The 57,671-nt window shown below is 38.4% G+C and carries 48 protein-coding genes (1 of these 48 running past the window's edge); 1 reads left to right on the forward strand and 47 read right to left on the reverse strand.

Features of this window, described 5'->3' with window-relative positions; genetic code table 11:
* Nucleotides 1-132: 132 nt before the first annotated feature.
* The 10 genes from PQ456_RS19630 to uxaC form a co-directional block, all read right to left on the reverse strand.
* Entirely contained in the window at nucleotides 133-1,599 is a 1,467-nt protein-coding gene (locus PQ456_RS19630; protein ID WP_273613715.1) for a S41 family peptidase, read from the reverse strand.
* 29 nt (nucleotides 1,600-1,628) lie between these two features.
* Nucleotides 1,629-2,924, reverse strand: a complete 1,296-nt coding sequence (locus PQ456_RS19635; protein WP_273613716.1) for a murein hydrolase activator EnvC family protein — start codon at nucleotides 2,922-2,924, stop codon at nucleotides 1,629-1,631.
* 141 nt (nucleotides 2,925-3,065) lie between these two features.
* Nucleotides 3,066-3,986 (reverse strand): permease-like cell division protein FtsX, encoded by a 921-nt coding sequence (gene ftsX, locus PQ456_RS19640; protein ID WP_273613717.1) that lies wholly within the window; start codon nucleotides 3,984-3,986, stop codon nucleotides 3,066-3,068.
* On the reverse strand, nucleotides 3,976-4,662 hold the full coding sequence (gene ftsE, locus PQ456_RS19645; RefSeq protein WP_204827203.1) for a cell division ATP-binding protein FtsE: 687 nt from the start codon (nucleotides 4,660-4,662) through the stop codon (nucleotides 3,976-3,978). Before ftsE ends, ftsX begins: the two co-directional genes overlap by 11 nt.
* Nucleotides 4,663-5,147: 485 nt before the next feature.
* Nucleotides 5,148-6,698, reverse strand: coding sequence for an MDR family MFS transporter (locus PQ456_RS19650; protein ID WP_273613718.1), 1,551 nt, complete (start codon nucleotides 6,696-6,698; stop codon nucleotides 5,148-5,150).
* A gap of 127 nt (nucleotides 6,699-6,825) precedes the next feature.
* Nucleotides 6,826-8,331 (reverse strand): UxaA family hydrolase, encoded by a 1,506-nt coding sequence (locus PQ456_RS19655; RefSeq protein WP_273613719.1) that lies wholly within the window; start codon nucleotides 8,329-8,331, stop codon nucleotides 6,826-6,828.
* Between the two features lie 57 nt (nucleotides 8,332-8,388).
* Nucleotides 8,389-9,861: a tagaturonate reductase gene (locus PQ456_RS19660; RefSeq protein ID WP_273613720.1), complete on the reverse strand. Its 1,473-nt coding sequence runs from the start codon at nucleotides 9,859-9,861 to the stop codon at nucleotides 8,389-8,391.
* A 236-nt stretch (nucleotides 9,862-10,097) separates the two neighbouring features.
* On the reverse strand, nucleotides 10,098-11,099 hold the full coding sequence (locus PQ456_RS19665; protein WP_273613721.1) for a LacI family DNA-binding transcriptional regulator: 1,002 nt from the start codon (nucleotides 11,097-11,099) through the stop codon (nucleotides 10,098-10,100).
* Between the two features lie 145 nt (nucleotides 11,100-11,244).
* Complete coding sequence (locus tag PQ456_RS19670; RefSeq protein WP_273613722.1) at nucleotides 11,245-12,642, reverse strand: MFS transporter; 1,398 nt, start codon at nucleotides 12,640-12,642, stop codon at nucleotides 11,245-11,247.
* A gap of 237 nt (nucleotides 12,643-12,879) precedes the next feature.
* Nucleotides 12,880-14,304, reverse strand: coding sequence for a glucuronate isomerase (gene uxaC, locus PQ456_RS19675; protein WP_273613723.1), 1,425 nt, complete (start codon nucleotides 14,302-14,304; stop codon nucleotides 12,880-12,882).
* Between the two features lie 257 nt (nucleotides 14,305-14,561).
* On the opposite strand from uxaC, the gene PQ456_RS19680 reads away from it, so the two are divergent.
* On the forward strand, nucleotides 14,562-15,203 hold the full coding sequence (locus PQ456_RS19680; RefSeq protein WP_273613724.1) for a pentapeptide repeat-containing protein: 642 nt from the start codon (nucleotides 14,562-14,564) through the stop codon (nucleotides 15,201-15,203).
* 186 nt (nucleotides 15,204-15,389) lie between these two features.
* On the opposite strand, the gene argH is transcribed toward PQ456_RS19680, so the two are convergent.
* The 37 genes from argH to flgK all read right to left on the reverse strand — a co-directional run.
* Entirely contained in the window at nucleotides 15,390-16,796 is a 1,407-nt protein-coding gene (gene argH / locus PQ456_RS19685; protein WP_273613725.1) for an argininosuccinate lyase, read from the reverse strand.
* A gap of 9 nt (nucleotides 16,797-16,805) precedes the next feature.
* Nucleotides 16,806-18,056, reverse strand: coding sequence for an argininosuccinate synthase (locus PQ456_RS19690; protein ID WP_273613726.1), 1,251 nt, complete (start codon nucleotides 18,054-18,056; stop codon nucleotides 16,806-16,808).
* Between the two features lie 123 nt (nucleotides 18,057-18,179).
* Nucleotides 18,180-19,148, reverse strand: coding sequence for an ornithine carbamoyltransferase (argF, locus tag PQ456_RS19695; RefSeq protein WP_273613727.1), 969 nt, complete (start codon nucleotides 19,146-19,148; stop codon nucleotides 18,180-18,182).
* Between the two features lie 24 nt (nucleotides 19,149-19,172).
* The gene (locus PQ456_RS19700; RefSeq protein WP_273613728.1) at nucleotides 19,173-20,426 is read right to left on the reverse strand and encodes an acetylornithine transaminase; all 1,254 of its coding nucleotides are present in this window, start codon (nucleotides 20,424-20,426) and stop codon (nucleotides 19,173-19,175) included.
* Nucleotides 20,427-21,007: 581 nt separating this feature from the next.
* Nucleotides 21,008-21,811, reverse strand: a complete 804-nt coding sequence (gene argB, locus PQ456_RS19705; protein WP_273613729.1) for an acetylglutamate kinase — start codon at nucleotides 21,809-21,811, stop codon at nucleotides 21,008-21,010.
* Nucleotides 21,812-21,861: 50 nt separating this feature from the next.
* Entirely contained in the window at nucleotides 21,862-23,088 is a 1,227-nt protein-coding gene (gene argJ / locus PQ456_RS19710) for a bifunctional glutamate N-acetyltransferase/amino-acid acetyltransferase ArgJ (RefSeq protein WP_273613730.1), read from the reverse strand.
* Nucleotides 23,089-23,156: 68 nt separating this feature from the next.
* On the reverse strand, nucleotides 23,157-24,209 hold the full coding sequence (argC, locus tag PQ456_RS19715) for an N-acetyl-gamma-glutamyl-phosphate reductase (protein ID WP_273613731.1): 1,053 nt from the start codon (nucleotides 24,207-24,209) through the stop codon (nucleotides 23,157-23,159).
* Nucleotides 24,210-24,989: 780 nt separating this feature from the next.
* Nucleotides 24,990-25,886, reverse strand: a complete 897-nt coding sequence (locus tag PQ456_RS19720; RefSeq protein WP_420540624.1) for a YitT family protein — start codon at nucleotides 25,884-25,886, stop codon at nucleotides 24,990-24,992.
* A gap of 255 nt (nucleotides 25,887-26,141) precedes the next feature.
* Nucleotides 26,142-27,255 (reverse strand): peptide chain release factor 2 gene (prfB, locus tag PQ456_RS19725; protein WP_273613732.1). Its coding sequence is split into 2 segments (ribosomal slippage): nucleotides 26,142-27,182 and nucleotides 27,184-27,255, totalling 1,113 coding nucleotides; the frame shifts between segments, so codons are not numbered across the junction.
* Between the two features lie 199 nt (nucleotides 27,256-27,454).
* Nucleotides 27,455-29,908, reverse strand: a complete 2,454-nt coding sequence (secA, locus tag PQ456_RS19730) for a preprotein translocase subunit SecA (RefSeq protein WP_273613733.1) — start codon at nucleotides 29,906-29,908, stop codon at nucleotides 27,455-27,457.
* 392 nt (nucleotides 29,909-30,300) lie between these two features.
* On the reverse strand, nucleotides 30,301-30,870 hold the full coding sequence (gene hpf / locus PQ456_RS19735) for a ribosome hibernation-promoting factor, HPF/YfiA family (RefSeq protein ID WP_204827185.1): 570 nt from the start codon (nucleotides 30,868-30,870) through the stop codon (nucleotides 30,301-30,303).
* A gap of 446 nt (nucleotides 30,871-31,316) precedes the next feature.
* Complete coding sequence (locus PQ456_RS19740; protein WP_204827184.1) at nucleotides 31,317-31,514, reverse strand: cold shock domain-containing protein; 198 nt, start codon at nucleotides 31,512-31,514, stop codon at nucleotides 31,317-31,319.
* A 220-nt stretch (nucleotides 31,515-31,734) separates the two neighbouring features.
* Complete coding sequence (locus PQ456_RS19745; RefSeq protein ID WP_273613734.1) at nucleotides 31,735-33,570, reverse strand: 2-aminoethylphosphonate aminotransferase; 1,836 nt, start codon at nucleotides 33,568-33,570, stop codon at nucleotides 31,735-31,737.
* Entirely contained in the window at nucleotides 33,564-34,256 is a 693-nt protein-coding gene (locus PQ456_RS19750; RefSeq protein ID WP_273613735.1) for a class I SAM-dependent methyltransferase, read from the reverse strand. The genes PQ456_RS19745 and PQ456_RS19750 overlap by 7 nt, the downstream gene beginning before the upstream one ends.
* Complete coding sequence (aepY, locus tag PQ456_RS19755; protein ID WP_273616365.1) at nucleotides 34,249-35,382, reverse strand: phosphonopyruvate decarboxylase; 1,134 nt, start codon at nucleotides 35,380-35,382, stop codon at nucleotides 34,249-34,251. The genes PQ456_RS19750 and aepY overlap by 8 nt, the downstream gene beginning before the upstream one ends.
* Nucleotides 35,382-36,980, reverse strand: coding sequence for a phosphoenolpyruvate mutase (gene aepX / locus PQ456_RS19760; RefSeq protein ID WP_273613736.1), 1,599 nt, complete (start codon nucleotides 36,978-36,980; stop codon nucleotides 35,382-35,384). The genes aepY and aepX overlap by 1 nt, the downstream gene beginning before the upstream one ends.
* A 52-nt stretch (nucleotides 36,981-37,032) precedes the next feature.
* Nucleotides 37,033-39,081, reverse strand: coding sequence for a sulfatase-like hydrolase/transferase (locus PQ456_RS19765; RefSeq protein ID WP_273613737.1), 2,049 nt, complete (start codon nucleotides 39,079-39,081; stop codon nucleotides 37,033-37,035).
* Nucleotides 39,082-39,114: 33 nt separating this feature from the next.
* A complete protein-coding gene (locus PQ456_RS19770; RefSeq protein WP_273613738.1) occupies nucleotides 39,115-40,254 on the reverse strand; it encodes a DegT/DnrJ/EryC1/StrS family aminotransferase in 1,140 nt (379 codons plus the stop codon).
* 6 nt (nucleotides 40,255-40,260) lie between these two features.
* On the reverse strand, nucleotides 40,261-40,899 hold the full coding sequence (locus tag PQ456_RS19775; RefSeq protein WP_273613739.1) for an acetyltransferase: 639 nt from the start codon (nucleotides 40,897-40,899) through the stop codon (nucleotides 40,261-40,263).
* Nucleotides 40,900-40,911: 12 nt separating this feature from the next.
* Nucleotides 40,912-42,051: a UDP-N-acetylglucosamine 2-epimerase gene (gene neuC, locus PQ456_RS19780; RefSeq protein WP_273613740.1), complete on the reverse strand. Its 1,140-nt coding sequence runs from the start codon at nucleotides 42,049-42,051 to the stop codon at nucleotides 40,912-40,914.
* Nucleotides 42,048-43,079 (reverse strand): N-acetylneuraminate synthase, encoded by a 1,032-nt coding sequence (neuB, locus tag PQ456_RS19785; protein ID WP_273613741.1) that lies wholly within the window; start codon nucleotides 43,077-43,079, stop codon nucleotides 42,048-42,050. The genes neuC and neuB overlap by 4 nt, the downstream gene beginning before the upstream one ends.
* 19 nt (nucleotides 43,080-43,098) lie before the next feature.
* Nucleotides 43,099-43,809, reverse strand: coding sequence for an acylneuraminate cytidylyltransferase family protein (locus PQ456_RS19790; protein ID WP_273613742.1), 711 nt, complete (start codon nucleotides 43,807-43,809; stop codon nucleotides 43,099-43,101).
* The gene (locus PQ456_RS19795) at nucleotides 43,806-44,825 is read right to left on the reverse strand and encodes a UDP-N-acetylglucosamine 4,6-dehydratase family protein (RefSeq protein ID WP_273613743.1); all 1,020 of its coding nucleotides are present in this window, start codon (nucleotides 44,823-44,825) and stop codon (nucleotides 43,806-43,808) included. The genes PQ456_RS19790 and PQ456_RS19795 overlap by 4 nt, the downstream gene beginning before the upstream one ends.
* A 49-nt stretch (nucleotides 44,826-44,874) precedes the next feature.
* Complete coding sequence (locus tag PQ456_RS19800; protein ID WP_273613744.1) at nucleotides 44,875-46,686, reverse strand: motility associated factor glycosyltransferase family protein; 1,812 nt, start codon at nucleotides 46,684-46,686, stop codon at nucleotides 44,875-44,877.
* A 119-nt stretch (nucleotides 46,687-46,805) separates the two neighbouring features.
* Nucleotides 46,806-47,153, reverse strand: a complete 348-nt coding sequence (locus PQ456_RS19805; protein ID WP_273613745.1) for a hypothetical protein — start codon at nucleotides 47,151-47,153, stop codon at nucleotides 46,806-46,808.
* A gap of 2 nt (nucleotides 47,154-47,155) precedes the next feature.
* A complete protein-coding gene (gene fliS / locus PQ456_RS19810) occupies nucleotides 47,156-47,539 on the reverse strand; it encodes a flagellar export chaperone FliS (RefSeq protein ID WP_273613746.1) in 384 nt (127 codons plus the stop codon).
* A gap of 16 nt (nucleotides 47,540-47,555) precedes the next feature.
* Nucleotides 47,556-49,034 carry a flagellar filament capping protein FliD gene (gene fliD / locus PQ456_RS19815; protein ID WP_273613747.1) on the reverse strand — a complete coding sequence of 493 codons (1,479 nt, stop codon included), beginning with the start codon at nucleotides 49,032-49,034 and terminating at the stop codon, nucleotides 47,556-47,558.
* A 12-nt stretch (nucleotides 49,035-49,046) separates the two neighbouring features.
* A complete protein-coding gene (locus PQ456_RS19820) occupies nucleotides 49,047-49,427 on the reverse strand; it encodes a flagellar protein FlaG (RefSeq protein WP_273613748.1) in 381 nt (126 codons plus the stop codon).
* Between the two features lie 173 nt (nucleotides 49,428-49,600).
* Nucleotides 49,601-50,368 carry a flagellin N-terminal helical domain-containing protein gene (locus PQ456_RS19825; RefSeq protein WP_273613749.1) on the reverse strand — a complete coding sequence of 256 codons (768 nt, stop codon included), beginning with the start codon at nucleotides 50,366-50,368 and terminating at the stop codon, nucleotides 49,601-49,603.
* A 242-nt stretch (nucleotides 50,369-50,610) separates the two neighbouring features.
* A complete protein-coding gene (locus tag PQ456_RS19830; protein ID WP_273613750.1) occupies nucleotides 50,611-51,378 on the reverse strand; it encodes a flagellin N-terminal helical domain-containing protein in 768 nt (255 codons plus the stop codon).
* A gap of 242 nt (nucleotides 51,379-51,620) precedes the next feature.
* A complete protein-coding gene (locus PQ456_RS19835) occupies nucleotides 51,621-52,391 on the reverse strand; it encodes a flagellin N-terminal helical domain-containing protein (RefSeq protein ID WP_273613751.1) in 771 nt (256 codons plus the stop codon).
* Nucleotides 52,392-52,629: 238 nt separating this feature from the next.
* Nucleotides 52,630-53,397, reverse strand: coding sequence for a flagellin N-terminal helical domain-containing protein (locus tag PQ456_RS19840; RefSeq protein WP_273613752.1), 768 nt, complete (start codon nucleotides 53,395-53,397; stop codon nucleotides 52,630-52,632).
* 241 nt (nucleotides 53,398-53,638) lie between these two features.
* Nucleotides 53,639-54,406 carry a flagellin N-terminal helical domain-containing protein gene (locus PQ456_RS19845; RefSeq protein WP_273613753.1) on the reverse strand — a complete coding sequence of 256 codons (768 nt, stop codon included), beginning with the start codon at nucleotides 54,404-54,406 and terminating at the stop codon, nucleotides 53,639-53,641.
* 154 nt (nucleotides 54,407-54,560) lie between these two features.
* Nucleotides 54,561-54,794 (reverse strand): carbon storage regulator CsrA, encoded by a 234-nt coding sequence (gene csrA, locus PQ456_RS19850; protein ID WP_273613754.1) that lies wholly within the window; start codon nucleotides 54,792-54,794, stop codon nucleotides 54,561-54,563.
* Nucleotides 54,794-55,234 (reverse strand): flagellar assembly protein FliW, encoded by a 441-nt coding sequence (locus PQ456_RS19855; RefSeq protein WP_273613755.1) that lies wholly within the window; start codon nucleotides 55,232-55,234, stop codon nucleotides 54,794-54,796. Before PQ456_RS19855 ends, csrA begins: the two co-directional genes overlap by 1 nt.
* Before the next feature lie 77 nt (nucleotides 55,235-55,311).
* A complete protein-coding gene (flgL, locus tag PQ456_RS19860) occupies nucleotides 55,312-56,220 on the reverse strand; it encodes a flagellar hook-associated protein FlgL (RefSeq protein ID WP_273613756.1) in 909 nt (302 codons plus the stop codon).
* Between the two features lie 21 nt (nucleotides 56,221-56,241).
* A protein-coding gene (flgK, locus tag PQ456_RS19865) for a flagellar hook-associated protein FlgK (protein ID WP_273613757.1) crosses the window boundary here: on the reverse strand, nucleotides 56,242-57,671 show its 3' portion. Its footprint extends 118 nt past the window's final position; 1,430 of the gene's 1,548 nt are visible here — the last part of the coding sequence; its start codon lies off the right edge, out of view; its stop codon occupies nucleotides 56,242-56,244.

The raw sequence follows: 57,671 nt of genomic DNA on the forward strand, positions 1-57,671 counted from the left end.
TATCTTTCTTTCATAGAAATCGTACCATCAAATCCTACTTGGACTCAACTCTCTCTATTCTACATAAAAAAAGAAGGCTATAACAGCCTTCTTTTTGGAAATACATATGAACATAGGAGTGTTAGCTTTAAATTATTTGGTATTCGCTGTAGAAATTTGCTTTTCAACCCCAGCAATCGCTTTGTTCATTTGAACATCATATTGTGGGTCTTGAATATGCTTCACTAATGCAATCTCAAGGGCAGTTGCTGTTTTCTCATCAATCGCACCTGTCACCGTCAGCTTTTGCTTAGTCTGGAATGATTTCACTGCACTCTCGGTATCACGATCAAAATAACCGTCTTTGCGATCGACACTGTAACCAAGGCCATCTAACATAATTTGAGCACTCTTAATATCGCTATTGTTCATATCATATTTGAGTGTTTTTTCTTTGTTGATTGGAGTCACGGTAAAGTAATCAGGCGGAGCGATTTTCACATCCGGTTTGATTCCTTTTTTATGAATCCAATCTCCATTTGGAGTCAACCATTTAGCAATCGTAATTTTGATTAAACTACCATCGTTAAAGATATTGTCCATACTTGTCTGCACAGTACCTTTACCATACGTAGTCTCACCATATAATGTCGCACCCGCAGATTGCTTCAACGCACCTGCTAGAATCTCAGAAGCACTTGCGCTACCACCATTTGTTACCACAGCAATCGGATATTTAACACCTTTACCTGTCGACTTGGTCTCATCACGTTTACCTGCTTTATCTTCGACTTGTACGATCAATTTGCCATTCGGGACAAATTGTTCAGCCATATCAATTACAACAGACAGAACGCCACCTGGATTGTTACGAACATCAATCACAAGACCTTTCATACCTTCGCCTTCAAGCTTTTTGACTTCAGCATCAAAGCGCTCTGCGGTATTCATTGAGAACTGCGTTACGGTAATCACACCGATTTTGTCAGCAGTCATTCTCGAAGTGACTGTCTCGACATCGATATCATCACGAACAATTTTGAACGTTAAATTATTGGAACTGCCTGAACGTTTAATTTCAATCGTAGCCGTTGTTCCTTTTTTGCCACGAATCTTATTCACAGCATCATTTAAGTCCACACCAGCTAGTGATTCGCCATTGATGGATACGATAATGTCTTTCGGGCGTAATCCTGCTTTTTCCGCAGGTGAACCTTTGATCGGCGAAACGATCACGACATTGCCATCTTCTTGCGATACTTCTGCACCGATTCCTGTAAATGATCCTGCGATCGATTCAGAAAACTGAGTCGCTGTCTCAGGAGCCATATAACTGGAATAAGGATCACCTAACGCTTCCATCATCCCATTGATTGCACCATCTACAAGCTTGTTACTATCTACATCTTGGTAATAATTACTTTCAATCAATTTAGCAGCTGTACTGAGTTTGCTCTGTTGTTGATCGCTTAGACCTCCACCGCTAAGTGCAGCGAGTAATCCTTGTCCATTTACAGCATTACGAGCAATTCCTGGCAGACTGGTAAAAGCCAGTGTAAGCACGCTACTTAGCACCATCATGGCAATCACAAGCAGTGCTACGGTGCGTTTTCTCATCATGTGTTACCGCCTCTCTGAGCTTAACGCTATTACAGATAACCCATCGGATCGACAGGCGTATTATTCACACGTACTTCAAAGTGACAGTGAGGGCCTGTAGAGTTCCCTGTAGAACCTACTTCTGCAATCTTCTGTCCTTGACTTACTGTCTGACCTACAGAAACAGCAATACCGCCATCACGAATATGTCCGTATAATGTTTTGATCCCATTTCCATGATCGATAATAACTGTATTTCCGTATCCATTTTGCCATTGCGCAACGACTACCGTTCCACCTTGAGCAGCATGAATATCGGTTCCTTGTGGAGCTGCAAAATCGACTCCTGTATGCAATTTGTATACCCCTTGAATCGGGTGATTACGATATCCGAAAGGAGAAGAAATACGCGCACCATTCACCGGTAGACCCATACTTCCATTGCCGCTACCTTGATATCCACCTGTACTTGGTGGAGTATAACCGCCACCATCATCAGACGATGGAGGATTGTTGGCTGCTGCTTCTGCTCTTGCTTGAGCTTCTGCTGCCGCACGGGCCGCCGCTGCTGCTCTTTCTTGTGCTTCTAGTGCTGTTTTCTCCTGATAGAGAGAAGCACGTTTGTCTGCTAAATCCCATAACGCTTGTTCTTGCTCGGATGTGATATCATCCGCATTCTCAATCTGTGTGTTGTATTTAGAAATGAGTACTTGTTTTTCATTTTCTTTTGCATCTAATTCGCCTTTACGCTCTGCTTTTTCAGCGTATAGACTTTTCGCTTTCGCATACGAAGCGGTTAATTTTTTCTGTGTCACGATTACGAATTGTTTGTCTTTTTCATGTTGAGCCAAGATGTCCTGATCCTGGTCTACAATCATACGCAATGAATCCGCACGTTCTACAAAATCGGAAAAGTTCGTTGAAGCCATTAACACATCCATATAAGAGATTAATCCGTCGGTATACATCATTCGTACACGAGTATCAATCATACCTTCACGAGCATGAATACGTTCTTTGGTTTCAGCCAAATCTTTTTTCGCCTGACGAAGACCTGATTCCGTTTGTGAAATATCACTAGAAACGCGAGCCAACTGACTGCTCACTTCATTGATCGCTTGCAATACTTTACCTAGATCTTTTTGTGTTCTAGCTTTCAGCATTTGCGATTTTTTCTTTTGAGCAGCAGCTTTTTTCTTCTGTTGGGCTGCTTCCTGTGCTTTTTTCTCCACAGCATTTAATTGACTCTGGATATCACTAACCGATTTGGCGGCGTGTACTTGTTGTGGTTGGATCACTGAGACTGCCAATAAAATAACAGCCATAACTGATGCGACTTTTTTCAACTTTTTCTCCCCATCCTTTTACCATTTGTAGGTTTTTGAAACAGTCGTTTTCCGGCGTTCAGCACTTGCATCAAGTATGATTATCGGCAATGTTTTGCAGATATCTTAGCTTTTTTTGCATATTTACGAAAATAATTTATTTTATACTTTGAGAAAGCGACGAATCGAGAGTGTACTGCCCCATATTCCGATCAATACTCCAAGTCCTAGTAGTAAACTGCCCAATAACGGCCAGATTTGCTGTAAAGGAATCAAAGTGATCACAGACGCTATTCCGAATGAACGAACCGAAGCGGCTACTAATTGCTGATACCCTATAAATAAAATAGCGATCGTTACGAGTGAACCAATACCGCCTAACAATGCACCTTCAATAAAGAAAGGCCAGCGTATAAACTGATTGGTGGCTCCCACTAACTTCATAATACTAATTTCACGACGACGCGCGAGTATAGTTACTCGAATCGTATTCGCTATTAAGAACATGGCCATCAATCCAAGAGCAGCAACCAGAATTAGACCAATATTGCGGATCAATGCTGTCACTTTGAACAACGTCTGTACTGTATCTCCACCATACCGAACTTTAAGGATAGGTTTTTCAGGATGTTCTTTATTTAATGCTTCTATCTTCTGAGCGACAAAAGGAACGGTAGTTGGTTCAATAACTTGGATACGTAAAGCATCAGGCAATGGATTATTATCCTGCGCATACCCTTGCAAGAATGATTCTCCACCTTCACCTAGACGATCACGTAATTCTTGTAACCCTTGCGCTTTGGGAACAAATGTAACGGTACTCACTTCTGTCATAGCGCTGATCTCTTGTTGCAACTCTTGCCGTAATGATTGATCGACATTAAGTTCCAAAAAGACGTTGATCTCTACTTCGCTATCTGCCTGATCGGCAAGTTGATTCACATTCAAAACTAACAAAATAAATACACCCAAAATAAACAGAGACACAATAATAGAGGTGATCGATGCAACTGACATCCACCCGTTGCGGAATACGCTTCTAAAACCTTCCCGCAAGTGTCGCAAGAAGGTATTAAAATTCATAACCGTACTCCCCTCTAATCTGATCTCTGACGATCATACCGTCTTCGATCGCTAATACCCGACGACGCATCGAATTAACAATATCTCTGTTATGAGTAGCCATAATAATCGTTGTTCCGCGGAAATTAATTTCGTCTAGCAATTGCATAATCCCATATGAAGTCTCAGGATCAAGGTTTCCTGTAGGTTCATCCGCTATAATCACAGCTGGATTATTGACGATTGCGCGTGCAATAGCTATCCGCTGTTGCTCACCACCGGACATTTGTTCAGGGTAACGCCCTGCTTTACTTTGAAGCCCTACCAGATCAAGTACTTCCATTACCCGCTTTTTCATTAATTTTCGCGGCGTTTCAATAACTTCCATTGCAAAAGCAACATTATCGTAAGCTGTTAATTTCGGTAGTAGACGGAAATCTTGAAAAATAACTCCGATATTACGGCGCAACAGTGGAATCTTACGCTGTTTTAATTTGCCTAAATTAAATCCATTTACAGAAATTTGACCTTTTGTTGGTGTTTCTTCACGATACATTAATTTCATAAAGGTAGACTTACCCGCACCCGAAGGACCGACCACATATACAAATTCATTGCGATCAATCTTCACAGATACACCTTGAAGAGCATGAGCTCCATTCGGATAAGTTTTCCAGACATCCTGCATTTCTATCAAATTATCACTTCCTAAATAATCAGATCATTCACCTTATCATAGACAACATTTTGTTATCAGAGATGATGTCTGAATGGTTTTGTTGATTGCATGTGGTACATGGTATTTAGACTCACCATTTCTTCTTATACGGTTACTATTCGTTTTCACAGACAACATTAAGTATAGGTAGGTTGGTTCTTATCAAGTAAACCAATATACGATTAGGTACTTTGTACTGGATGTAGCAAAACACCATATGTTTGAAAGACAGATTCAACAATCTCTATTGTAACAAATTCGTTACCATTTGAGTACTATAATAACTCGAAAATCACTCCATAATCAAAAAAGCCTGAAATCAGCGCAATGCTGAAATCAGACTTTCTTCTGCTAACGTCCTTCAAAAGCGGTTCCATCTCAGACTGACCTGAACATGAACGATCTTTTTTGGGTTTGTTATGGATACCTGCTATGACTACTTTGTATTGCAATCACGTTATTACTTACTTTTGAGTAGGTTTATTCGTTTGAAGAGCACGTTCTTTACCCATACAGGAAACAGCGATAAGTGCTCCAATAGCTGGTAAGACTGCCCACATAAATGTACCTGCAATCGAACTTGTTAATGCTACCTGAATCATCTCAATCACCTGAGCTGGCAAATGAGATTTGATATCATCGGATAGCAAGGCACGCGGATCAAGCTGAGTCAGATCAAGTCCTGCTGGTAATGCACTTTCACCACCACTCTGATTTATCCCTGCTTCTAATTGATTGCTTAATAAGCTACGTTGGATCAATCCAAATATCGTAACACCCAGTGCCATTCCCAGAGAACGAACAAATGTTAATGTAGAGGTCGCTGCTCCGCGTTGACGGAAATCAAAGTTCTGAATTCCGCTGATATTCAGAACTGAGAAAGAAAATCCAATTCCGAAGCCTGCTGTAGCTAGATACAGATACAATAGTAATGCAGGTGTATCCGGTGTAATGCGGCTTAACAATGCCATCCCCAGTACAAATAAAAATCCAGAGATCATCATAATTCGGCGGAATGTTAATTTATTTACCAGTATCCCGCCAAGCATCGCTGCAATCACAGACCCGATCGTCATCGGCATTAGAGTAAGCCCTGAATTGACCGCTGTCCCACCGCTTACCCCTTGGATATAAATCGGAATATAGAGCGCTACTGTAATAAAAGCAGCTCCATAGAAAAAAGCGGCTAATGTACTGCTACTGAACAGTCGATCTTTGAACATCGGAAATGAAATAATAGGTTCTGCGGCTTTCTGTTCTGCAAAAATAAATCCGATCAGCAATACCACAAAGCTTGCAAACAATCCTAAAATCACACCTGAATTCCAAGCATACGTATCTCCGCCTAGTTCTAAAGCGAACATCAAGGACACGACAGCTCCGATCAATAACGCTGCGCCCCACCAATCGATTTTTTGCTTCGAACGTTCCATAGATTCATGATAAAAAATCATAACCAATAGAAACGAAACAATCCCAAACGGAACATTGATATAGAACACCCAGCGCCAGTTCATATATTGGGTAATATAAGCGCCTAACAGTGGGCCAAATAAACTGGACATACCAAATACAGCGCCCAGCAAACCTGTCATTTTACCGCGTTTTTCCGGTGGGAATGTATCGAATACAATCGTAAAAGCAATCGGTACCAGCGCACCGCCACCAATCCCTTGAATCGCTCGATAAATACTAAGTTGTACGATCGAGTCTGCTGTACCACATAAAATAGAACCAAGCATAAAGACAACAACACCAAAAATAAAAAATCGCTTACGACCGTACATATCCGATAGTTTACCGAAAATAGGTGTACCTGCGAGTGAAGCGACCAAGTATGCTGAAGTTACCCATACAAATTGATCAAATCCTCCAAGATCACCTACAATCGTCGCAATCGCTGTAGCTACGATCGTATTATCAATCGCCGCAATAAAAATACCGAGCAACAACCCTGCAACGATCCAGCCTGTTTTTGAAGCTTTTTGACTTTTTCCAGCAACAGACGCTGACATACACTCACTCCTTTGTCGTAATCATAACATGATCTTTCTGCAAAGCATCGATCAGTTACTGACCCGTTGGTCACAATGGAATTAGTATAGCATATATTGCGTTTAAGATGCCAAACCATAGTTATATTTACAAAGTAACTCCGCTTTTAAATATCGCAAGTTCGCGGAATTTATTTTTCTCATTATTCACCCAGCGACCACTGGCAACTTCAATAATGTAATCAATAAAATCTTGTAATCCGTCTTCTATCGTTACATCTTCAACCAGTGTGCCTGCATTATAATCGATCCAATGCGGTTTGTTCGCAAATAAAGGGGAATTGGTAGACACTTTCATCGTAGGTACAAATGAACCGAAAGGTGTTCCTCGTCCGGTAGTAAAAATCACCAGCTGACAACCTGCTGCCGCCAGTGCAGACGAAGCTACCAGATCATTGCCCGGTGCACTTAACAAATTCAGTCCACGTGTCTGCAATCGTTCTCCATATAATAGAACATCTTGTACAGGCGAAATGCCTGACTTTTGCGTACAACCCAGTGATTTATCTTCTAATGTTGTAATTCCTCCTGCTTTGTTACCAGGAGAAGGATTTTCATAGACAGGCTGTTTGTAATCCATAAAATATTGCTTGAAATCATTAATCAGATGTACGATTTTGCCAAATACTTGTTCGTCTGCTGCTCGTTCCATCAATATCTGTTCTGCGCCGAACATTTCTGGCACCTCGGTCAATACTGTTGTCCCGCCTTGCGCCGCCATATAATCTGATAATTTGCCCAATAGTGGATTCGCTGTAATCCCTGATAATCCATCCGAACCACCACATTTCAGTCCGATTTTAAGATCGGATAAAGGAATATCTTCTCGATGATCACCCTGTACATGGGCAAATATCTCTTTAAGTAGTTGTACACCTGCTTCTACTTCGTCTGATACCATTTGAGAGACAAGGAATTTGACCCGATGTTCATCGTATTCACCAATCGCTACTTTGAATTGATCCATTTCATTATTTTCGCATCCCAGTCCAAGTACAAGTACACCACCTACATTCGGATGCTTGACCGCATCTGCCAAAATAGTACGTGTATATTGATGATCATCCCCTAGCTGAGAGCAACCATAGCTGTGTTTGAGTACTAATGTATTTTCAAAAGGAGCGATATCACCTACTTCACGCTGGAACTCGCTTAGAATCAATTCGGCGATTCCGTTCACACAGCCCACAGTAGGTACGATCCATAATTCATTTCGAATTCCTACATCCCCATTGCTACGTCGATACCCTTGAAAAGTACGATTCTCAAGCGTATACGGATTGAATAGTGTTTTGGGATGGTAATGATATTCTTCGATACCGGTTAGATTGGTTTTGGCATTATGCGTATGAATATGACTACCTGCTATAATCGGTTGAATCGCATGTCCGATCGGATAGCCGTATTTGATAATATGTTGATTGATCTCGATAGGTTGAAGCGCAATCTTATGCCCGCGGGCGATATCTTCTGTAACTGTAATCTGTTGCTGCAAAGCGGTTGGTGTATCCAGTGTAATCATTTCGCCTTGTTGATAATCACGCAATGCAACGACGACATTGTCATCAGGATGAATCTGTATATATTCAAGCATGGTTAATTATGCCTCCTCATAAGATGTATCTATCCACTGATTTGTACTGTGTATCCATTAAGAAGTAGGTGTTGCAGAATGATCCATCAATGCTTGCAAAGCAACGACAATGCCTTGATGTTGAATACGATACAGATCGTTCGTCACTTGCTCGGTTAAGCCGCTATAATGGTTCAAGTCCATTCCCCAGAAAGATAATTCTCCCAGAACAGCTGTAACGAGCTGATGTAGACTTTGTTGACTGTTATCGCATACTTTCCATAATTCAGCTAACTGTTGTAATACAGCGATATCATCGTTTAACGCAATCGGTTCTCCACTGCGTTCTCCTTTATAAAAAGCGATCAAAGCTGCAAGTGAAAAAACAAGTTTTTGTGGTAATTTGCCTGTCTGTTCGATATAAGCAGTTAGTGTTGGTAGATCGCGCGTTTTGAATTTGGAAATACTATTTAGTGAAATACTCATTAGAAAATGTTGTACATACGGATTACGGAACCGTTCCATTACAGCCGCAGCAAATTGCTCTAGCTCTTCTGCTGGCAAATCCAACGTAGGTATAATCTCATCCTGGATCAATGATCGTACAAAAGCGCCAGTCACCGGATGATCGACCGTCTCTGCAACTGTATTTAGACCATACAGATAAGCAACAGGGGTCATAGCGGTATGAGCACCATTCAAAATACGTACTTTACGCGTACGATACGGAGCCATATCTTCTACGACTTTGATATGCAAACCTGCTTGGGCAAACGGTAATTCTTGCTCAATCCAAGACGGCCCTTCGATCACAAGTAAGTGAAATGGTTCACCTACTACAACAAATGAATCTTCATATCCAAGCTCTGCTGTAATCTCATGCATACGCTGTTTGGGATAACCGGGAACAATCCGATCTACCAGACTGCTACAAAATGTATTTGCTTGATGTACCCATGCAACAAATTCAGGCTCTAAGTTCCACAAGTCTGCATATTGCAACACGATTTTTTTTAGTTCATCTCCATTATGATCTATCAATTCACATGGAAGAATAATAAACCCTTTACTTGCTTCTCCATGAAAATGACGGAACCGACGATACAATAGCGATGTTAATTTACCCGGATAACTTTGCTGTGGACGATCTACTAACTGATCTGTTGGATGAAAAGCAATGCCTGCTTCTGTTGTATTGGAAATGATCCAGCGAAGTTCTGGCTGATAGGCTAAAGCTTCATAGGTTTCATAGTGTTCATAAGGATTGATTCCACGTGTTACACACTCAATCACTTCATGTGTCTGAGAAGGCTGTCCATCTTGAATACCTTCTAGATATACCGTATATAATCCATCTTGTTCATTGAGTTGTTCAGCCATCCCTGTAGCTAACGGTTGTACGATAACAACTCCTGCATCAAAGTTTGCTTTTTTGTTCATCTGGTGAATCTGCCAATCGGTAAAAGCTCGCAAAAAATTCCCTTCGCCAAATTGCACTACTTTTTCAGTATAGGTTGTAGCAGGGTATGTGGTTCGGTTCAGTGTGTTCATTATAGATCCTCCTGATCGTTGATTTGTTGAACTGTCTATTGTGAACGAATCTTAGATTTGTTTATGAAGTACTTACTAATGATTATAATTTTATGCACACGTTAACAAAGTGAATTAGATCACAATCTTATTATTTATTAAAAAGAGAATTCCTGCGCGTAGTAAAAAGCTCTGGAATCCTCAATCTATAATCATTGTATTTAGCGAATCGAACGATTTGTAGCTTAAATGATTTATCACGAACGAACTGCTGTTGATTTACGTTGAATCAATTCAGTTTCGACAAAGATCAATTCTTGTTGGGTTTCTTTCTCACGAATCTGTTCTAATATTTTCTCTGCCCCACGCGCGCTAATATCTTCGATCGGACGCTTCACTGTTGTTAACGCAGGATTGGTATACATCGAGAAATTAATATCATCAAAGCCGATAATCGATAAGTCTTGCGGTACTTTCAACCCTTGTTCAAATGCCGCATTCATCGCACCAATCGCCATATCATCATTGGAGCAAAATACAGCGGTAGGTGGTGATGATAATGCTAACAATTGTTGCATCGCTTGATAACCGCTCTCTGTATCGTATTCTCCACTAACAATATATTCTGCTGGAATCGATAATTGACTTTCTTCCAGCGCTTGTAAAAAACCTAATCGACGTTGTTCTGTCGATTTGAAGCTTTTGATTCCTTCTATAATCGCAATCTGCGTATGACCTTGCTCAATTAGAAAATGCCCGGCATGATACGAGCCTTCTTTATCATTAGATACAATATTGACTAAATTCGCATCTGGCAGTAGACGATTGAGGACAACAATTGGAATCTCTTGCTCTAGCACATGATTGATAAAGTCGTTATCAGCTTCACTTTGACTCATCAAAATAATGCCATCAAATCGCTTATGATGAATAGAACTGTAATCCAAATAATCATCTATTCCGCGTACAAATAAATTGTATTCAATCCCGATCACACGATTCACCCCGCGAATCGTAGCGGCAAAAAAGCTACTACTTGTACCATTAGAGATACTGGTAAAAAACAACCCGATCGTATGCGACCGCTGTAACACTAGACTTTTCGCATTATAATTAGGGATATAATTAACTTCTTGCGCAATTTGCATGATTTTACGTTTGGTGACCTCTTTAATAAGAGGGCTATTATTAAGTGCACGAGAAACAGTCGTATGAGAAACATTCGCTAGCTTTGCGATATCTTTAATTGTGGCTGCCATATGCATACCTTCCTTTATTCCAGCTTGTCCAATAGAACAGAATAGAGGATACGATCGTTCCTCTTCTCCTAAGAATAACATATTATGATCTACTCACCATAATACGGATGGTTGCCGGACGCTATGCGATTGTTCTCACTCGTATTTACTCTAAAGGTTGATGACGCAATTGTAATTCTTCAACGATTTGTTCATGCTTTTTATCTGTTAATTTGTACATTAATCCGATAATTAACATCGCAATCGCTAGTGCAATCGCAGGATACAGACAAAGTAATGCTTTGATCCCGATCTGCGTCCCTACTGTCTGCACGACATTCGGTACATAACCAATTACAGCTAGACCTACCCCTGATAAGAAACCGGATAATGATTGTGCCAATTTACGTGAAAAGTTAAACAATGAATAAGTAGTTCCTTCTTTACGTTCGCCAGAAGTCCATTCGCCGTAATCGATAATATCGGATACAAACGCCCATGTAACACCATTCGGAATACTAATACCGATAAAAGCAATACTTGCTAAGATTGTGAAAAGATACACATTCGATGGGGCAATAAAGTTGATTGTATCTGCTACTACACTAATGCCAAGCCCGATCATCGCTGTTTTGCGTTTACCGAATCTTTTTACCAGTTTAGGTAAAAATAACACGCCGATAAAGGAAGAGCCGATAATAATAAAGTTCATATACGCCATTAGTTCCACATTACCAAGATTATATTGAGCAAAATAAATCAACATCGCTGATTTGATATTATAAGCTGAAATGGTAAACACCGTCATTAATACGAGCACTAACAGTGGTTTGTTACTGACAAAGGTTTTGACTACACTGCCGACCGATAATTTTTCAGAAGGAGCTGCCTGACTAATAATCCGTTCTTTGGTTCCGCGGAAGCAGACAATAAAAGCAAGTACTCCAATCACAGACATAATCCCCATAACCACTGGAAATCCTACAGATGGATTAGCAAAATGCACAATCAAAGGCATCACAATAACACTGGTCACAAATAGTGCTCCAAGCGAACCGGCTTGACGGAATGAAGATAACGATGCTCGTTCAATCGTATTCTGAGTGATCGATGCTCCAAGTGAACCATAAGGAATATTAACAAATGAATAGCCGATTCCCCAGATCATATAAGACGCATACGCATAAATTAATTTACCGGTTACCGATAGATTAGGTGAGATAAACGTGAACACTGTAAGAATCGCAAGAATAATACTTCCATAGATCAGATACGGTCTAAATTTACCGTTCTTCCCGATGTTTTTGCGATAATCAATTGATGAACCTACAATCGGATCACAGATCGCTGCAAATAATTTACTGACTAGAAAAATACCTGCTGCTGCGATCGCAGGGATACCGGCAACGTCTGTAAAAAATTTAAGCAGATACAATTGCCCCAGATCAAACATAAATCCGTTCCCAAAGTCCCCCATACCGTATGAAATCTTTTCTTTGAGACTGATCTTGCCGTCAATTACATTTTCTTCTGCTTTGACCCCTTTTAATGTAGCTACTCCCATGTGACACACCCCTTGATTTGATAAAATCAACCGCTTACAATATGGATACGATTTGGCTCCTCTACTACGCGTTGTATACTTATAGCATTCATAATAACTTTGCTATCACATATTCATATATTGTGAAATTAATCACATAATCATTTAAAATAAAGATCGCTTTGACTGCATACGCTAGAACATTACTATAGTAGATCACTTATTCTAGCAGTCAGCCAAAGCGATTTTTGTATCTTTTTATTGCACAGACACTACAGCAGGAAAATTAAAGTACTGCTCTGCATTGGTATAACAAATGCCTTCAACGATACCGCTTAACAATTCCATATCATCAGGAACTTCCCCTTGCTCTACCCATGTTCCTAATAGATCACACAACAGACGGCGGAAATATTCATGACGAGTATACGATAAAAAGCTACGTGAATCGGTTAGCATTCCTACAAAACGTGCTAACACACCCATATTGGCTAACAATTTCATTTGTTCGTGCATACCATCACGATGATCGTTGTACCACCATGCTGTACCAAACTGAATTTTGCCAGCGATTCCACCGCTCTGGAAGCTACCTGCTGCACTAGCTAATACAGGGTAATCATTCGGATTCAGTGAATACAAAATCGTTTTCGGTAATGCTCCTGCCGATTCCATCGCATCTAGTAACGATACTAATGGTTTGGCGATCAATCCATCATTTACGGAATCATAACCGGTATCCGGCCCTAACTTACGGAACATCGATGTGTTGTTGTTACGTAGCGCATGAATATGGAACTGCATCGCCCAATCTAGTTCAGCATACAATTGACTTAAAAATACAAGTGTATACGATTTGTGCTTCGCTTCTTCTTCACTGCTTACTTGTCCTTGCTCTAATACTTTGGTAAAAATCTCATTCACTTCTGCTTGCGTCGCTTCTGCAAAAACAACCGTATCCAGTGCATGGTCAGATACACGTCCACCTGCGGCATGGAAAAAGCGAACTCTTTGCTCAAGCGCTTTCAAAAAGTCATCATAAGTGCGAATATCTGAACCATACACCGCTACTAATTGCTCTAACCACGGACGGAAAGTCGCACGATTAATTTCTAATGCTTTATCCGGGCGGAAGCTTGGCAACACTGCTGTAGAGAAATCGTTCAATCCACGAATCTGTGCATGATAACCAAGATCATCCACCGGATCATCGGTTGTACACACTACAGTTACTTTTGATTTGGTAATCAGATCACGTGCTCCGAATCCTTCTCCTTGTAACTGTTCATTTACTTTTTGCCAGATCTGCGGAGCTGTCTTTTCACTTAATAATTCTTCTACTCCGAAAAAGCGTTGCAATTCAAGATGTGTCCAGTGATACAGTGGATTGCCAATCAATTGCGGTACTGTTCTTGCCCACGCTAGAAATTTGTCATAATCATCGGCATCGCCTGTAATATATTTTTCTTCTACACCATTTGCACGCATAACCCGCCATTTGTAATGATCGCCGTACAACCATGCTTCTGTAATATTTTTAAACGTTTTATTCTCCAAAATTTCTTGCGGACTTAAATGACAATGGTAATCAATAATCGGCATATCTTTGGCTACTTGATGATACAGTTGGATCGCTGTATCACTATGTAACATAAAGTTTTGATCCAAAAATTTAGCAGTCATTGTATTCCTTCCTTTCGTTGATTCAGCAATGTTTATTCATTTTGTTAACGTGAACATTTACAGTCTTATTGTATCTCTTTTTGTAGAATACGCAATAGGATTTCGATATTTTTATTGTTACAGTTATATGAACTAAGAAGTGCTGTTATTGTAACAGATATCACAGCAAAATCATAATCTAGGCACCGAGTCATAGAATAACCACTTATCGTTGATATACAATAATAACAATCCCAATTCAGGAGGTACATGTACATATGAATATCCCAATCGAAGCACCCAAAATTCCTCAGCATTTAGAAACTTTATATGAGCCTTTATACACATTGCAATCCAAAGACGAATTCAGCCACGCCAGAATAGAACATTTCACCATTGATCGTCAGGAAGCACAGCGTGTTTCTTTTGAAAAAACAATCTTTGAACACGTAGATATGATCGAGTCTCATTTAGCTGAAATCGAACTGACCGATGTAATATTTGATCAATGCGATCTGTCTAATATTCCATTTCCTCGTTCATTTGTACATCGTACTGAATTTCGCAACTGCAAATTAATCGGTACCGATTTTGCTCAAAGTCGATTGCAAAATGTTCGTTTTACTCATTGTGTTGCTGATTATTCTGTATTTCGCTTTTCCCAGTTCAAACGTGTTCTTTTTGAAAATTGTTCATTGCTTGGTGCTGATTATTGTTCATCGGTATTTAACTCTGTTTTTTTCGAACAATGTCAATTAGATACAGCGATGCTGTCAGGTACTTCGTTAGATACAGTTGATCTAAGCACCTGTGATTTTACAAGTTTGCAGATTGAGATTGAAGATTTACGCGGATGTATTATATCGCCTTATCAAGCTTCTTCATTTGTAGGGCTAATGGGGCTGGTGATCAAATCGTAATATTCAAAAAGGACAACCAGCATCAGCATGGTTGTCCTTTTTGAGATGACTTTTTTTGAAATGATAGGTTAAAAGCAATAAGAATAGAGAAGAGCAACACGAGACATCATCTATACTCCAACCCATGCTCTATTCTATGCAAAAATTATTAAGCGATTATTCTGCTTTACCTATCGATCATTTATTCTACTGCACATGACCTTCTAGCCATGTTACAGTGTGGGTTAATTTATCTTCAGCACGTTCGATAGCTGCTGCTACCTGTACAGTTGCTGTACCGCCGTATACATTACGTGCATTCACGACAGCTTCTGGTTGCAACACCGCGTAGATACTATCATCGAACAATGGAGAGAAGTTTTGGAATTCTTCCAGTGTTAGATCTAGCAAGTATTTGCCTTCTTGAATACAGTACAAGACCGTTTTACCGATCACTTCATGAGCTTGACGGAAAGGTAACCCTTTGCCTACCAGGAAGTCTGCAATATCAGTCGCATTGGAAAAGTCTTTATTAACCGCTTCACGCATCCGTCCTGTATTCACTTTCATCGTAGCGATCATCGGAGCAAATAATTGAAGTGCACCTTCCAAAGTCGCTACGGTATCAAACATACCTTCTTTGTCTTCTTGCATATCTTTGTTATAAGCAAGCGGTAACGATTTGAGTACGGTTAGTAATCCGATCAGATTACCGTATACACGACCGGTTTTACCGCGTACCAATTCAGCAACATCTGGATTTTTTTTCTGTGGCATAATACTGCTACCGGTACAGAACGCATCATCCAATTCAACAAAGCTAAATTCAGTACTGCTCCATAACACTAACTCTTCACATAGACGAGAAAGATGCGTCATAATTAATGAAGCCCCTGCGAGAAATTCCACAATAAAGTCACGATCACTTACTGCATCCAGACTATTTTCGTAGACTCCATCAAATCCTAGTTGCTCTGCTACATAATGACGATCGATCGGGAAAGTCGTTCCTGCGAGTGCACCTGCACCCAGTGGCAATACATTGATCCGCTTGTAGCTGTCTTTCAGACGATCGATATCACGCTCAAACATCGAGACATATGCCATCAGATGATGAGGGAAAAGGATCGGTTGAGCCCGTTGTAGATGCGTATATCCCGGGATAATCGTATCCATATTGCTTTTCGCTTGTGTAATCAACGATTCTTGTAAAGCATGCAGTAGTCCTGTTAACTCCACCACACGTTTACGCAAATATAAATGCATATCGGTAGCCACCTGATCGTTACGACTACGTCCAGTGTGTAATTTACCACCAACAGCGCCTACTTCTTCGATCAAGTGCTTTTCAATATTCATATGAATATCTTCGTCAGAGACCGAAAATTGAATCTCACCTGCACGAATTTTGTCCAATACTTTGTTCAGTCCGTTTTTGATGATTTCTACATCTTCAGCAGGAACAATTCCGCATTTGCCTAGCATACTTACATGTGCCAGACTGCCTTGAATATCTTCTTCTGCCAAAGCTTTATCAAAATTAATCGAAGCTGTATATTCTTCAACCAGATGATTCGTTTGCTTGGTAAAACGTCCGCCCCATAATTTACTCATATTGGTGACTCACTCTCCTTTATCCGCTTGAGCTGCTTGACGCACACCTGCGCCTACACGTAGACGAAGAGCATTCAATTGGATAAAGCCTGCTGCATCCCCTTGATCATAAGCATTAGTTGGATCAGCTTCCATCGTTGCAATTTCAGGGTTATACAGACTGTATGGACTACTTAGACCTGCTGCAATAATATTGCCTTTGTATAATTTCACACGTACGGTACCTGTTACATTTTTTTGGCTTTCTGTAACAAGCGCTTGAAGAGCAAGACGTTCCGGTGCGAACCAGAAGCCATTGTATACTAGATTGCTATAACGTGTAATTAACGAATCACGCAGACTCATCACTTCACGATCCATCGTTAATGATTCTAATTTGCGGTGAGCTGTGAATAGAATCGTTCCGCCCGGTGTCTCATATACGCCGCGGCTCTTCATACCGACAAAACGGTTTTCCACCATATCGACACGACCGATACCATGTTTACCACCAAGCTCATTCAATTTCTCCATCGCTGCAAGTGGAGTTAATTTTTCTCCATTAAGCGCAACACAGTTACCATTTTCAAATTCCAAATCTAACATTTCTGGTTGATCGGGTGCATCTTCTGGAGACACGCTGAGTAAGAACATATCTTTGTTGCTTTCTGCACTTGCATCAAAGTTCGGATCTTCCAGCACACCACTTTCATAACTAATATGTAGCAAGTTACGATCTGTTGAATATGGCTTCGCTGCTGAAGCTGTGATAGTAATACCATGTTTTTCAGCATACTCAATCATTTCTGCACGTCCCGGGAATTGATCACGGAATGTTTCTAAGCGCCATGGAGCAATAACTTTGATCTCAGGAGCTAGAGCCGCTGCATTCAATTCAAATCGAACCTGATCGTTTCCTTTACCTGTTGCACCGTGAGCGATAGCCATAGCACCTTCAGCACGTGCAATCTCTACCATACGCTTCGCAATCAGTGGACGAGCAATACTTGTACCTAATAGATATTGACCTTCGTATAACGCTCCTGCTTGGAACATAGGATAGATAAAGTCTTCGGCAAATTCTGCACGTAGATCATCAATATAGACTTTGGAAGCACCTGTTGCTAACGCTTTTTCTTCCAATCCATCCAATTCATCCGCTTGTCCGATATCTGCTGTAAATGCGATAATCTCTGCATCGTATGTTTCTTTTAACCATTTCAAAATGATAGACGTATCCAGTCCACCCGAGTATGCAAGTACAATTTTATTTTTAGCCATAGTAATGTGTTCCCTCCATTTTCCTTCTTGTCAAAATCGCAGTTGTTTCTTTCTTTTTTCATCTTCAATGATCTTGCTTTATTGTTCCAAATTCAAATTAACGATAATTATACTTCGTTTTTGTTATCCGATCAAAGCCGCCATAATCGCTTTTTGTGCATGTAGACGATTTTCTGCTTCATCAAAAATGACACTGTTCGGTCCATCGATCACACCTGCACTCACTTCTTCACCGCGGTGAGCAGGAAGGCAATGCAAGAAAATATAATCGGATTTGGCATGACTGACCAATTCTTCATTGACCTGATAATCTTTGAAAGCTTGTTCCCGAATCTTCTGCTCTTCTTCAAAGCCCATACTTGCCCAGACATCGGTATAGATTACATCTGCATCTTGTACCGCTTCTTTCGGATCACGTACGACTTTGATCGTTGCTCCACTTTCAGCCGCTAAGGCTTCGCACTGTTTCACCACTTCAGGATCAGGCTCATAGCCTTCTGGACTAGCTACATACACATCCAGACCTATACGCGCACCACCGATCATCAGCGAGTGTGCCATATTGTTACCGTCTCCGATATAAGCTAATTTCAATCCTTTGAGTTTGCCTTTGCTCTCGACAATCGTCTGGAAATCAGCAAGCACCTGACAAGGATGTCCTAGATCGCTTAGTCCGTTAATCACAGGAATATCTGCATATTTTGCTAGTTCCGTTACATTTTCATGTCCAAACGTACGAATCATAATTCCATCGAGATAACGAGACATTACACGTGCTGTATCAGCGATAATCTCTCCGCGTCCCATTTGGATATCGTTTTTACTCAAGAACAACGCATGTCCTCCAAGTTGGAAAGTACCGACTTCAAAAGATACCCGGGTACGTGTCGAAGATTTCTCAAAAATTAATCCGACTGTTTTACCTTCGAGTGGACGATACGATTCTCCTGCTTTTTGCTTGCGTTTCAATTCTATCGCTAGATCGATCAGAAAATGAATTTCTTCTGCCGTATAATCGCTTAATTCTACGAAATCTTTGCCTTTAAAATGACTAAGCTCTAATGAGCTGTTTTTCGATACTGTATCTGTCATTGGTGTGAACCTCCATCCTTCTATTTATTTACCATTGAGCTGAGTCTGACTATTTACAATCGGCGCATAAGCTTCGATAATCTCTTTAATTCCATTCACTGCTTGATCAACTTCTTCTTTAGTGACCAATAGATTAGGTAACAGGCGAATCACATTAGGTCCTGCTGTAATAAACAACAATCCTTTTTCTTGTCCAACTACAACCAATTCTCCAACAGGCCCATCACATTCGATACCGATCAATAATCCTTTACCACGAATATCTTTGACAAATGGATGATGACCGATCTTCTCTTGTAATTGTTGTTGTAAATATGTTCCCATCGTAGCGGCTTGTTCTACCACATTATGTTCTTGCATCGTTTCGATCGTAGCGATAACAGCGGCTGTAGCTAGAGGTGTTCCTCCAAATGTAGAGCCATGACTGCCTGCGACAAAAGCTTCTTTCAGAAAAGCTTTACCGACCAATGCGCCAATCGGGAAACCACTTCCTAGCCCTTTAGCTAATGTGAAAATATCCGGTTCGATTCCATAATGCTCATAGGCAAACATTTTGCCTGTACGTCCCATGCCTGTCTGTACTTCATCAATAATGAGTAGCAATCCATGCTCGTTACACAGGTCTACAATATGTTGCATAAATTCAGGTTCTACTGGATAGACTCCACCTTCAGCCTGAATCATTTCGATCATAATAGCTGCTGTATGTTCGTTAACAGCTGACTTCAGTGCATCTAGATCATGTAAAGGTACAGTTACAAATCCAGCAGGCAATGGATGGAATCCTTCTTTGACTTTGTCTTGTCCGGTAGCTGTCAATGTAGCTAGTGTACGACCGTGAAATGATTGCCCGAACGTAATAATTTCGTAGCGTTCTTCACCTTTGACTTTTTGTTGATATTTGCGAGCTAACTTGATTGCCCCTTCATTCGCTTCTGCTCCACTGTTACAGAAAAACACTGCATCGCCACAGCTATGATCGGTAATTAATTTTGCAGCTTGCTCTTGATTCGGAATATGAAACAGATTCGATGTATGCCACAGTTGATCCAACTGATTTTTGAGTTTATCAATCACAGCGTCCGGTGCATGACCTAGATTCGTCACAGCAATTCCGCACATGAAATCGAGATATTTTTTGCCATCGGTATCCCACAGATAACTGCCTTTTCCTTTAGCAAAAGCGATAGGATAACGCGCATACGTCGGGAATAAAGAACTTTCAGATTGCTCGGTTTGTGTTGGTTGTGCAGATTGACTGCTGATCGGATTAGCCATGCTGGTCACGCTCCTCATAATTAGTGTGTGATTTGAAAAACGAATGAAAATGGGGAGATATGCAGAGACCGTTCCAAAAATGGATTTGTTCTTGTCGTCGCTGTTGAAGTGCTATCCCTTTGATTCCGCTTTGCGGTAGGGATACCACTTCAAAGGCGAGCGCTTTGCTCTTTCAGAATCAAATCCATTTTTTCCACTCTGTGCATATAACCTCATTTTAAGATCGCTTTTGACTTTATCGGTGGGTGGCAGGGTAGTTCAAGTTCTTAGATCTAATTCTTGGATCTAATTCTTGAATTTAGTTCTTGAATTTTGGATTAGTGAAATAGATTTAATATTTAAAAGCATATTAGTTAAAGTAAATTGATCTGGATTAGTTCTTCTGGACAGATATGATCAGTTTTAGAAAGATTTATTTTAAGTTAGATGCACAGATACATAATAATATGGTACATGTACTTTGTATGAGAATGAATATCTTTAAGATACTAATCAAAATAAACAGGAATTTTTAATAATAGATACTGTTTATCATCTATCTGAACTATAGATGTAATGGTTGGTTTAGCTTGATTGTAGATTTAATTTTTACGTACAATGCGTGTGCCTATGGTTTCGCCTTTGAGTACACGGCTGAGTACTTGGGGTTCGGTGCCGTCTACGATGATTACTTCTTGGACATCACCGTGGATGCAGGCGATAGCTGCTTTAACTTTAGGGATCATGCCGCCGTAGATTTCTCCGGTAGCGATCATATCCTCGATATCTTGAATAGATACTTGAGGCAATACTTGTTTGTTGCCATCTATTGTTCGCATGATTCCGGGTACGTCTGTAACGACTATCATTTGGGGTACGCCTAGAAAAGAAGCGACCGCACCGGCAGCAGTATCTGCATTGATATTATAACGTTGTCCTGTAGCATCGCTTCCAACAGGCGCAATGATCGGCATATAACCTAGATCAACAATTCCTTGAATAATAGAAGCTTCAACATACGTTACATCACCGACTAGCCCGACTTCGCTAGAATTTGCTACAGGTTTGGCTTGGATCAATGAGCCATCTACACCGGAGATACCAATAGCTTTGCCACCTGTACTCTGGATACGTCGCACAATCTGCTTATTGATACTGCCTGATAGTACCATTTCTACAACATCTAATACTTCTTCTGTCGTTTTACGCAATCCACCTACAAATTCAGTCTCAATACCTAATTTGCTCAAATTTTCAGAGATTGCTGGTCCGCCGCCATGTACGATAACGGGTTGGATACCTGATAATTGAATCTCATTCAAGTCGGTGAAAAAAGAATCAGGTAATGCTGCAAGTGTACTTCCTCCGCACTTCATTACAAAAGTACGTGTAGTTGATCCGCTCATTGTTTGTATCACCTAGCCTTTATTTGAACTTGAATAATCCAATACTATTGTTATGTGCGATAAGCGGCATTAATACGTACATAGTCATACGTCAAATCACAGCCCCATGCTACAGCTTGTCCTTCACCATAATGCAAATCAACCACGATTTCGACTTTATCCCCTTGCAAATAAGCTAATGCTGCTTCTTCATCAAATGTAACCGGTCTAGAGCCTGTCAGCACGACGATATCGCCTAATCGAATATCTACTGTCTCTACATTCAAAGGTTCGCCTGCACGCCCTACAGCGGCTATAACACGTCCCCAGTTCGCATCTGCTCCAAACATCGCTGATTTAACCAGACTTGAGCCAATTACCGTTTTAGCAATCGCTCTAGCCGATAATTCACTGATCGCTCCAGTTACAACCACTTCTACTAATTTGGTTGCTCCTTCACCATCACGTGCGATCGCTTGAGCTAGATATTCACAGACTTTACGGAAAGCCGCAGCAAAATGATTCCAATCTGGATGTTCCGGCGTTAATTCGTTATGTTGTACAAATCCACTTGCCATCGCTACCAGCATATCATTGGTACTTGTATCTCCATCTACAGTAATCATATTAAATGTCTGATCTGTCGTTTGACTTAATAATTGGTGTAACGCACTGGAAGAGATCACAGCATCTGTAGTCATAAAAGCAAGCATCGTCGCCATATTCGGATGAATCATTCCAGATCCTTTGGCTGCTCCAGCAATATGCACTTCTTGTCCATCTACCATTACAGATACGCAGATTTCTTTTTTAACCAAATCGGTTGTTAAAATCGATTGGCAAAATGCTTCTGCATGTTCTTCTGTTTTGCCGATATGTGCAGGAAGGCGAGTGATTCCAGCAGATAAACGATCCATTTTGAGCAATTCACCAATCACACCTGTTGAGGCTACCGCTACTTCGTGTTCATGTACACCTAGATACTGCGCGGTCTGAGCACGCATCGTATATGCATCTTGCTCACCTTGTTTGCCTGTGCATGCATTTGCATTTCCACTATTAGCCACTACTGCGCGCAATGTGCCATGTGCTAGACTTTCACGAGTCACTTGAAGCGGTGCGGCTTGAAATAGATTCGTTGTATATACTGCCGCTGCATTGGCCAGTACATCACAGACGATGACCCCAAGATCGTTACGCTCTGTTTTTTTGAGTCCACAATGCAATCCACCTACCTGAAATCCTTGAGGAGTTACAATAGAACCTCCCTCAACTACTTTGAATCCCTGATCTGCCATGATATCTCCTCTCACTTCCTGATCGACAATGACTACTATATACTGCGTAAATCTTATACTGCCAAGCGTTATGGATAAACAGGGACCATTTTCAGACCTAATGTTTCTTCCCAGCCCATCATACGATTTAAATTTTGGATGGCTTGTCCTGCTGCGCCTTTGACGAGATTATCAATAACAGACACAATCGTGATGCGTCCTGTACGCTCATCTACAGCAAATCCGATATCACAATAATTAGAACCTGCTACTTCTTTGGTCGAAGGCCAGTTGCCTTGTTTACGAATACGCACAAATGGACGATCGCTGTAGTACTCACGATAAAGATCGATCCAATCCTGCTCACTATGTTGCCCTTTGATCGTTGCATACATAGTAGACATAATACCGCGTGTCATGGGCACCAACTGTGTACTGAATGTAACAACAACAGGCTCACCCACTACACCGGACAATACTTGTTCTATTTCTGGAATATGTTGATGTTTGTTTAATTTATACGCTTTAAAATTCTCATTCATTTCTGCATAATGACTGGTTAGACTGGTTCCGCGTCCAGCACCGGATACACCAGACTTCGCATCGATAATAATCGAACTATGATCAATCCAACCTGCTTCGACACCAGGCATTAATCCGAGCAACGTAGCCGTAGGATAACAACCTGGATTCGAGATTAGACGTTGATCCTGTACATCATTACCCTTTTGCTCACATAACCCATACACTGCTTCTGCCAAATAATTAGCTTCGGGTGCATCGTGCTTATACCATTGCTCATAAGTACTGCTATCTTTGAGGCGAAAGTCACCGGATAAATCAATCACTTTCAAGCCTGCTTCTAAGTATTGTGGAACTAAAGTGCTACTCACTCCTGAAGGGGTAGCGGTAAATACAATATCTGCTTTGGCAGCCGTTGCCACTGCATCGACTCCATCTAATTCCATATCAATAATGCTATCTAAATGGGGAAATTGATCTGACATCGGTGCTCCACTGCTTGATGCAGAAATAACCGAAGTAATCTCGACATGCGGATGATGCTGTAAAAAACGAATCAGTTCCACCCCGCCATAGCCGGTGGAACCTACAATAGCTACTCTTTGTTTAGTTGGATTCAAGCTGAACTCCTCCTGTACTCAAATAAGATCATTAATCTACTGTATCCATGTATAAGCAATTTTCCATTTTACTAACGACAATTTCCATTTCAGTCCGAATAAATAAGATGTGTATTATTATACATCCATGTTAATATAAATACAACTTTATGAATAAATTTATTCCTTTTATGCATCTATACATCGTCTTATCTGTTTTAGTTGTATTATATACGAATAAAAGACCTTTAACTGATTAAATTTCAGAAAAGGTCTTTTTTACTTTTAATCGTTACTTTTTACTAATATTACTAATTATATCAGTCGGCTTAACTTACTCATCTATTCTCTTTATTTTGCATCTGTTTCGTGCTACGATATCCACAAACCATTATTTACCATTTCATTTTACTATTGATCTATACTTGATCAAGGGAAAGGATTGGATAGATGAGGAATATAGCAATTAATTTAATTTCTGCTTTTCTCACCGGATTGCTTGTCGGTTACTCATTAATTGGAACTATTACTATTCCGCTTGTACTTGTTTGTCTAGCCAGTGTAGCTATTTTAGCAATTGGTTATACCGTCATTTATCTTTTGAAAAGAAAAGCTAACTAATACATACTACAAAAATAGTTTTAGCTTATAAGATTACAGATGATTAGAACTATAGCAACTAGCACCTTTGTGATGTATTTCTCTGACCCGATACATTATAAAAAAATCCTCTTCGCTTCTCAGAACTCAACTCTTATCTAATGAGTTCTAAGCTGATATGGCGAAAAGGATTTTTTTATTTTATCCAGTCATTTTGAATCCTTTACCTAATACTTCTTGAGCATTGCTTATAATAACAAAAGCATCTGGATCAACAGAACGTACAATCGTTTTAAGACGACTGGCTTCATTCTGCCCGATAACGACCATTAATACAGTTCGTTCGTCACCTGTATATCCACCTTCACCGTTAAGCTTTGTTAATCCACGATCCAGATCATTTAGAATCGCTGTCTGCATTTGTTCAATATCATTGGTAATAATATAAGCAACTTTGGAATTGCTGAATCCAAGCTCAACAGCATCGATCACTTTGCTGGTAATATACAGACTGATTAACGCATATAATGCTTGTTCTGGCTTCAATAATAACCCTGCGAATACAATAACACTACCGTCTGTCAAAATGACACAGAAAGACATGCTGAATCCAGTGTACTTTTGAATAATTTGCGCTAATATGGATAATCCACCGGTAGAACCACGTCCGCGGAAAACGATCCCAAGTCCCAACCCTACTCCAATTCCTCCATACAATGCTGCTAATAAAGGGTTAGTCGTAGGCACAGGAAAACTACTTGTCAGATAAACAAATAGCGGTAATACAATCGTCCCAATCAATGAACGCATTCCATATTGTCTACCCAGTAATATCACGCCTGCGACAAACAAAGGAATATTAAGTAACCACTGAATATACGCCGGTTCAATCCCGAGTAGTTGATTGACAATAATCGATATCCCAGAGACCCCTCCTGAAGCGATATGATTAGGTAATAAAAACAGGTTAAACGTCAGTGCCATAATAAAAGCGCCTACGATGATCAACAAAATATCCCAACTGTTACGAAGAGGTCCTGTTAATGGAATCATTGGCGGCTTGCGTCTGCGTTGCCCTGTACGAGGTTGCATGATCATTTTGATATTCTCCTGTACTCATTATTTTGCATAAAGTCTCATAGCTTTCTTATTCTAACGCAACCCTATTTATTTGAAAAGAACATACAGCACCGTAGTATAGCAGAGATGTTTTGCTTTATAACAATCTTTTGGATGAAATAGAGTTATGCTTGTATCACTACAGGCTAGACATAGACCTCTTCTCGTTATTGAGGCACAAAAAAAGCCTGATATGAAAGATAACTCTCATACCAGACTTTAGAAAATCGATTATTATTCGACTTCAATTTTGAGCTTACTACGTAAATATCCATCGATAAATGGATCTAAATCTCCATCCATGACTGCACCGATATTTCCTGTTTCGACAGAAGTACGGTGATCTTTGACCATACTGTACGGATGGAATACATAAGAACGAATCTGACTGCCCCAAGCAATATCCGATTGCTCTCCGCGAATCTCGTCCAATTGCTTACGTTCTTCTTCAATTTTACGTTCTACCAATTTGGAACGTAACATCGTCATCGCGTGCTCACGGTTTTTGATCTGTGAACGTTCACTTTGACAGGTTACTACTACACCAGAAGGTAAATGCGTAATCCGAACCGCAGAATCGGTTGTATTGATATGCTGACCACCGGCGCCACTAGCGCGGTACGTATCAATTTTCAAATCTTCGGTACGAATTTCAATCGTAGAATCATTCGTAATCTCTGGCACAACATCACAGGAGACAAACGAAGTATGACGACGGCCTGAAGAATCAAAAGGAGAAATCCGTACAAGACGATGTACTCCTTTTTCAGCTTTGAGATAACCATAAGCATTATGCCCTTTGATCAGCAACGTAACACTTTTGATCCCTGCTTCATCACCAGCTAGATAATCCATCACTTCTACTTTGAAGCCACTTTTCTCTGCCCAACGTTTGTACATCCGAAGCAACATCTCGCCCCAGTCTTGCGACTCGGTTCCACCTGCACCCGGATGAAGTTCCAAAATAGCATTTAAGCTATCATACGGTTCATCTAATAGTAACTGCAATTCAAAAGCTTCGATTTTGCGAACAAGCTTTTTCACACTTTCTGTTACTTCTTTTGCTAGCGACTCATCATCTTCTTCGTCTGCTAACTCAGCCATAAGACTTGCATCATCATGCTCTTGCTGAAGTTCTAGATAATCATCTACAGCACCTTTAACAGCATTCATTTCAGAAATGACTTCTTGAGCTGATTCATTATCATCCCAGAATCCTGGTGCAGACATCTTCTCTTCAAAGTTAGCAATCAATTCACGCTTGAGGTCTAAGTCAAAGAGACCCCCTAAGGTTAGATAATTTGGTAGCCATTTCGCGTAAATCATGTTTTATACTAGGATCGATCATTGGTACGCTCACCTCTTCATAATAAATAGATATTTTGCTTAGCAAAAATCTTTAACATTCTTTTGGTCACTTTAATAATGCATACATATATAACTGTCATACCACAGACAAGATGATTGATCCAACAAGAGACACCCACGATAATGGTGAGTGTCTCTTGGGATACAACAATCTATATTCATTTCAGACGATTGATTTATTATTTACGTCTACGACGACGTTCTTCACGAGACGGACGTTTTTCAGCCGTTTCGCCACCACTTGTGCTCATTTTGCTTTCATCCACAACCGCTTCGCGTTCCTGGTTACTTGCAATTTGTGCTCTCATAACATAAGTAGCTACTTCTTCTTGAATCTCAGCGATCATTTGGTTAAACATTTCGAAGCCTTCAAATTGGTACTCACGCAAAGGATCTGTACCACCGTAAGCACGAAGATGAATACCTTGACGCAATTGTTCCATCGCATCAATATGATCCATCCATTTACGGTCAACTGCACGAAGAACAACGACTTTTTCAAATTCGCGAACCATTTCTTCGCCAATTTCTTTTTCACGTTGCAAGTAGCGTAGTTCTACACGCTCGAACAGATAGTTAACCATCTCTTCTTTTTCTTGCTCATGTAGTTCTTGTTCTGTGATCGTACCTTCTTGCAAGAAGTTATTGTTCACATAATCTGCAATCGCTTGAAGTTCCCAGTTCTCAGGGATATCGTCATTACAATGTACTTCTACGATGCGTTCAATACAAGGTTTGATCATTTGCAATACAACTTCACGAATATTATCAGATTCCAATACTTCACGACGTTGTTTATAAATGATTTCACGTTGTTTGTTCATCACATCATCATATTGCAATACGATTTTACGCATATCGAAGTTACTACCTTCAACACGTTTTTGAGCAGATTCTACAGCACGTGTAATCATACGACTTTCAATCGGTTGGTCTTCTTCAAAGCCCAATTTCTCCATCATATTCATTACATTATCTGCACCAAAGCGTTTCATTAGTTCATCACCTAGAGAAAGGTAGAACTGTGTAGAACCTGGATCTCCTTGACGACCTGCACGACCACGAAGCTGATTATCAATACGGCGAGATTCATGACGCTCTGTACCGATAATATGCAAGCCACCTGTGTCTTTTACACCTTCGCCAAGTAAAATATCTGTACCACGTCCAGCCATGTTAGTAGCGATCGTTACTGTACCTGGTTGACCGGAGCGTGCAATAATTTCTGCTTCTTCTGCATGGTATTTTGCATTGAGGACCTGATGCTTAATACCTTTGCGTTTTAGCATTTCAGAAAGACGTTCAGAGTTCTCAATCGACACTGTACCGACAAGAATCGGTTGGTTTTTCTCATGACGTACAACGATTTCGTCAACAACAGCGCGGAATTTACTTTCTTCGCTCTTATAGACAACATCAGCAAAGTCTTCACGTTGATTCACACGGTTAGTCGGTACTTGAAGTACTTCTAGACCGTAGATCTTTTTGAATTCTTCTTCTTCTGTTTTCGCTGTACCTGTCATACCTGCAAGCTTTTTGTACATACGGAAGTAGTTCTGGAACGTGATTGTTGCCAGTGTCATACTTTCGTTTTGTACTTTCAAAGATTCTTTCGATTCGATCGCTTGGTGTAAACCATCGCTATAACGACGACCCGCCATTAAGCGACCTGTAAATTCATCTACGATCAATACTTCGCCATCAGCAACAACATAATCTACGTCACGACGCATGATTGTGTTTGCTTTTAGCGCTTGTACTACATGGTGATTGATCGTTACATTTTTGTTGTCATATAGGTTTTCTAAGCCGAAGAAATTCTCTGCTTTTTCAACACCTTTTTCAGTTAATGCTACAGATTTTACTTTGATATCAACATTGAAATCTTCTTCCATTTTCAATGTTTTTACAAAGCGATCTGCTGCAAAATACAATTCAGTTGATTTCTGTGCTTGTCCTGAAATAATAAGTGGTGTACGTGCTTCATCGATCAAGATCGAATCTACTTCATCAATAATACAGAAGTACAATGGACGTTGTACCATTTGTTCTTTGTACAACACCATATTGTCACGCAAGTAATCAAATCCAAATTCATTATTTGTACCATAAGTGATATCACAAGCATAAGCCGCTTGCTTCTCGTCATGTTGCATACCGTTCAGGTTAACCCCTACAGTCATGCCCAAGAAGTTATAAATGCGACCCATTTGTAGACTATCACGTTGAGCCAAATAATCATTAACTGTAACGACGTGCACACCTTTACTAGCAAGTGCATTTAGATATACAGGAAGTGTTCCTACAAGTGTTTTACCTTCACCTGTTTTCATCTCTGCGATTCTTCCTTCATGCAGAGCGACACCACCGATCAATTGTACGTCAAAATGACGCATGCCTAGCACACGTTTGGAAGCTTCACGTACAGTACAGAATGCTTCTGGCAATAGTTGATCCAGTGTTTCTCCTTTTTCCAGACGTTCGCGGAATTCAGCCGTTTTGGCTTGTACTTCCTCATGAGACAATGCCTCAAATTCCGGTTCCATTTTATTAATGATCTCGACGGTTTTCAATAGACGTTTAACATCACGTTCATTGGTATCGCCAAAAATTTTCTTCACAAGTCCTAGCATGGTTTACCCCTTTCGCGCAAAACAGAGATAGATTATTGAATAATGCAATTACCGTAACGCTTATGGGGGATTATTCAATAACCTCAGTTGCAATAAATTGTACCAGTTTCAGGGAAAAGCCGCAACAAAACAGCGCATTTCCTATACATTTTTGGTATATGATAAAATTTCAATAGGACACAAGATCACTATATCCCGTGCCTGACTATATCCATATGATGTTCGTCATCATTTTTTGAGAACTCTTCTACATTATTACGCAAAAGAATACAAAATGTTTCTTAAATCGTTCAAGTCTTATTATACCGCACTGTAGAGCGGGTTGTACAATTTTTGCACGTAAAAAGAGCCTATCCCGAAGGATAAGGCTCTGGTTGTATATCAATAATCACTTATTCTTGTTCAATCAATCCGTATTTACCATCGTCACGACGATAAACAACGTTTACTTCTTGAGTGTCTACGTTGGAGAATACAAAGAATGTATGTCCAATCATATTCATTTGCAAGATAGCTTCTTCTACATCCATCGGTTTTAGGAGGAAGCGTTTGTTACGTACAACTTCCAATTCATCTAATTCATTTTCAATATCCGCATCCTCAGCAACAGCAAGTGCAGCAGCCGTAGGATCTTCTACGAAGAAGGATTTCAAGCTTCCCTCTTGGCGGAATTTACGATTTAATTTAGTTTTATGTTTGCGAATCTGACGTTCCAGCTTATCTACTACAGAGTCGATCGAAGAATACATATCTTCACTGCGATCTTCTGCACGTAAAATAAGTCCAGGGAGAGGGATTGTAACCTCTACTGTGTGCTGTCCACGATTGACACTAAGTGTAACCGTTCCGTCAGAAACGGGAGGTGAATCAAAATATCTTTCAAGTCTGCCTAACTTTTTGTCCACATAATCTTTCATAGCATCTGTAACATCGATTTGTTGACCACGTATAACAAAGTTCATAAGGCACTCCTCCTTTAGGGAATTATAACATAGATGTTAACGGCATGTAAAAAGGATACTGGTGCAAATTAGCAGTGACAATCTATTGTCAAATCTAGCCGTCAGAGTACCCGCGTCTGACTTTATATTTTAGTCTTACAAATATAAATAGAGTTCTGTCAAACGCTTGCAAAATCCTCAAAACTACTCTCTTCTACCTATAAATACATAGTCGAAAATAGTTCATCTATTATGCCGCCCTTGTGTTCCATTAACCAATCTGACCTTAATCCAATCGCTTACAATGTGACAGATATCCGAAACTTATTATTCAGTAACTAAGTAAACTATTCATACAATAGTCATACTATAGAAAAAGGCTCCGGAGTGTTCCGGAGCCTTAGCTGATTATTCAAATGTGTAACCATCAATAATACCTATGTAGGTTGGCAAATGCCGAAGGATGATTATAATTTGATAACGTTAGCTGCTTGTGGTCCACGCGCGCCTTCAACGATATCGAATTCTACGGATTGACCTTCTTCTAACGTTTTGAAACCTTCAGTTTGAATCGCAGAAAAGTGTACAAATACGTCTCCGCCTTCTTCAGTCTCAATAAAACCATATCCTTTTTCTGCGTTAAACCATTTTACTTTACCATTCATGCAATAACATTCCCTTCGTTATCAAATAAGTAGAGTAAGACATTGCCTACGCCTCTAAATATACCAAATTTGGTGGGTAAATGTCAATTGGTAAAGTAAATACTTTCATGGTATTTTATTACATTTTACACATTTGATTGTTATTTACGTGTTTTTATAATTTGAATATACATGATTGCTTATTATCCGTAAATAGTTCTATTACGCAAACCGTTTATTTTTAACGAATCGTATTCAAATAATCGCCTAACTTTTCGAGGAAATAAGTAATATCTTGATGATCAATCTCCCCAATATTAGCAATACGGAAAGAAGATAATTTACCAATTTTACCTGGATAAATCGTAATCCCATAACGATATAAATAATCGTGCATTTGATCAAAATCGTATCCATCTATAGTCGGTTCTTGAATCGTCGTAATAATTTTGGAATGATGCTCTAATGGCACTAGATATTGAAGCTCTAATTGATCCAAGCCTGCAATCAACGTTTCCCATGAATGTGTATACCGCTGATATCGCTCTGCTATACCTTCTTGTTGTGTCTCGATAATAGCTTGCTTCAATGCATAAAAGGTTTGAACAGGTGGAGTAAAACGCATCTGTCCTGTTTTTTCAAAATATTCGTATTGTCGATATAAATTGAGATAATAGTTACGAGGAGTATGGTTTTGTAACGCTTGCAGTTTGGCGCGGTTCGCAATCACAAAACTAATACCCGCCATTCCTTGCAAATTTTTATTCGAACTGGATATCAAAAACGAAATATGACTGTGAAGCATATCAATAGGAATAGCACCATACGAACTCATCGCATCCGCTATCAGATCTATATTATAACGTGCACATAGTTGACCCAGCTTATGGATATCATTTAAAATGCCACTGGTTGTTTCGTGATGCACAACTGCTACATGTGTAAATACATTAGAGTTATGTTGTAATACCTGTTCAATCTCGTCAAAAGCTAATGGCATAATAGGAGAACTAGCGAACACCTCATGATCGATTCCATAAGCGCCTACAATCTCAGCCATACGTTCACCATAAGCACCATTACTAATAATCAACAATTTACCTTCACCTACAACAGAACTAAGCACAGCTTCTACAGCAGCAGTTCCAGATCCACCAAATAATACAGTCGTAAATTGATCTATAGGTGCGACAAAAGAAGTCAATTGATCTGCTGTCCATTTCATCAATTCACCAAATTCGGTTTCACGCGGGCAAATATCAGGGATCACTTGAGCTAATTTTACAGTATCCGTTGTAGTCGCCGGTCCTGGATTAAGTAAAATATTGCGCCGAACTGGAAAAGACTGCTCTGTGATATGTTGCAATTTAGGGTAAATGTCTTGCTTTGCACGCACTAGATGTTCTTCAGTATCAATTTCACACCATACATAATGCTCTATTTTTTGAACTAGCAATGGTTTGTTTTTACTTACAGCCACTAATGCTTGTTCATAATCCCATTTCCAGTGCTGGGCAAATACCTCTGCTGACCACTGGCACATGCGTTTGTACGTATCTATTGAAATTTTGCAAATACCTACAAGTTCAGCATCAGCGCTTTTTAATACAGATAACTGTTTAGACATATTAACGAGAAAATGATTATGATCATATTCAATATAGACTTCATCGTTGGAATGAGTTGTGCCACTAGCTAGAATAATATCTTGCGTAGAATCGTGTAGTAGATATTTTAATCCTGATGGATCATACAATAAATCAGACTCCAATAATAGAAAATCTGAGTCTAGCGTATCTCTCATCTGGTATAACGTGTACATACTACCGCTATCTTGATAGTCTTTGTTATGGACACAATTGATTTGAGGATATTTCCCAGCCAATTCTTCATAAAACGCCGAAAGGTATCCTGTTCCTATCACAATATGCGTTATCCCGGAAGCAATTAATTGTTGGATAGAACGTTCGACTATAGCAAGCCCGTCGATTTCAACAAATCCTTTAGGTTGATGAGTTGTGCGTTCTTTTAATCGGCTACCTAACCCTGCTGCTACAATAACGGCTGTATTTACCATTTCTCAATCACCACATTAAATCGAAATTTGTTGTTACCGTAATTCTGAATCTGTTGATCACTAGATTGAACAGTGACATGTTTACCTTGCATAAGTTGCTCTACAAAATTGCGATCGTAAAACAAATGATCCAACCCTTTGTACTTTTCTTCGTATTCTCCTTCAGATAGAGCACCTTTACGAATCGCTAATGCTTCCTCTTCAAAAGCAATATCATTCAGATCGAGTAAAATCACTCTTTTGTTCGCTTTCGCATACATACGTTCAATCACTTGTGTAGCATACGTTAACGAAGGAAAATATTGAAAAACGCTATTCGCGATCACAACATCATAGGCGTGAGTTAGATCCAATTGTAAAGCTTCTTGAACCTCAAAGTTCATCGCTGGCATTACCATATTTGCAATTTCGATCAGACTAGCAGAATAATCGATTCCACCTACAGCATGTCCTTGTTGATAAAAAGGATACAAAAATGCTCCACTACCACAACCAATTTCGTAAATCGAATCATCAGGAGAAATCTGTGCTAATTGAGTGACATATGCCGTATAAGCTAGCCAATCAGGCGCAGCAATTTTGCCTGCACCTGAATTAAAACCATCTGCTTCAATTAAAAATTGTAAATCTTGTTTTTCTGCTGGAAGTTGTCGGGTACGTGACCAAATCTCTTTCCAATCAGCCATTGATATACTTCACCAGCCTTTCTTTCACTTCGTAAGGCTTAATACTCGGACGACTCAAATTATCTTTCGCACCTTTGATCGTTGGTATATAGATGAATGTAAGTTGCGGCTGTTGTTGCCATAATGTAATCGCTGCTTCTAATTGCTCGGTGGTATAGACCACTTCAACATGACGATATCCACATCCAGCAGCGATCGCAGCAAAATCGATCGTTGCTGATACGGTATCTTGACCACCTGTAGAATCGTGACACTGGTTATCTAATACAACATGTAGCATATTGGAAGGCCCGTATTGTCCGTTCGTCGCTAGATTACCCATTCTCATTAATAAAGCGCCATCTCCATCGATAGCTATAACTTTTTTGGAAGGTTGTGCTAATGATACTCCTAGCCCGAGTGAACTGATACAGCCCATTGAGCCTACCATATACAAATTTTGAGCAGAATCTTCTACTTCATATAGTTCTCTACCTGTAAATCCAGTAGTCGCTAATTGAATCGAACTGGCATCTTTTAAGCGATTAATAGTATCCAATACTTGAAATCGAGTGAGTCTTGGAGATTCCGTATCAGTAGGACGATTTATAATACTAGGTTGATGAGTGAAGACATGTGTAGATTGTTGTAATGCTTCTTTGTTAAATGTTCCTTTTTTAACTACAAAAAAGAAGGTCTGATTTTGAGCAATATAATTATCTGCCTGTTGCAATTGAATCTGTGCTTCTTCCCATTCATCAGCAAGATAAGCCCACTTCACCTGCATAAGATCTAGCATTTGAGTAGTAATCTGTCCCATCAACTCATGTTGAGGTTCATCGGCTACTCCTGCTTCTCCGCGCAGACTGACAAATCCAAGCACAGGTAATTTAAAGGTATAATTTAATGACGTAAGCGGCGAGACTGCATTGGTTAGACCTGAATTCTGCATCAATACGACAGCTTTGCGTCCTCCCAAATAGGCTCCACTAGCAATAGCAACAGCATCACCTTCATTAGCAGCTCCTACATAATCACATTCATTAATCGCATAATTGATGAGGTCTTTGAGAAAAGAACAAGGTACACCTGTAAAAAAATCGAACCCCAATCGCTTTAACTCTTCACCAAAAACTTTTGTTTCGATCACAGCAGTTCACCCGCTTTTTGCAAATCAACAATGCTATCAATATTCAGCCAATCCCCTTTAATAAATTTGATAGCTATAGGATGCTCTTTAACTAATTCATTAAAAAGATCTACTACTGTTAATTGATTAAAATTCGATTGTTGTGCTAATTGATCTAATATGGCTTTAACCGCTTCAGCACCTTTTTGCGAGACTTTCCATAATCCAATAAACTCTCCATTAAATGAGTTGTAATCGTTAGACTCGCTAATACTAACAAGCTTCACAGCAGTCGAATACATATTACGTGAGTACGGCTTTTCAGACACTACCAAATCTTGAGGCTTACCAGACAATTCAGGATCAGCATCGACTACAATCGTAATATCATTTTCATCATTCAATAGATCATTTAAAATATAATTTTTGTAGATAATATCTCCGTAACTGATTAGAGTAGCGCTACCTGCTATTTTGTCTTTAGCGAGATATAAAGAACTCAACTCTTGTGTAGAAGCATAGTGATCATTATCTATCGTGGCGATATTATTTAACGCGATTTGGTCTTTAGCAAATCCACGCACGACAGCAATATCTTTAATACCTACTTTGTTAAGATCATCAATTTGTCTACTTAATATAGGTTTGCCATTCACTTTTAACATCGTTTTCGGTGTATCTTTGGTCAGTTCACCCAGGCTACCTTGACTCGCTGCCAAAATAACAGCATTAATCTTTTTGCCGGATGTTGGCAAATATCGTTTTTCTGCTTCTTTTAATTCATCTGCTCCTTGTAAGCTGAACACTTCAGAAACAGTTGTAATTTTGCCTTCAACATTGATCAAGGATTGATCGCGATAAATTTGTTGGACTGTTTGTTGCATCGATTGAATAGCAGAACGAAGAGTATGGTTCGCCCAGATTACCATATTGATCCCCATATCTCTAAATTGATCGGTAGGTGTTGAGTAATATTTGGTCGGTACAATCACGATGGGATGGCGATTGCCCCATTCTTTCATAAAGGCTTCAATATCTGAACTATCCGCCTTTTTACTGTGTACCAAAATTGCATCTGCTCCTGCTAACCGATACGCTTCTGCACGGCGTAAAGCTTCATCCAATCCCCAACCAGCAATAAAAGATTCTAAACGTGCGACTACGCAAAAATCGTCATCAAGTTGTGTTTCTTTAGCCGCTTGAATTTTGCCACAAAATTCTTCGATATCTGCTAAAGGTTGTGTTTCTCCAGAAATAAAAGAGTTGGTTTTAGGGAATAATTTATCTTCAATACATACACCAGCTACTCCGCGTTGTTCTAACTTACGTACTAATCTGCGCATGTTGTTGAAGTTACCATAACCGGTATCACCATCTAGTAAAATAGGAAGAGATGTTGCATCATTCATATATTCCATTACATCAAGAACTTGCGTCCATGAAGCTTCGTTGTTGTCCCGTACACCTAGAGAAGCAGAAATTGTCAATCCACTTCCCCAGATCCCTTTGAATCCTGCTTCTTCTACAATTTTGGCAGATATTCCGTTATGAGCTTCCATAATAAAATCAAGTTCAGAGCTAGTAATCATTTGTTTGAGCATTTGCGTTTTTTTCATAGTTATTTCATCCTTGTCTTTAAGTTAGTGGTAAGTCTCAAACAATATCTGATTAAAATTTAGCATTGCTCTGAACATGTTCCCATATGATCTGTTCATAATAATCTGCTCGATCTGCAAGTGCTTCTGTTTCGTCTTCCCCTGTCACTTTGTTAATCAATCGAAGAGTGTACTGATTAAGATCAATTAAGCCATCGTTTTGAATAGCCGTTCCGTTCTCAAAGTAAACATGATGCGTATCATCGGTCAAAGCTGCTTTATAGGTCTGATTTGGATGAATCGCTTCTGTATAAGTAAATGTTCGAGCGCTATCGCCACCGAATATGACAGGCAATTGACCATCAATCTCTGTTGCAGCTGGCAATTGAGCTAAATGAAGCAGGGTTGGTAAAATATCTATTGTAGCCATCAATTCATTAGATGTTCCAACTGGTGTAGATCCACCTTTGATCATTAATGGAACTTTGCGTCTACTTTCGTTAAGTAAAATATCTGTATTTTCTAAAAAAGACTGTCCATGATCTGAATGTAAAACAATTAAAACCTCTTCATCTTGATAATTGTTATTAAAGTACTCATATAATGTATTCAAATAAAAATCAATTCGTTTGATTTCATTGATATATTTATCATGTTTATTGGTGTCAAAAGGAGTAAGTACTGTTGTTGGACCTTTAGTATCTCGTTTCACTCTTTCACTAATATCAAGCTGTACTTGAGTCATTAAGTTTTGATCAATATCATCAGGAACATGATGTAGATCTGCAAGTGATATCCATAAGAAATTATTTTTTCCTTTAAATGCTTCCAGATGTTCTAAGGTTTCACTAACAATATTGGCAGTATCCATACCACCACTCATAAAGTTTTTATAAATAATACGGTCAAATCCTTTATGATAACCATGTGCTGGAGTAACACGCCAATCTCCACCGATTTGAGTCGTCATATAACCAGCTTCTTTAAAATACTCTTGCATCATTTTATTGTTGCTTGCAAAATCATAATTGAAATCTGGATGAAAAATATGATGATTGGTTGTATATTTTCCTGTATACATACTCGCTACACTTGGAAATGTCCATTCGCTAGTAGCGTAACAATCATTGGTGATAAAGCTATTTTTGAAGTAGTTATACGTATTAGGCATTAATTCTGATAAGTGATGTTTCTGTATAAATGCACCGGATACACCATCAACAAAGATATTAACAACTAATTTTTTAGATAGAGGACTGTCTGTGATAGATAAAGGTTTCCCAATAAAGACAGGTTTATCCGTTTTTATTTTCAAAGTACCAGTCTCATTAAATCTTAAATATTGATGTGAATTGTAAAATAAATCGTTATTTGCAAAAGAATATACTTTTTTATTAAGTTCAAAACTAAGGCTAGTCTGTGTATCTAAAACAGAAACAGGCAAAATAGTAGGTTGATCTAATATAATCTCGTGATGGGAGGAGTACACATTTCCCGGAAGTGTTTCTGTAGCATAATCAAATCTATTTTTTTGATCCACATTATGAATATTGAAGCTCTTATACATATTAGTCATGTAAGGATTAACAGTGTCTGAAGCCATCAATTGGCGTATTGTACTTTGTTGATAAGCATCTAAAGGAAAAGAACGATAATCTTTTTCTTGAAGCAGACGATTACCTAGATTGAAAATTTTTACTAATTCATTAGGTTCATTTTCATATACTTCTTTTAATAGCAAGTTCATACGATTGATATAAGTTTCAGCAAGATCACGCTCTTCTTTAGTTTTGGAGAATTTATGAGCTTGAATGTAATAGCAGAGACTCATCTCTAATTTGGTTTGCATTTCGTAGACTATCCCTGCATTCAAATTGATATCAAAATGAAAAGGATATTCTTTTAAGCCTTGTAGAAGAACAGCTTCAGCTTTTTGATATTCTCCTAATTGAAAATAAGCGTTACTTTTGATTGAGATTAGATGAGCATCACTGTTCGATTTTTCGTATTTTTCGATATTATTTTGTAAATTTACTACATTGTTGTTTTCAAAATCTGTTTTGATATCTTGATATAGTGCAGATAAATAATGAATACTTTGTTGAATTGGATATTTTCTCATAACTTCTCATCTCGATTCTTCTCAATATATAGCTTAGAAAATATCTTTCAACTGTTGCACAATAAATTCTTGTTGTTGTAAAGACATATTAGTATCAGAAGGTAAGCAAATCCCTTGATTAAATAAGGTGGCACTGATATCTTGTTCTTGATGTGTATAGTAAGCACACTCTTGAAATAAAGGTTGTAGATGTAATGGTTTCCATACAGGTCTAGACTCAATATTGTAGGTCTCTAAATGAGTAATAATATCGCTGACTGACACAGACGATTGCTTCGGATCAATCCAAGCAGTAGTTAACCAACGTGTAGATTTTCCAAAAGAGGTTTCTGGCATAAATTGAATACTTTGAATTGTTGATAGTTCATTTTGATAGTAGTCAAATATATTCCTTTTTTGTACAATCCGTTCATTTAATATTTGAAGCTGACCTCTACCTATTCCAGCAAGGATATTGCTAAGTCTATAATTATATCCAAGTTGACTATGCTGATAATGTTTCGCTTGATCTCTAGCTTGAGTAGCATAGAATCTTGCTTTTTCTAGCAGTGATAAATCTTCCGAAACCAACATACCTCCACCCGAAGTGGTTATAATTTTATTGCCGTTAAAAGAGAAAATACCGAACTTACCTAAAGTTCCACTCATTTGCTGTTTATATGTAGCTCCCAAAGATTCTGCGGCATCTTCTACAATTGGAACTTCATATGCATCACATATCGCTTTCAAACGATCATAATCTGCACTTTGTCCATATAGATTCACAATAATAACAGCTTTAGGTTTTTTGCCTTTAGCTGCGTATTCTGTAAGAGCTTGTTCTAATGCTACTGGCGACATATTCCAACTATCTGGCTCTGAATCAATAAATACAGGTGTAGCTGACTGATACAAAATAGGATTAGCACTTGCAATAAAAGTAAGCGAAGAACAAAATACGATATCGTCTCTGCTTATATCTAGTAAAATTAAGGCAAGGTGAATAGCTGCTGTACCTGAGCTCAAAGCAACTGCTCCTGCAATGCCTACATAACTCGCTATCTCTTCTTCGAAAGAATCTACATTTTTACCAAGTGGTGCAACCCAATTGCTATCAAAAGCTTCTGTAATATACTGTTGTTCCAGTCCACTCATATGTGGAGAAGACAAGTAAATTCTTTCACGATCTGCCATACTTACTCATCCTTTATCCTTTAAATTTTTAATCATTTTCGCCGGGCACCCTACTGCTACAATCTCATCTGGCAAATCAGAAAGAACGCACGAAGAAGCGCCTACAATAGTATCTTTACCGACATGAACACCTGGAATCAGACTAGCAGCTATACCAATATGTGTACGTTCACCAATAGATACTCCACCCGCAGTATGAACACCAGGAGATAAATGAACATAATCTGCAATAGAGCAGTCATGATCTACTGTAGTCGCAGTATTTAAAATAGTATGCTTGCCGATTACACTATCTGCATTTACTACTACATTGGGCATCATAACTGTTCCTTCACCAATCGTGACTTCAGAACCGATAATTGCACTAGGATGAATTGCTGTTCCCCATTTTATATTGAAATATTCTAACTGTTTGACAATATTCATTCGAATATTATTATTCCCGATAGCTACTAGAAATCGAGCATCTGGATAATCTTTAACAATTCGTTTGATATCTTCACTTTTTCCTAGTACAGGAATACCTTTAAATTCCTTGGCCTTAAAATAATCATCGACAACTCCAATAATCATTTCGTGATTGGCATGCAAAATATCTATAATTACTTTTGCATGACCGCCCGCTCCATAGATGATATAACTCAAAAATTACACTCCTTAATACGTAATCATTTTCTGAATTAATGCATCGGATTTAGAAAATTGTTTGAATATATTTACAATATTCATACTGGTATTTTTTTTGCTATATACATTATCGGTAGAATTTAAGTTCTGTTTAAAAGAATCTGCTAAAACGTGTTGAAGAGCCTGATCCAGTTGTTCAGCACTCTCAGAAATATCAATAATATTTGCCGAGCGTTCTCTGCCTTCTTGACGACTACCTATATTAATAACAGGGATAGCAAAAGAAGCAGCTTCAATAATTCCTGAAGAAGAATTACCTATAAGGGCTTCAGCATGCTTCAACATCGTTAAGTAATCTAGTTGTTCAAAACTCGTAATCTGATAAAAGTGAGGATTATGTTGATACTTTTGATAAACTTGAATAATCTGATCTGTACCTGCATCTGAATTAGGCATAACGCAAACAATAGCTTTCGAGGTAGCTACCAATTTTTCCAACATACGTTCTAATTCTTTTATATTTGCTTGTTCTGTTGTTACTGGATGATAAATAAACAATAGATATTGGCTGATATGATCTAATCCATATTTAATTTTAACCTGTTCGAAATCAGGCAAAGGTGTATTTAGCATAGTTTCAATTCGAGGTGCTCCTACAACATGAATACGCCAATCATTTTCACCAAGCTTTATTAAGCGCTCACGGCTACCTTCTGTAGCTGCTAAGTGAATATGAGCTAATTTGCTAATTGCATGTCTGACAGACTCATCAATTGTTCCTGAAACTTCCCCACCATGTAAATGAAAAAGAGGAATATTCATATGTGTTGCAACAATAGACGCAGCTAGCATTTCACCGCGATCTCCCAATACAAGAACACAATCAGGTAATAATGTTTCTATCGCCTGACTCATACCTACAATAGCAAGCCCAATAGACTTAGCCATATTGGCGTGAGTCGGTGATTGGAGTAGACAATCTACTTTGGCCGATACTGTAAAACCATCTTTTTCAATATGACTTATGGTATAACCGTATTGTGGAGATAAATGCATACCTGTGACTAGCAATTGCAAATCTAACTCAGGCTCTTCTTGTATTGCTTGTAAAATAGGAAAATATATACCATAGTCCGCTCTTGTTCCTGTTACTACAAGTACTTTTTTCATTTGAGATCATCCCATTGTAATAATTGATCTTCTAGCACATCATGCGTTAATTGCTTACCAATTAATTCTTGATAAAATCGAGGTTCAATACCTGTACCCGGACGTTTGATAGCAAGATCAGTTGAAGATAAGATATGTCCTGCTTGCTGAGCACTAGCCATTACAATACTTTTTCTAGCTACAATTTTGGTATTTTCTTCTGAAGGCATACATCTTTTGATTCCGTCTCCCAGTGCTTGTTCTACATTGCGTATAGCCTGAACCATTTTTGCAAAATCAGATGGTTCTAGCGAAGCTTTATGATCAGGTCCTGGTAAAGAACGATCTAATGTAAAATGCTTCTCAATAATACGCGCACCTATTACAGTAGCTGCTATTGCAATTTCAATACCCGAAGTATGATCTGAATAACCAGTTACTTGACGGTATTCTTTGTGTAATGTGCGGATCGCATTTAAATTCACATCTTCCAAAGGAGCAGGATAGTCTGAAGTACAATGAAGAATCGCTACAGAACAATCCTTTAGGGTAGCCAATGGTTCACGAACCTCTTCCAAATTCGACATTCCTGTAGATAATAAGACTGGTCGCTTATACTTATTAATTTGCTCTAGAAAAGGAATGTTATTCATATCGCCAGAACCAATTTTAAAAGCATCAATACCAATAGAATCTAGAAATGTAGCACTTTCTTCGTCAAAAGGAGTCGATAAAAAATCGATATTTTTCTCATCGCAGTACTCTTTAAGCACAATAAAATTATCAAAGCTTAATTCTAACTTTTGTAACATTTCTAGCTGGCTTTCTGTAGATGATGTATTGTTTGTCTGATAATCAGCTTTCTGTGCATGTTTGGTCACTAGATGTTCGCTTTTAAAAGTCTGAAATTTTACTGCATCTGCTCCGCTCTCTACAGCTTGATCAATACATTGTAAAGCTAAATCCATAGAACCATTATGGTTAACACCTATCTCGGCAATGATGTAAGTAGAAGTATTACTATCCGAAAAAAGGCTTTGTACCGACATTATCACACCCCCATTTTTTTCAATTCGATCGATCATTTGTTGTTAGCATAAATTGAGCTAACTTCAAATCAAAATCAGTATCAATATCTATAGAACGTTCCTCTGGCATAATATATCCATAATTACGAGCGCCTACTAAAGAATGATCGATACATAATAAATCTCTTTTCATAATATAAATAGCACCATTAAGCGCATATACATCTTGTAAATCTTGTCTACGTAAATGAGAATCTTGATGTTTTAGATAAGGGACTAGTTGTTCGTCCTGTAATTCTCTTAATAAATAAGGATGACTAGATGATAAAGTAACACTTTGCAAAGAATCAGCTTCATATTGCAGAAAAGTAGCAAATGCTTGTTCAATATCTTGCACCTGCCGCAAAGGAGAAGTTGGTTGCAACAGCATAATGTATGGATAATACTGTTTAAGCTGTTGTTCACAAAAGTCTACTGCATGTTCTAATACATCAATACTTTTAGCTTCATCTGTTGATAGTTCTTCCGGACGCAAAAAAGGAACAGTTGCACCAGCATCACGAGCAACTTCTGCAATCCGGGGACTATCTGTAGTCACTATTACTTCTGTAATACAAGTGCTTTTCAAAGCAGCTTCGATACTATACTGAATCAGTGGCTTATGATTTAACAATCGTATATTTTTATCAGGTAATCCTTTTGAACCTCCGCGAGCTGGAATAATAGCCAGACACCCTGTACTTGAACTCATAATACTCCTCTTTCAAATCCTAATCCATTGCGATCAATCAATGATCTTATTTCTGGCATAAATAGTTGAGGTGCTGTATGTGAAGAGTACTCTTGATGCTTCGCTTTTTGAAATCCGTTATATACTGATTCTGTTGTATCAAATAGAGATGGAATGATATACATTTTTTCATTTTCCATTGCTCGCTCTGATTCATCCAATGTCATCAATTCTTCATACAGCTTCTCACCAGGGCGTATACCTGTTTCATTAATAGAACCTTTAAATGTAATACCTGAAGCCTCTTCATAAGAATCGATAAGACATTGTGCCAAATCAGTAATTTTAAGAATAGGCATTTTTAGAACAAATACTTCTCCACCTTGCGAATACGTTGCCGCATCAATAACTAACTGAGCAGCTTGTGGAATAGACATCATAAATCGAGTCATTTCTTTATGTGTAACTGTAACAGCATTTCCTTTAACAATTTGATCACGGAACAAAGGAATAACCGAACCTCTCGATCCCATTACATTGCCAAACCGAACACAGGAAAAGACAGTATCTTTGCTTCCCTTATACATATTAGCAGCTGAAATTAAACGTTCTGATAATAGTTTGGTTGCACCCATGGTATTGGTAGGATTCACCACTTTATCCGTACTGATTGCTACAACTTTTTTAACATTATGCTCCAAAGCCGTTTCGATCAGATTTTGTACACCAATCACATTCGTTTTAACAGCTTCCATTGGATTATACTCACATGAAGGAACATGCTTTAGTGCAGCTGCATGGAAAATATAATCCACATCTTCCATCGCATAACTAAGACGTTTCTGATCACGAATATCCCCAATCAAATAACGTACATTAGAATATTCTTTTAATTGTTGCTGGATATCAAATTGTTTGCTTTCGTCTCTGCTATAAATCCTTACAGCTTTTGGCTCTTGCGATAATATATTACGAACAATTTCACTTCCGATAGATCCAGTTCCGCCGGTGACTAAAACAACTTTGTTTTTGAACATATTTTTCTCCTATTTCTTTAACTTGGATGTAAGACATGTAAGAAATATATTAGTGACTTTGAGAAAATTGATCCGGTCTAATCTCACTGATTTTAATTAAAGACTCGCTAAATAATTGTTCAAGGAACGGTTCTTTTTCTATTAAATCTTTAAGCAATTTTCCTAAATATTGATTGATTAATTTACATTTAATAGACAGATTTTTTTCTGTGACAATAAAAGGTAATTGTTGATCAAATTCTCTCAAATCTGTAGGCATAACTGTGTTAAAAATAGGTTCAAACCATTCTCGATTAGCGATTGTTCCCCATTTTTGCTCAATAAGTTCTAATGTTTTTTGAGCTTTCATCGGCTTTGTGCGACTGTGCTCTTCAATTTTATTCATCAATTTTTGGATTTCTGATATTTCTTTTTTCATTTCTTTGAGATCATTGATAACATAATTCATTTTATTTTGTACATAAGCTTTTGTATCGCCATTTATTTCTGATTTGGATTTTGCAATCAAAGATTCAACAGGATGTGGTTCAATATGCTGATCAGCAAGCATATCAAAAGCTTCTTCTATAGACATCCATGTTGTGCCTTCAATAACTGCACCATTTTTTGTAGTATTTATAAACTCTACCGATGGATAAGCATTAATGATATCTTCCAAACTATCTTTCATAAATAGAAAACTAGAATCGGTTAAATTATAAGTTCCTTTTACATTTAAAATCTTTTGTGTAGCTGTTTGGACTGTAACATCAGTATGTTTAACTTCAACGTGTCCTACTCCATCTGCATAATACTTATTATCCGGGAATGATAAATCTTGTCCCATCATAATAATACGAGTAGCACCCAGACGAATAGCCGCTTGAATAGCTGTTCCTGCTACAGTAGGCGTAGAAGAAATCGCAATTTGTTCCTTTTTTAAACCCATTAAATATTGAGAGAATTCATCATTACCCATTACGCTATAAATCAAGTCATGATGCTTTCTACCTGATATTTCATAATACGCTGACGACGTATGAAATAGAGGGGCTTCTAATGTTTTGGGATCTTTAAATACTTTATTGTTAATTTCGTTACCATCCATAATAACTGTCATATGGGGTTGAATATCATTTTTAACTAATGCCTGAATACTTGAACCTGCTGCAATAACTAATGCATGTGACTTCAATCGCTCAATCCATTCAATATCTTCTTGCAGGGAAGGACCGGAAGCTGTAATTACCGCAGTGACTCCTTCAAAAGAATTCAATAACTGTTCAATCGAAGGAGAAGCTAGCATATTTGGCATTTGGTAAAGACTATTACGCACCCAATCTTGGCGGAAAAACTCTTCTGTTTTTTTATTTGAATTAAATGTAAAACTATATTCCGTAAATTTCTTTTTAATATCATGCAGTATTTCCATATCATGATCTAGATAATGTCTTAATGCTACAAAAGCCATCTCTTGTTGCATATAGCTACATACTAAATAAAATAACATATTTAGTTGCGATTCCCCTACAGATAACCAGTGTAAGTTAGGATGCGTTAACAGTTCTCTAAAATCGTAATTTTTCATTGATTCCATAAAAGCTTCTTCATCAGGTTCATATACAAATAACCAACGATTAGGATACATTTCCAAAAGATCAGCTATACCAAGACCCTGTCCGAATCCATAGACAAAAATAAGATTTAAATCTCCTACTGATCCTCGTACTGCCTCAAGCCATGCCTCATCTTTATCCCACGGTTCCATGATTATTTCTTTGTCTTTATTATAATCAAGGTCTATTGTAAGAGTCTTATGAGCGACATTGTTAAAACGTTGCTCTAGTACGGTTTGATTCAGTTCTAAATTAGACACTATCATACCACCATTCGCTCGTAAATTTACTTTCTATATGTAGTATATCGGAATCAAAAGGATTGAAGTGAACATTTAACATAAAAATCCACCTAGCTGAACAACTAGGTGGATTTTTATGTGTTTTATTTGAGACGATCTATAAAAAAACTATCATTCACAAAATTTTGATGATACGCCGTGTGCTGGTTACGAATATTACCTTGCTTTTCCAACCAATGGCCTGCTTCATCTTTAAAATAATTTAACTTCTGCATAATTAAAGGATCACAATCTAATAACTTCTGAATAACTTGTCTTTCGGTATCAGTGATATATTCTCGATGCGCTTGCATCTCTGTAATAATCACTTCACGTTCATTGACAAAATCAAGTAGTTCTTCTTCACTTATTATAGAAATGCGACTCACTACATTAGTTGTGATCTCTTCCAACTTTTGCAAATGGATTTGAATGTGATCAGTAGCACTCATCATTATACACCGCTAGCTGCTTCTGGCATTCTACTTGCTTCTACCCAAGTTTCTCGCAAGTCTGCTAAATGTACTAATACCTCTTCAGCTAGAGTAACATTTTTCTTGATATTCGCTTCAATAAGACTGTGCAACATATATTCATAAATAACAATCAATTCATGAGCAATTGGAAAATCAAAATTCAATGAAGAAATTAATTCATGTACAATTGCTTGAGCTTTACAAAGATTGTTATTTGCTTTCTGATAATCTTTTTCTTCAATGCCTTCAATACCTGCTTTTACGAATCGAATAGCACCATCATATAACATAATTAGAAGTTTTGGTTTTGAAGCTGTCTGTGCCTGCGCTTGTTGATATTTTTGATAGGGTGATTTAATCACTCTATCACCTCCTTATTTAAAGACTCGAAAGACTAGTTGACTGAGTATTATATCGGCTGATAGCAGTTTCCATCGCAGTAAATTTCTTATAATAATTAGTTTCAATAGTATTTAGACGACTGTTCCAATCAGAAATACGTCTTTCCATACCTGTTATTTGTGTTCCCATTAAACTATTAACTAGAAAAGTAGAGTTAGCATCACTACTTACTTTAGATGTACCTGCAGTACTAGCCAAGCTTTCCAAAGAAGATTTAGCTACTTTTTTCATTCTAGATAGTATGCCATCTTGATCGGTATATTTATTCGTGTTTAGCGCTGTACTGTCTTGAGATCCAAAAAAGTTATTTACAATATTAGGATCTTTTTCTAAAGCTGTTTTAAGCTTATCAGGATCTAAAGTCAGTTTACCTCTAGTCTCATAAGTTCCTGTTGTAATACCAAGTTGAGCAAAACTCACTTTATTGCCATCACTTAAAGTAACGCCTTGAATCATGGCTGTACGCATACTTGAAATAGTATTTTGTAACATATCATCATTTTTTAGCATACCACTTTTAGCTTTTTTATTCCAAAGTGCCTGCTCGTCATCACTCAAATCTTTTTTCTGTTCATCAGTCAAAGGAGCATACTTTGGATAACGCTCTTCGCCGACTTTCGTATTCAAAGTAGATAGCACATCATTATAAGCATCTACAAAGGACTGTACAGTTGCTACTAATTTATCTGTATCTGCAGAAACACTAATTTGTGTAGATTGTCCTGTAGGTGTTACAGAATTTAGTGTGAGCGTTACACCATTCATAGCAAATGTATTGGATTTTTGCGTAACCGACAATCCATTCACTGTAAGTTGTGCATCTGCACCTTGAGCTACAGTAGCTGTATTATCCAATCCAAATGCTGCCAATGCTTCACCGCTAAAGGTAAGATTAGAATTACCAGTAGCCTTATTAGTCAATGACATTTTACCACTTGAAGGATCGAATACTGCTGTAACTCCAGCGTCTTTGTTCGAATTTATTTTTTGCATAAATGAATCAATTGAATCTGAAGGACTAAATGAAATAGAAGTACCATTTAGTGTAATCGAAGTTTCACTTCCGCTATATACTGTAGATAAAGCATCTGTACTTGCATGAACACCTGCTCCAGTAGTTGATTTCACATTGGTAGCAGTAGCTAGTCCTTGTACAGAAACATTCAGTACTCCTCCACTAGCAGCACCCGTGGCTGTAGCAGAAACAGCAGAGGTATTACCTGTGATTGTTGCTTTCTGAGCATTAATCGAACTACTCAGACTCAAATTATTTAATTTATCGTTTAAAAAAGAAACTAATTTAGTACTAACATCGCGATAACCTTCACGCTTCCATTCAACCAATTGTTTTTGTTGAGTTAATTTAGTAAGAGGAGCTTTTTCGGCTGTCATTAACTTTGTAACTGTTGCATCTATATCCATACCGCTAGCTAATCCAGTAATTCTTGTAACCATATCGTTTTCCTCCTACACCTTTTTATCGACAATTAATCCTGTAACTTCCATTAATTTTGCTAAGGCATCCAAAACTTTTTCAGAAGGTACTTCCCGGATCAAATCGCCTGTTTCTTTATTTTTTACTTTGATCATAATTGCATGTGTTTCTTGATGCACTGAGATTTCAAATGCTTTTTGTGGCCCCTGAATAGCATCAATCGTTTTTTGCAAATCTTTGATAGCCTGTTCCTGATTTTGTAATTTGGTCGCTTGGGTAGGTTGAGAAGCTGCTATAATAGCTTGTTCAATCGCCACATTAGGTTTAGGCTCAGTACTTACTTCTTTTTTAACGATGGTAGGTTGAGTTGGTATTGTACTTCCCATATTTCCTGAAGATGTAATTGGATCCATGCAGAACCTCCTTATTCAATATGATTATGTGTAAGTTGTAATTTATTCTATTAGTGGTCTGTTTAGTATGTTACTATCTATATCGGTCTTTACAGGCAATTGTTTAAGATATATCGCATAAATAAGTAAAAAGACCCTGCCAAAGGCAGAGTCTTGAGTACTTGTTTTTCGTATTAACGCAGTAAGGACAATACGCCCTGTGGTGAAGAGTTCGCTTGGGACAACATCGATTGTGAAGCCTGTACCAAAATGTTGTTTTTAGACAATGCTACCATTTCCTTAGCCATATCGGTATCACGAATACGTGATTCAGATGCTGTTAAGTTTTCCACTGTTGTTCCCAAGTTGTTGGAAGTGTATTCCAAACGGTTTTGCACAGCACCCAAGTTCGCACGTTGTGTTGCTACTTTTTCGATTGCATTACTAATTGCAGATAATTTGCTACCTGAACCTAAGTTTTTAAATCCAGCTGTATTTACACCAGAAATAGTAATTTGGAATGCTTTGTCATCAGCTTGTACTTTAACGCTACTTGTAACGTGAATACCGTTAAAAGTAGTGTTGCTCATGATGCTATCGATTTGTGTACCTAATTGGCTTAATTCAGCATTGATGTTTGCTTTGTCGCCAGAGCTGTATGTTCCGTTTTCTTTCTGAACATTCAATTCTTTCATACGTCCAAGCATTGAACTCACTTCGTTCATTGCACCCTCTGCTGTTTGTGCGAAAGAGATACCATCTTGTACGTTACGTTGTGCTTGCTCTAATCCGCGAATCTGTCCGCGCATTTTTTCAGAGATTGATAGTCCTGCTGCATCATCCGCTGCACGGTTGATCCGTAGTCCTGAAGATAGTTTTTCCATGTTTTTGCTAGCTGCTGCACTGTTCAGACCCATGTTACGTTGTGTGTTTAAAGCTGGAATATTATGATTGATAATCATTGTTATTTCCTCCGTGAATTTAGTTATTCCACATCCATGTGGTTTAGTTTGGCGAGTAAGCTCAAGATCGGCCGACTCTTGAGTCTTTCTGTCGCTCTATTATCTATATCGTCATCAATTTATGATTTTTTTATAGTTTTAATAATTTTCTTATTTTTTAATTGTAATACTCAACTATATTTGTGATATAAAACATAAAAAAGACCCTGCCAAAGGCAAGGTCTTTACACCAAAAGCTAATCTTAACGAAGCAAGGACAATACGCCCTGTGGTGAAGAGTTTGCTTGGGACAACATCGATTGTGAAGCCTGTACCAAAATATTGTTTTTGGACAATGCTACCATTTCTTTAGCCATATCTGTATCACGAATACGTGATTCAGATGCAGTTAAGTTTTCTACTGTTGTTCCCAAGTTGTTGGAAGTGTATTCCAAACGGTTTTGCACAGCACCCAAGTTCGCACGTTGTGTTGCTACTTTTTCAATTGCTTTACTCACTGAAGATAGTGCAGTACTTGAACCTAGACCTGTAAAACCACTTGTATTTACACCTGAAACAGTGATTTGGAATGCTTTATCATCAGCTTGTACTTTAACACTACTTGTAATGTGAATACCGTTAAATGTTGTGTTGCTCATAATGCTGTCAATTTGTTTACCCAATTGACTTAATTCAGCATTGATGTTTGCTTTGTCGCCAGAGCTGTATGTTCCGTTTTCTTTCTGAACATTCAATTCTTTCATACGTCCAAGCATAGAACTTACTTCGTTCATTGCACCCTCAGCCGTTTGTGCAAAAGAGATACCGTCTTGTACGTTACGTTGTGCTTGCTCTAATCCGCGAATCTGTCCACGCATTTTTTCAGAGATCGATAGTCCTGCTGCATCATCCGCTGCACGGTTGATCCGTAGTCCTGAAGATAGTTTTTCCATGTTTTTACTTGCTGCCGCACTGTTCAGACCCATGTTACGTTGTGTGTTTAAAGCTGGAATATTGTGATTGATAATCATTGTTATTTCCTCCTTGAATTCGGTTATCCCACATCCATGTGGTTTAGTTTGGCGAGTAAGCTTAAGGCCGTACGCTCCTCAAGTGCTTCTTTCGCTCTACTCTTTATATCGACTTCTTGATCTTCCTTCTGTATAGTATATTCGTACTTTATTAAATATATTTTATCTTTCTCGCTCCTGCTATAAAAGTGTATAGAAAAAAGACCTTGCCATTGGCAAGGTCTCTAAAGTAATAACTAATCTTAACGAAGCAAGGACAATACGCCCTGTGGTGAAGAGTTCGCTTGAGACAACATTGATTGAGAAGCCTGTACTAAAATGTTGTTTTTAGACAATGCTACCATTTCCTTAGCCATATCGGTATCACGAATACGTGATTCAGATGCAGTTAAGTTTTCTACCGTTGTTCCCAAGTTATTAGAAGTGTATTCCAAACGGTTTTGCACAGCACCCAAGTTCGCACGTTGTGTTGCTACTTTTTCAATCGCTGAACTGATGTCTGTAAGTGAAGTACCTGCAGACAAACCTTTAAAACCACTAGTTTTGATACCAGAAACAGTAATACTAAAAGCTTTATCATCCGCTTGAATCTTAACGCCACTACCTACAATACTAATTCCGTTAAATGTAGTATTACTTAGAATACTATCTACTTGTTTACCCAATTGGTTCAACTCAGCATTGATATTGGATTTATCGCCAGCACTGTATGTTCCGTTTTCTTTCTGAACATTCAATTCTTTCATACGTCCAAGCATTGAGCTCACTTCGTTCATTGCACCCTCAGCCGTTTGAGCATAAGAGATACCATCTTGTACGTTACGTTGTGCTTGCTCTAATCCGCGAATCTGTCCACGCATTTTTTCAGAGATCGATAGACCTGCTGCATCATCCGCTGCACGGTTGATCCGTAGTCCTGAAGATAGTTTTTCCATGTTTTTACTTGCTGCTGCACTGTTCAGACCCATGTTACGTTGTGTGTTTAAAGCTGGAATATTGTGATTGATAATCATTGTTATTTCCTCCTTGAATTCGGTTATCCCACATCCATGTGGTTTTTTTGGCGAGTAAGTTTAAGGCCGTACGCTCCTCAAGTTCTTCTTTCGCTCTACTCTTTATATCGTCATTTGGTTATGTTTTATGTATAGTATTTTAGATTATATTTTTAAAAATATATAAGCTATATTAATTAACAATACAAAAAAAGATCCTGCCCATGGCAGAATCTTTTTAAAAAATGCACTTTTATTCTTAACGAAGCAAGGACAATACGCCCTGTGGTGAAGAGTTCGCTTGGGACAACATCGATTGTGAAGCCTGTACTAAAATGTTGTTTTTAGACAATGCTACCATTTCCTTAGCCATATCGGTATCACGAATACGTGATTCAGATGCTGTCAAGTTTTCTACTGTTGTTCCCAAGTTGTTGGAAGTGTATTCCAAACGGTTTTGCACAGCACCCAGGTTCGCACGTTGTGTTGCTACTTTTTCAATCGCTTGGCTAACTGAAGAAAGGTTAGTACCAGAGCTTAAACCTTTGAAACCACCTGTACTTACACCAGAAACAGTGATTTGGAATGATTTATCATCAGCTTGTACTTTAACGCTACTTGTAATGTGAATACCGTTAAAAGTAGTGTTGCTCATGATGCTATCGATTTGTGTACCTAATTGATCCAATTCAGCATTGATGTTTGCTTTGTCGCCAGAGCTGTATGTTCCGTTTTCTTTCTGAACATTCAATTCTTTCATACGTCCAAGCATTGAACTCACTTCGTTCATTGCACCCTCTGCTGTTTGTGCGAAAGAGATACCATCTTGTACGTTACGTTGTGCTTGCTCTAATCCACGAATCTGTCCGCGCATTTTTTCAGAAATGGATAGTCCTGCTGCATCATCCGCTGCACGGTTGATCCGTAGTCCTGAAGATAGTTTCTCCATGTTTTTGCTGGCTGCTGCACTGTTCAGACCCATGTTACGTTGTGTATTTAAAGCTGGAATATTGTGATTGATAATCATTGTTATTTCCTCCTTGAATTCGGTTATCCCACATCCATGTGGTTTAGTTTAGCGATCAAGCTTAAGGTCGTATGCTCCTCAAGTACTTCTTTCGCTCTACTCTTTATATCGACATCTGTTTTCATATTGTGTATAGCATATAGATCATTTATAAATTATATTTTAGCTCACTTCCATTTGTATACTTCACTAAATAGAAAAAAGACCTTGCCAGAGCAAGGTCTTTAAAAAGAAGCTAATCTTAACGAAGCAAGGACAATACGCCCTGTGGTGAAGAGTTCGCTTGGGACAACATCGATTGTGAAGCCTGTACCAAAATATTGTTTTTGGACAATGCTACCATTTCTTTAGCCATATCTGTATCACGAATACGTGATTCAGATGCTGTCAAGTTTTCTACTGTTGTTCCCAAGTTGTTGGAAGTGTATTCCAAACGGTTTTGCACAGCACCCAGGTTCGCACGTTGTGTTGCTACTTTTTCGATTGCAGAACTAATTGCAGACAATGTACTGCTTGAATTCAAACCAGAGAAGCCAGTTCTGCTTACACCAGAAACAGTGATTTTGAATGCTTTATCATCTGCTTGAATTGTGACATTGCTTGTAATTTTGATACCATTGAAAGTTGTGTTTTGCATAATGCTATCTACTTGAGTACCCAATTGGTTCAACTCAGAATTGATGTTTGCTTTGTCGCCAGAGCTGTATGTTCCATTAGCTTTCTGAACATTCAGTTCTTTCATACGTCCAAGCATAGAACTTACTTCGTTCATTGCACCCTCTGCTGTTTGTGCGAAAGAGATACCGTCTTGTACGTTACGTTGTGCTTGCTCTAGTCCACGAATCTGTCCACGCATTTTTTCAGAGATCGATAGTCCTGCTGCATCATCCGCTGCACGGTTGATCCGTAGTCCTGAAGATAGTTTCTCCATGTTTTTACTTGCTGCCGCACTGTTAAGACCCATGTTACGTTGTGTGTTTAAAGCTGGAATATTGTGATTGATAATCATTGTTATTTCCTCCTTGAATTCGGTTATCCCACATCCATGTGGTTTTTTTGGCGAGTAAGCTTAAGGCCGTACGCTCCTCAAGTGCTTCTTTCGCTCTACTCTTTATATCGTCATTTAGTTAACAATTCATTATAGCTCTAAGTCTTTTATTACATTATTTTTGTTCTGTACTCTTTTCGTTTAACCAATCTTTCAAAAATTCAGATCCTACTGCTGCACTTTGGTTACTTAATTGGATCGCTTCGTAAATTTCTTTACGATGGATATCAATATTTTTGGGAGCTGCAATTCCTAACTTTATCGTATCTCCGTCAATAGAAAGAATAGTAACCTCGATTTGATCATCGATAATAATAGACTCGCCTTTTTTACGTGATAATACTAGCATTAGGATTCGCCCCCTTTTGCCACATTTGGTTGCAATGGATGTCTAATTGTATATTGCGTATTTTGTAAAATAATTTGTTTGGCTTGATGATTATCGATATTAAAAATAATAGGGGCTACTAAATTAACGGTACGATGTTCTGCTTTTTTATTCCATGACACAATATTACGAATCACAACGTGTTCTTCTTTGGTAATAGCTAGTTCATCTACAACTTCTTGAGGCAATTCAAATTCGTAATCAGGATAGTATACGAATGGATCAATCATAATAAAACTAGTCTCTGGATGTAGAGCAGATTGCAATAAGCTAAATGGTGTAATTTGTTGAACAACCATATATTCTGTAATTTCATGAAAACCAGGAATCCCTTTAGAAAAAGTATATATTCCTTCTTTTTCAGTAGTAGGTTGGTTAGTAGCCGTCTGTGAATCTGACATGTAAGTCTATTCCTCCTTTTTTTTTAGAAAAAGGCTACGGACAGGATGGTCCATAGCCTTTTGAATTATATATAAGTTTATCCCATAAAATTAACTAAAGATAGTTGTAACGCTGAAGCCGAAGTTTTAAGTGCTGCTTGATACACTGTTTGCGCAGCTGTTGCTTTGATCAACGTCTCAGCTACATCCGCATCTTCGACTTTGGATTGCAATGTAGTTACATTCAAATCGCGATCTTCAAGTCGGCTTTGGATTAGTTCTATACGGTTAGTTTTGGCACCTACTTCTGAACGAAGAGCTGACATTTTTGTTGCTCTAGATTCAATGTTTGGTAGCTCTGCACTAATCGCTGCATGATCATTAGCATCCATTGCAGCTGTTAAGCGATCAATAGTAGCAAAAACATTATCTTTATCTACTTTAGAACCAAAAAAGTCGTTTCCAGAAGTACTTACCCCTAGTGAAACATTCTCACTCACTCCGTAAGTCACTTGTCCTGTATCTGTTACTACATCAGTTAGACTTGTAACTGTATCCGATAATGCATAAGGTTCTTCACCCAATTGTTGTCCATTAAAAATATATTTGCCTGTAAGCTGACTATTACCAATATTAGCAAGCTGACCTTTAAGCTGTTCTAGTTCATCTTTTATTGCTGTTAGTCCACTGCTATCTGTTGTTCCTGTACCAGCTTGAACAGTTAACTCTTTAATACGAGTCATTACATCGCCTGCTTGACCCATTACTGTATCCGAGTAATCTAGCCAGCTTTTAGCTTCATCGGTGTTACTTGTATATTGTTGATTAGCAGCCAATTCAGCACGGTAACGAAGAGAATAAGTTGTACCTACAGGATCATCTGAAGCTTTATTGATTTTACGTCCTGTAGATGACTCATTACTGAGCTTATCCATATTCAAAAGATTGTTATTCAGATTCCGTACTGTCTGTGAAGACATCATGTTTGATGTTATACGCATTCCCATAGATTCTCTACTCCTTAATTATTAAAGTCCGACTCTACCTGTACTGTTAATCAATTTATCTAACAATTGATCAAAAGTAGTCATAAAACGGGAAGCAGCACTATAGGCATGTTGGAATTTAATTAAATCTGTCATTTCTTCATCTAGTGATACACCACTAACTGATTTTCGGCTTGCATCTACTTGATCTGTTAATGTTTTTGCATTAGCCGCTTGTCGTGTAGCTTCTTGAGAATCCACACCCATTTGACCTACAATACCATTAAAATAATCTTGAACTGTTGTAGGGGTAGTACCGCCGAAATCCATTTTAGTGTTTTGAAGTTCAGTCATTAACAATGCAAGACCACCATTACCTGTAACTACTTTTTCATTAGTACCTGTGCCTGTTGTACGTAAAGAGAAAGCAATTTGACTTGCATCATCTTGCAATGTCTTGTTCATTGTAATATTTCCAGCTGTGACTGTGCCACTTCCGTCAGTTGTACCAAAGAAGTCTCCACCAGCTTTACCTGCACTGTTGTATCCTAATTGATGAAGCCCATTAATACCTTTAACGGTAACTGTGAGGTCAGATGTTAGAGTACGATTACCTGCAGCTGTAGAATAAGTAACTCCATTCAGAACCGTTCCTTCTGGAATTACAGATCCCGAAGGCAATTTAACAGTCAGATCACCATTTGCTAATGTGTTAGCCAATTGATCTAATTGCGTTTTGTAATCAGCTACATACGTATCTCTAGAAAGAAGATATCCATGTACTTCACCACTTGAAAGTGTGCCACCTTCATAAGCAGCTTGCAAAGAAGCCGCTGTTACTTGAGTTACAGCAGTACCTGTTACCGCATTTTGTCCACCAAAGTTTACTTGGTATCCATCTGACAATTGAGTAACTTGTACATTTCCGTATTTGGATAATTGATCTATAGCATAATCACGGCTATCCCGTAAATCATTGGCATCATTGCCCTGGGATTCCACTGACATAATGCTTTTATTCAGACTCCCTACTGTAGATAGCAGAGAATTGATTGTAGTCGCGTCTAAACTTACACTTGAAGTTAAGTTGTTGCTTAATGCATCTAACTGTTTACTCATTTGGTTCATAGCATCTGTTAGAGCTAATGTGTTTTCTTTCAAAATCTTTTGGTTTGTTGTACTTTGTGGATTATTGCTGAGGTCAGACCAAGAACTCCAGAAATTATTGATTACTTTTTGCAAACCTGTATCAGATGGTTCATTTACGATTGTTTCTAATTTGTTCAATGTATCTGAACGAATATCCCAACTACCTAATGAAGAATTTTCGCCTTGAAATTGAGTATCCAAAAATAATGAACGTACACGCTGTACAGAGGTTGCTTCGACTCCAGTACCAATTTGACCAGCAGAAGTAGCATTTTTGAAAGCAACTGCTTCTAAAGGATTTGTAGCACTTGTGTGCACAACTT

Source organism: Paenibacillus kyungheensis (assembly GCF_028606985.1).
Lineage (GTDB): Bacteria > Bacillota > Bacilli > Paenibacillales > Paenibacillaceae > Saccharibacillus > Saccharibacillus kyungheensis.

Coding starts and splice junctions, on each gene's coding strand:
- flgL (WP_273613756.1), bottom strand. CDS start 56,220: ATGGGAATGCGTATAACATCAAACATGATGTCTTCACAGACAGTACGG.
- PQ456_RS19700 (WP_273613728.1), bottom strand. CDS start 20,426: ATGGCTAATCCGATCAGCAGTCAATCTGCACAACCAACACAAACCGAG.
- PQ456_RS19745 (WP_273613734.1), bottom strand. CDS start 33,570: ATGGTAAATACAGCCGTTATTGTAGCAGCAGGGTTAGGTAGCCGATTA.
- PQ456_RS19805 (WP_273613745.1), bottom strand. CDS start 47,153: ATGAGTGCTACTGATCACATTCAAATCCATTTGCAAAAGTTGGAAGAG.
- PQ456_RS19655 (WP_273613719.1), bottom strand. CDS start 8,331: ATGCTTGAATATATACAGATTCATCCTGATGACAATGTCGTCGTTGCA.
- PQ456_RS19720 (WP_420540624.1), bottom strand. CDS start 25,886: ATGATCATGCAACCTCGTACAGGGCAACGCAGACGCAAGCCGCCAATG.
- argB (WP_273613729.1), bottom strand. CDS start 21,811: ATGAGCGGATCAACTACACGTACTTTTGTAATGAAGTGCGGAGGAAGT.
- PQ456_RS19765 (WP_273613737.1), bottom strand. CDS start 39,081: ATGAGAAAATATCCAATTCAACAAAGTATTCATTATTTATCTGCACTA.
- fliD (WP_273613747.1), bottom strand. CDS start 49,034: ATGGTTACAAGAATTACTGGATTAGCTAGCGGTATGGATATAGATGCA.
- uxaC (WP_273613723.1), bottom strand. CDS start 14,304: ATGACTGCTAAATTTTTGGATCAAAACTTTATGTTACATAGTGATACA.
- neuC (WP_273613740.1), bottom strand. CDS start 42,051: ATGAAAAAAGTACTTGTAGTAACAGGAACAAGAGCGGACTATGGTATA.
- PQ456_RS19795 (WP_273613743.1), bottom strand. CDS start 44,825: ATGTTCAAAAACAAAGTTGTTTTAGTCACCGGCGGAACTGGATCTATC.
- PQ456_RS19630 (WP_273613715.1), bottom strand. CDS start 1,599: ATGATGAGAAAACGCACCGTAGCACTGCTTGTGATTGCCATGATGGTG.
- neuB (WP_273613741.1), bottom strand. CDS start 43,079: ATGTCGGTACAAAGCCTTTTTTCGGATAGTAATACTTCTACTTACATC.
- hpf (WP_204827185.1), bottom strand. CDS start 30,870: ATGAACTTTGTTATACGTGGTCAACAAATCGATGTTACAGATGCTATG.
- PQ456_RS19690 (WP_273613726.1), bottom strand. CDS start 18,056: ATGGCTAAAAATAAAATTGTACTTGCATACTCGGGTGGACTGGATACG.
- PQ456_RS19840 (WP_273613752.1), bottom strand. CDS start 53,397: ATGATTATCAATCACAATATTCCAGCTTTAAATACACAACGTAACATG.
- PQ456_RS19750 (WP_273613735.1), bottom strand. CDS start 34,256: ATGGCTGATTGGAAAGAGATTTGGTCACGTACCCGACAACTTCCAGCA.
- PQ456_RS19830 (WP_273613750.1), bottom strand. CDS start 51,378: ATGATTATCAATCACAATATTCCAGCTTTAAACACACAACGTAACATG.
- PQ456_RS19740 (WP_204827184.1), bottom strand. CDS start 31,514: ATGAATGGTAAAGTAAAATGGTTTAACGCAGAAAAAGGATATGGTTTT.
- secA (WP_273613733.1), bottom strand. CDS start 29,908: ATGCTAGGACTTGTGAAGAAAATTTTTGGCGATACCAATGAACGTGAT.
- PQ456_RS19650 (WP_273613718.1), bottom strand. CDS start 6,698: ATGTCAGCGTCTGTTGCTGGAAAAAGTCAAAAAGCTTCAAAAACAGGC.
- PQ456_RS19845 (WP_273613753.1), bottom strand. CDS start 54,406: ATGATTATCAATCACAATATTCCAGCTTTAAACACACAACGTAACATG.
- argF (WP_273613727.1), bottom strand. CDS start 19,148: ATGACAGATACAGTATCGAAAAACAGCTCATTAGAGCTTAGTCATTTT.
- PQ456_RS19790 (WP_273613742.1), bottom strand. CDS start 43,809: ATGAGTTCAAGTACAGGGTGTCTGGCTATTATTCCAGCTCGCGGAGGT.
- argH (WP_273613725.1), bottom strand. CDS start 16,796: ATGAGTAAATTATGGGGCGGACGTTTTACCAAGCAAACGAATCATCTG.
- csrA (WP_273613754.1), bottom strand. CDS start 54,794: ATGCTAGTATTATCACGTAAAAAAGGCGAGTCTATTATTATCGATGAT.
- PQ456_RS19835 (WP_273613751.1), bottom strand. CDS start 52,391: ATGATTATCAATCACAATATTCCAGCTTTAAACACACAACGTAACATG.
- argJ (WP_273613730.1), bottom strand. CDS start 23,088: ATGGCAGATCAGGGATTCAAAGTAGTTGAGGGAGGTTCTATTGTAACT.
- PQ456_RS19770 (WP_273613738.1), bottom strand. CDS start 40,254: ATGGCAGATCGTGAAAGAATTTACTTGTCTTCTCCACATATGAGTGGA.
- PQ456_RS19660 (WP_273613720.1), bottom strand. CDS start 9,861: ATGAACACACTGAACCGAACCACATACCCTGCTACAACCTATACTGAA.
- PQ456_RS19855 (WP_273613755.1), bottom strand. CDS start 55,234: ATGTCAGATTCACAGACGGCTACTAACCAACCTACTACTGAAAAAGAA.
- aepX (WP_273613736.1), bottom strand. CDS start 36,980: ATGAAAAAAACGCAAATGCTCAAACAAATGATTACTAGCTCTGAACTT.
- PQ456_RS19665 (WP_273613721.1), bottom strand. CDS start 11,099: ATGGCAGCCACAATTAAAGATATCGCAAAGCTAGCGAATGTTTCTCAT.
- PQ456_RS19680 (WP_273613724.1), top strand. CDS start 14,562: ATGAATATCCCAATCGAAGCACCCAAAATTCCTCAGCATTTAGAAACT.
- PQ456_RS19670 (WP_273613722.1), bottom strand. CDS start 12,642: ATGGGAGTAGCTACATTAAAAGGGGTCAAAGCAGAAGAAAATGTAATT.
- PQ456_RS19800 (WP_273613744.1), bottom strand. CDS start 46,686: ATGATAGTGTCTAATTTAGAACTGAATCAAACCGTACTAGAGCAACGT.
- PQ456_RS19825 (WP_273613749.1), bottom strand. CDS start 50,368: ATGATTATCAATCATAATATTCCAGCTTTAAACACACAACGTAACATG.
- PQ456_RS19820 (WP_273613748.1), bottom strand. CDS start 49,427: ATGGATCCAATTACATCTTCAGGAAATATGGGAAGTACAATACCAACT.
- ftsX (WP_273613717.1), bottom strand. CDS start 3,986: ATGAATTTTAATACCTTCTTGCGACACTTGCGGGAAGGTTTTAGAAGC.